The sequence below is a fragment of the Mesorhizobium sp. WSM4813 genome (assembly GCF_055811555.1).
On record NZ_JBVVQU010000022.1, the window covers coordinates 56,690 to 110,648 of the forward strand.

50 protein-coding genes and 1 riboswitch (1 of these 51 only partly in view) are annotated in these 53,959 nt (G+C 63.3%); of the genes, 33 read left to right on the plus strand and 17 right to left on the minus strand.

The window, feature by feature from the left end; translation table 11 throughout:
- Nucleotides 1–262, minus strand: partial view of a guanine deaminase gene (gene guaD, locus AC0L25_RS15030; RefSeq protein ID WP_473596213.1) — the beginning only. It extends 1,052 nt beyond the left edge of the window; only the first 262 of its 1,314 coding nucleotides appear in the window; it begins with the start codon at nt 260–262; its stop codon lies off the left edge, out of view.
- 2 nt (nt 263–264) lie between these two features.
- Nucleotides 265–1,482, minus strand: a complete 1,218-nt coding sequence (locus AC0L25_RS15035) for a urate hydroxylase PuuD (RefSeq protein WP_473596214.1) — start codon at nt 1,480–1,482, stop codon at nt 265–267.
- Between the two features lie 141 nt (nt 1,483–1,623).
- Between AC0L25_RS15035 and AC0L25_RS15040 the strand changes: the two genes are divergently transcribed.
- From AC0L25_RS15040 to AC0L25_RS15050, 3 genes are all read left to right on the plus strand, one after another.
- Nucleotides 1,624–2,544, plus strand: coding sequence for a LysR family transcriptional regulator (locus AC0L25_RS15040; protein ID WP_473596215.1), 921 nt, complete (start codon nt 1,624–1,626; stop codon nt 2,542–2,544).
- 75 nt (nt 2,545–2,619) lie between these two features.
- Nucleotides 2,620–3,636: an LLM class flavin-dependent oxidoreductase gene (locus AC0L25_RS15045; RefSeq protein ID WP_473596217.1), complete on the plus strand. Its 1,017-nt coding sequence runs from the start codon at nt 2,620–2,622 to the stop codon at nt 3,634–3,636.
- Nucleotides 3,633–4,898 (plus strand): LLM class flavin-dependent oxidoreductase, encoded by a 1,266-nt coding sequence (locus AC0L25_RS15050; RefSeq protein WP_473596218.1) that lies wholly within the window; start codon nt 3,633–3,635, stop codon nt 4,896–4,898. Before AC0L25_RS15045 ends, AC0L25_RS15050 begins: the two co-directional genes overlap by 4 nt.
- A gap of 48 nt (nt 4,899–4,946) precedes the next feature.
- Here AC0L25_RS15050 and xdhC read toward each other — a convergent pair whose 3' ends face one another.
- The 4 genes from xdhC to uraH form a co-directional block, all read right to left on the minus strand.
- Nucleotides 4,947–5,942 carry a xanthine dehydrogenase accessory protein XdhC gene (gene xdhC / locus AC0L25_RS15055; protein ID WP_473596219.1) on the minus strand — a complete coding sequence of 332 codons (996 nt, stop codon included), beginning with the start codon at nt 5,940–5,942 and terminating at the stop codon, nt 4,947–4,949.
- 86 nt (nt 5,943–6,028) lie between these two features.
- Entirely contained in the window at nt 6,029–8,377 is a 2,349-nt protein-coding gene (gene xdhB, locus AC0L25_RS15060) for a xanthine dehydrogenase molybdopterin binding subunit (RefSeq protein ID WP_473596220.1), read from the minus strand.
- Nucleotides 8,377–9,858, minus strand: a complete 1,482-nt coding sequence (xdhA, locus tag AC0L25_RS15065; RefSeq protein WP_473596221.1) for a xanthine dehydrogenase small subunit — start codon at nt 9,856–9,858, stop codon at nt 8,377–8,379. Before xdhA ends, xdhB begins: the two co-directional genes overlap by 1 nt.
- Nucleotides 9,859–9,861: 3 nt before the next feature.
- Nucleotides 9,862–10,236, minus strand: coding sequence for a hydroxyisourate hydrolase (gene uraH, locus AC0L25_RS15070; protein ID WP_473596222.1), 375 nt, complete (start codon nt 10,234–10,236; stop codon nt 9,862–9,864).
- 174 nt (nt 10,237–10,410) lie between these two features.
- On the opposite strand from uraH, the gene puuE reads away from it, so the two are divergent.
- The 11 genes from puuE (at nt 10,411) to AC0L25_RS15125 (ending at nt 22,748) form a co-directional block, all read left to right on the plus strand.
- A complete protein-coding gene (puuE, locus tag AC0L25_RS15075) occupies nt 10,411–11,844 on the plus strand; it encodes an allantoinase PuuE (protein ID WP_473596223.1) in 1,434 nt (477 codons plus the stop codon).
- Nucleotides 11,845–11,889: 45 nt separating this feature from the next.
- Nucleotides 11,890–12,738 (plus strand): bifunctional allantoicase/(S)-ureidoglycine aminohydrolase, encoded by an 849-nt coding sequence (locus AC0L25_RS15080; protein WP_473596224.1) that lies wholly within the window; start codon nt 11,890–11,892, stop codon nt 12,736–12,738.
- On the plus strand, nt 12,735–13,238 hold the full coding sequence (locus AC0L25_RS15085; RefSeq protein WP_473596225.1) for an ureidoglycolate lyase: 504 nt from the start codon (nt 12,735–12,737) through the stop codon (nt 13,236–13,238). The genes AC0L25_RS15080 and AC0L25_RS15085 overlap by 4 nt, the downstream gene beginning before the upstream one ends.
- Nucleotides 13,238–13,831, plus strand: a complete 594-nt coding sequence (locus AC0L25_RS15090) for a nucleoside deaminase (RefSeq protein ID WP_473596226.1) — start codon at nt 13,238–13,240, stop codon at nt 13,829–13,831. The genes AC0L25_RS15085 and AC0L25_RS15090 overlap by 1 nt, the downstream gene beginning before the upstream one ends.
- A gap of 64 nt (nt 13,832–13,895) precedes the next feature.
- The gene (locus AC0L25_RS15095; protein WP_473596227.1) at nt 13,896–14,615 is read left to right on the plus strand and encodes a type II toxin-antitoxin system MqsR family toxin; all 720 of its coding nucleotides are present in this window, start codon (nt 13,896–13,898) and stop codon (nt 14,613–14,615) included.
- A gap of 89 nt (nt 14,616–14,704) precedes the next feature.
- Nucleotides 14,705–16,690 (plus strand): CocE/NonD family hydrolase, encoded by a 1,986-nt coding sequence (locus tag AC0L25_RS15100; RefSeq protein WP_473596228.1) that lies wholly within the window; start codon nt 14,705–14,707, stop codon nt 16,688–16,690.
- Between the two features lie 157 nt (nt 16,691–16,847).
- Nucleotides 16,848–18,437, plus strand: a complete 1,590-nt coding sequence (locus tag AC0L25_RS15105; protein WP_473596229.1) for an ABC transporter substrate-binding protein — start codon at nt 16,848–16,850, stop codon at nt 18,435–18,437.
- A gap of 16 nt (nt 18,438–18,453) precedes the next feature.
- Nucleotides 18,454–19,413 carry an ABC transporter permease gene (locus tag AC0L25_RS15110; RefSeq protein ID WP_023796836.1) on the plus strand — a complete coding sequence of 320 codons (960 nt, stop codon included), beginning with the start codon at nt 18,454–18,456 and terminating at the stop codon, nt 19,411–19,413.
- 10 nt (nt 19,414–19,423) lie between these two features.
- Nucleotides 19,424–20,248 (plus strand): ABC transporter permease, encoded by an 825-nt coding sequence (locus AC0L25_RS15115; protein WP_287333039.1) that lies wholly within the window; start codon nt 19,424–19,426, stop codon nt 20,246–20,248.
- Nucleotides 20,248–21,900, plus strand: a complete 1,653-nt coding sequence (locus tag AC0L25_RS15120) for an ABC transporter ATP-binding protein (protein ID WP_473596230.1) — start codon at nt 20,248–20,250, stop codon at nt 21,898–21,900. Before AC0L25_RS15115 ends, AC0L25_RS15120 begins: the two co-directional genes overlap by 1 nt.
- A gap of 8 nt (nt 21,901–21,908) precedes the next feature.
- Nucleotides 21,909–22,748, plus strand: a complete 840-nt coding sequence (locus AC0L25_RS15125; RefSeq protein ID WP_473596231.1) for an alkaline phosphatase family protein — start codon at nt 21,909–21,911, stop codon at nt 22,746–22,748.
- A 653-nt stretch (nt 22,749–23,401) separates the two neighbouring features.
- Here the strand turns inward: AC0L25_RS15125 and AC0L25_RS15130 are convergent.
- The gene (locus AC0L25_RS15130; RefSeq protein WP_473596232.1) at nt 23,402–24,424 is read right to left on the minus strand and encodes a substrate-binding domain-containing protein; all 1,023 of its coding nucleotides are present in this window, start codon (nt 24,422–24,424) and stop codon (nt 23,402–23,404) included.
- A gap of 362 nt (nt 24,425–24,786) precedes the next feature.
- On the opposite strand from AC0L25_RS15130, the gene AC0L25_RS15135 reads away from it, so the two are divergent.
- From AC0L25_RS15135 to AC0L25_RS15155, 5 genes are all read left to right on the plus strand, one after another.
- On the plus strand, nt 24,787–26,142 hold the full coding sequence (locus tag AC0L25_RS15135; protein WP_473596233.1) for an ABC transporter substrate-binding protein: 1,356 nt from the start codon (nt 24,787–24,789) through the stop codon (nt 26,140–26,142).
- A 220-nt stretch (nt 26,143–26,362) separates the two neighbouring features.
- Complete coding sequence (locus AC0L25_RS15140) at nt 26,363–27,376, plus strand: carbohydrate ABC transporter permease (protein ID WP_473596234.1); 1,014 nt, start codon at nt 26,363–26,365, stop codon at nt 27,374–27,376.
- Nucleotide 27,377: 1 nt separating this feature from the next.
- Complete coding sequence (locus AC0L25_RS15145) at nt 27,378–28,532, plus strand: carbohydrate ABC transporter permease (RefSeq protein ID WP_456008243.1); 1,155 nt, start codon at nt 27,378–27,380, stop codon at nt 28,530–28,532.
- 4 nt (nt 28,533–28,536) lie between these two features.
- Nucleotides 28,537–30,201 (plus strand): beta-galactosidase BglA, encoded by a 1,665-nt coding sequence (gene bglA, locus AC0L25_RS15150; RefSeq protein WP_473596235.1) that lies wholly within the window; start codon nt 28,537–28,539, stop codon nt 30,199–30,201.
- A gap of 24 nt (nt 30,202–30,225) precedes the next feature.
- Nucleotides 30,226–31,338, plus strand: coding sequence for an ABC transporter ATP-binding protein (locus tag AC0L25_RS15155; RefSeq protein WP_473596236.1), 1,113 nt, complete (start codon nt 30,226–30,228; stop codon nt 31,336–31,338).
- Between the two features lie 96 nt (nt 31,339–31,434).
- Here AC0L25_RS15155 and AC0L25_RS15160 read toward each other — a convergent pair whose 3' ends face one another.
- From AC0L25_RS15160 to AC0L25_RS15170, 3 genes are all read right to left on the minus strand, one after another.
- Nucleotides 31,435–31,653 (minus strand): DUF680 domain-containing protein, encoded by a 219-nt coding sequence (locus AC0L25_RS15160; protein ID WP_473596237.1) that lies wholly within the window; start codon nt 31,651–31,653, stop codon nt 31,435–31,437.
- A gap of 72 nt (nt 31,654–31,725) precedes the next feature.
- A complete protein-coding gene (locus AC0L25_RS15165; protein ID WP_473596238.1) occupies nt 31,726–31,950 on the minus strand; it encodes a DUF680 domain-containing protein in 225 nt (74 codons plus the stop codon).
- A gap of 89 nt (nt 31,951–32,039) precedes the next feature.
- Complete coding sequence (locus AC0L25_RS15170; protein WP_473596239.1) at nt 32,040–32,243, minus strand: DUF680 domain-containing protein; 204 nt, start codon at nt 32,241–32,243, stop codon at nt 32,040–32,042.
- A gap of 80 nt (nt 32,244–32,323) precedes the next feature.
- Here AC0L25_RS15170 and AC0L25_RS15175 point away from each other — a divergent pair, with 80 nt between their 5' ends.
- The 3 genes from AC0L25_RS15175 to AC0L25_RS15185 all read left to right on the plus strand — a co-directional run bounded on the left by AC0L25_RS15175 (nt 32,324) and on the right by AC0L25_RS15185 (nt 35,466).
- Nucleotides 32,324–32,593 carry a hypothetical protein gene (locus AC0L25_RS15175; protein ID WP_473596240.1) on the plus strand — a complete coding sequence of 90 codons (270 nt, stop codon included), beginning with the start codon at nt 32,324–32,326 and terminating at the stop codon, nt 32,591–32,593.
- 171 nt (nt 32,594–32,764) lie between these two features.
- Nucleotides 32,765–32,967, plus strand: a riboswitch (cobalamin riboswitch).
- Nucleotides 32,968–33,079: 112 nt separating this feature from the next.
- A complete protein-coding gene (locus AC0L25_RS15180; RefSeq protein WP_473596241.1) occupies nt 33,080–34,327 on the plus strand; it encodes an aromatic ring-hydroxylating oxygenase subunit alpha in 1,248 nt (415 codons plus the stop codon).
- Nucleotides 34,328–34,350: 23 nt separating this feature from the next.
- Nucleotides 34,351–35,466, plus strand: a complete 1,116-nt coding sequence (locus AC0L25_RS15185; protein ID WP_473596242.1) for an FAD-binding oxidoreductase — start codon at nt 34,351–34,353, stop codon at nt 35,464–35,466.
- Between the two features lie 117 nt (nt 35,467–35,583).
- Here the strand turns inward: AC0L25_RS15185 and AC0L25_RS15190 are convergent, their stop codons facing one another.
- From AC0L25_RS15190 to AC0L25_RS15210, 5 genes are all read right to left on the minus strand, one after another.
- Nucleotides 35,584–36,327 (minus strand): FAD-binding oxidoreductase, encoded by a 744-nt coding sequence (locus AC0L25_RS15190; RefSeq protein ID WP_473596243.1) that lies wholly within the window; start codon nt 36,325–36,327, stop codon nt 35,584–35,586.
- Nucleotides 36,324–36,935 carry a molybdopterin-dependent oxidoreductase gene (locus AC0L25_RS15195; protein ID WP_473596244.1) on the minus strand — a complete coding sequence of 204 codons (612 nt, stop codon included), beginning with the start codon at nt 36,933–36,935 and terminating at the stop codon, nt 36,324–36,326. The genes AC0L25_RS15190 and AC0L25_RS15195 overlap by 4 nt, the downstream gene beginning before the upstream one ends.
- Nucleotides 36,936–37,063: 128 nt before the next feature.
- Nucleotides 37,064–37,789, minus strand: a complete 726-nt coding sequence (locus AC0L25_RS15200) for an MBL fold metallo-hydrolase (protein WP_473596245.1) — start codon at nt 37,787–37,789, stop codon at nt 37,064–37,066.
- A gap of 33 nt (nt 37,790–37,822) precedes the next feature.
- A complete protein-coding gene (locus AC0L25_RS15205) occupies nt 37,823–38,989 on the minus strand; it encodes a diphosphate--fructose-6-phosphate 1-phosphotransferase (protein WP_473596246.1) in 1,167 nt (388 codons plus the stop codon).
- Between the two features lie 117 nt (nt 38,990–39,106).
- The gene (locus tag AC0L25_RS15210; protein WP_473596247.1) at nt 39,107–39,874 is read right to left on the minus strand and encodes a L,D-transpeptidase; all 768 of its coding nucleotides are present in this window, start codon (nt 39,872–39,874) and stop codon (nt 39,107–39,109) included.
- Between the two features lie 208 nt (nt 39,875–40,082).
- On the opposite strand from AC0L25_RS15210, the gene AC0L25_RS15215 reads away from it, so the two are divergent.
- The 3 genes from AC0L25_RS15215 to xylB all read left to right on the plus strand — a co-directional run bounded on the left by AC0L25_RS15215 (nt 40,083) and on the right by xylB (nt 43,574).
- Entirely contained in the window at nt 40,083–40,706 is a 624-nt protein-coding gene (locus AC0L25_RS15215) for a LysE family translocator (RefSeq protein WP_473596248.1), read from the plus strand.
- A 9-nt stretch (nt 40,707–40,715) separates the two neighbouring features.
- Nucleotides 40,716–42,038 carry a tetratricopeptide repeat protein gene (locus AC0L25_RS15220; RefSeq protein WP_473596249.1) on the plus strand — a complete coding sequence of 441 codons (1,323 nt, stop codon included), beginning with the start codon at nt 40,716–40,718 and terminating at the stop codon, nt 42,036–42,038.
- Nucleotides 42,039–42,119: 81 nt separating this feature from the next.
- The gene (gene xylB, locus AC0L25_RS15225; RefSeq protein ID WP_473596250.1) at nt 42,120–43,574 is read left to right on the plus strand and encodes a xylulokinase; all 1,455 of its coding nucleotides are present in this window, start codon (nt 42,120–42,122) and stop codon (nt 43,572–43,574) included.
- A gap of 194 nt (nt 43,575–43,768) precedes the next feature.
- Here xylB and AC0L25_RS15230 read toward each other — a convergent pair whose 3' ends face one another.
- Nucleotides 43,769–44,131: a nuclear transport factor 2 family protein gene (locus AC0L25_RS15230; protein WP_473596251.1), complete on the minus strand. Its 363-nt coding sequence runs from the start codon at nt 44,129–44,131 to the stop codon at nt 43,769–43,771.
- A 113-nt stretch (nt 44,132–44,244) separates the two neighbouring features.
- Here AC0L25_RS15230 and xylA point away from each other — a divergent pair, with 113 nt between their 5' ends.
- Both xylA and AC0L25_RS15240 read left to right on the plus strand, forming a co-directional pair.
- Nucleotides 44,245–45,570 carry a xylose isomerase gene (xylA, locus tag AC0L25_RS15235; protein WP_473596252.1) on the plus strand — a complete coding sequence of 442 codons (1,326 nt, stop codon included), beginning with the start codon at nt 44,245–44,247 and terminating at the stop codon, nt 45,568–45,570.
- A gap of 183 nt (nt 45,571–45,753) precedes the next feature.
- Nucleotides 45,754–45,963: a hypothetical protein gene (locus tag AC0L25_RS15240; protein WP_473596253.1), complete on the plus strand. Its 210-nt coding sequence runs from the start codon at nt 45,754–45,756 to the stop codon at nt 45,961–45,963.
- 61 nt (nt 45,964–46,024) lie between these two features.
- Here AC0L25_RS15240 and AC0L25_RS15245 read toward each other — a convergent pair whose 3' ends face one another.
- Entirely contained in the window at nt 46,025–47,005 is a 981-nt protein-coding gene (locus AC0L25_RS15245; protein WP_473596254.1) for a GlxA family transcriptional regulator, read from the minus strand.
- A 115-nt stretch (nt 47,006–47,120) separates the two neighbouring features.
- Here AC0L25_RS15245 and bcoG point away from each other — a divergent pair, with 115 nt between their 5' ends.
- The 6 genes from bcoG (at nt 47,121) to AC0L25_RS15275 (ending at nt 53,846) form a co-directional block, all read left to right on the plus strand.
- Nucleotides 47,121–48,032, plus strand: coding sequence for a 3-dehydrocarnitine:acetyl-CoA trimethylamine transferase BcoG (bcoG, locus tag AC0L25_RS15250; protein ID WP_473596255.1), 912 nt, complete (start codon nt 47,121–47,123; stop codon nt 48,030–48,032).
- A gap of 28 nt (nt 48,033–48,060) precedes the next feature.
- Nucleotides 48,061–48,690 carry an HD domain-containing protein gene (locus tag AC0L25_RS15255; RefSeq protein ID WP_473596256.1) on the plus strand — a complete coding sequence of 210 codons (630 nt, stop codon included), beginning with the start codon at nt 48,061–48,063 and terminating at the stop codon, nt 48,688–48,690.
- The gene (locus tag AC0L25_RS15260; protein ID WP_473596257.1) at nt 48,687–49,760 is read left to right on the plus strand and encodes a carnitine 3-dehydrogenase; all 1,074 of its coding nucleotides are present in this window, start codon (nt 48,687–48,689) and stop codon (nt 49,758–49,760) included. Before AC0L25_RS15255 ends, AC0L25_RS15260 begins: the two co-directional genes overlap by 4 nt.
- A gap of 4 nt (nt 49,761–49,764) precedes the next feature.
- On the plus strand, nt 49,765–50,928 hold the full coding sequence (locus tag AC0L25_RS15265) for an acyl-CoA dehydrogenase family protein (RefSeq protein ID WP_473596258.1): 1,164 nt from the start codon (nt 49,765–49,767) through the stop codon (nt 50,926–50,928).
- Between the two features lie 64 nt (nt 50,929–50,992).
- Nucleotides 50,993–53,071, plus strand: coding sequence for an acetate--CoA ligase family protein (locus AC0L25_RS15270; RefSeq protein ID WP_473596264.1), 2,079 nt, complete (start codon nt 50,993–50,995; stop codon nt 53,069–53,071).
- On the plus strand, nt 53,064–53,846 hold the full coding sequence (locus AC0L25_RS15275; protein WP_473596259.1) for a carnitinyl-CoA dehydratase: 783 nt from the start codon (nt 53,064–53,066) through the stop codon (nt 53,844–53,846). The genes AC0L25_RS15270 and AC0L25_RS15275 overlap by 8 nt, the downstream gene beginning before the upstream one ends.
- Nucleotides 53,847–53,959 lie beyond the last annotated feature (113 nt).

Here is a 53,959-nt window from a genome sequence, read left to right on the forward strand (position 1 = left end):
AGGAAGCGATGACCTGCATCTGCGGAAAATGCGCATGCGCGTCGATGAAACCCGGCAGCAGCAGATGCGGGCGGTGGTCGATCTTTTTTGTGCCTTCATCAGCCTTTTTCTCGACCTCGGCATAGGCGCCGGCGGCTACGATCCTGCCGTTGCGGATCAGCAAGCCGCCGTCCTCCTCGTAGCGCCAGGCGGAATGGTCGTCGACGGTCTCAGGCCAGCGCAGAAAGGACAGTGTGCGGCCGCGCAGGAGTGTGCTGATCATGCTTATTTCCCTGCCTCCTCGAACCAGGCCACCAGCAGTGCCCGTTCCTTGTCGGTGATGCCTGTGACATTGGCGGGCGGCATCGCATGGCTGCGGCCGGCCTGCAGGTAGATCTCGCGGGCTTGCTCGGCGATACCGGCGTCCGTGTCGAGCATCACACCTTTCGGCGCGTGATAGATGCCCTCATAGGAAGGCTCCTGCGCATGGCACATCGAGCAACGGCCAAGCACGGTGTCGCGCACTGCGGGAAAATGCGCGGAGGCGACATAGACCTGTGCCGCCGTGGACGCCTTGACTTCGCCGGTTAGCACCTTCGGCACCGTTGACAGCCAGATGATGATGACGAACAGGACGGCGGCCGCCAGCCAGGTCCAGGTCGGGCTGCCCTTGCGCGCATGGACGGTGTTGAAATAGTGCCGGATAAGTACGCCGATGATGAACACCAGCGAGGCGATCACCCAGTTGAACTCGGTTGCAAACGCCAGCGGATAGTGGTTCGACAGCATTAGGAACAGCACGGGCAGCGTCAGGTAATTGTTGTGCAGCGAGCGCTGCTTGGCGATCTTGCCGTATTTCGGGTCGGGCTTGCGGCCGGCGATCAGGTCGGCAACGACGATCTTCTGGTTCGGGATGATGACCATGAAGACATTGGCCGACATGATCGTCGCGGTGATGGCGCCCAGATGCAGGAAGGCGGCGCGGCCGGCGAACATATGGGTGAGCCCCCAGGCGATGAACACCAGCACGCCGTAGAGCACCAGCATCAGGCCGGTGTCGCTCTTGCCCAGCGGCGAACGGCAGAGCAGATCGTAGACCACCCAGCCGACGCCGATCGTCGCCAGCGACAGCAGGATGCCTACCGGCACCGACATCGGCAGCACGTTGGGATCAATCAGGAACAGATCGGCGCCGGCATAGTAGACGACGCACAGCATGGCGAAACCCGACAGCCAGGTGGCGTAGGATTCCCATTTGAACCAGGTCAGATGCTCGGGCATTTCGGCCGGCGCCACCAGATATTTCTGGATGTGATAGAAGCCGCCGCCATGCACCTGCCATTCCTCGCCGAAGGCGCCGACAGGCATGCCCGGACGCTGGCGCAGGCCGAGATCGAGCGCGACGAAATAGAAGGACGAGCCGATCCAGGCAATGCTGGTGACGACATGCAGCCAGCGCACGGCGAAACTCAGCCAGTCCCAGAAAATCGCGAAATCCAACATTGAAAAGTCGTCCCTGCCGATTGGGTGACTTTACGGACTGGAGCGCAAACGGAAAGGGCCGAGCTGCACGATGACTTTCAAAAAAAAATGGAAAATACTAGGGTTATCCCTACACAGCCGCATGAGAGCCACGAAAGCCGCATGGCCTACCTCGACAACATCGCCGTCTTCGTCCGCGTCGTCGAACTCGGCAATTTGTCGGCGGCGGGGCGCGACATGCGCATTTCTCCGGCGGTCGCCTCCAACCGCATCAAGGAACTCGAAAAACACCTCGGTGTCAGGCTGTTCAACCGCACGACGCGGCAATTGATGCCGACCGAGCACGGCTCGGTGTTCTATTCCGGCGCCAAGCAGGTGCTGGAAGCCATCACCGAGGCGGAAGCCGCGGTCAGCGCTTTGTCCGGCCAGCCGCGCGGCACCATCAAGGTGACAGCGCCGCTCGGCCTAGGCCGGCGGCTGGTGGCGTCGGGCATCCCCGATTTCCACGACAAATACCCTGACATCGAGGTACGGCTGAGGCTTTCAGACCACAATGTCGACATCATGAAGGAAGGCATCGATGTCGCCTTCCGGCTGGGCATCATCGAGGATTCCAGCCTCAGGATGCGTGGCATCATGGAATGCGAGCGGGTGCTGGTGGCGGCGCCGAAATATCTTGAGGCGCGCGGTGAGCCGACCGAGCCGCAGGAATTGATCGGCAAGAGGCACGACTGCCTGATGCTTCGCTATTCCGGCGCGCGCGAATACGTCTGGACGCTGCACACGGCCGACGGCCCGCGAAAATTCGAAGTGCACGGACCCTATGACACGGACGATGGCGACGTGCTGACCGGCTGGGCGTTATCCGGCCGCGGCATCATCAACAAGCCGCGCTTCGAGGTCGAGCCGTTCATCCGCGACCGGCGGCTGAAGGTGATCCTGCCCGACACGCCGCCGACACCGGTGCAGTTCGCCGCCGTCTACCCGCACAAGAAGCTGCAGGACCCGAAGGTGCGGCTGCTGCTCGATTTCATGGCCGAGCGCTGCCAAAGGCTGATCAAGGATATTCTGGCAGGCAAATGATCGCCGGCTGGCCGGTTGCGTCCCGTCAAGCCGGCGGAGATAGTCCCTGCGGAATTCACTCAATAGGGAAGACCGATGGCCAGCGGCGCCAAAATGCATCTCGCCGTTTCACTGTTTCCGGAAAGCGCCCTTTCCCTTCTCTCCGACATCGGTCCGGATTTCAGCCTTCTGGCCCGGTTCGTGCAAAAGGCCGAAGCAGCTGGGCTGGACATGGTGCTGCTTGCCGATTCCGCGCCGGTTGCAGGCGGCGACGCACCGAACCGGCACGTTCCCTTCGAAGCGACGACCCTCCTGGCGGCGCTGGCGACGGTGACCAGCAGGATCGGCCTCGTCGCCGCGGCGTCAACGGTTGCTCACCAGCCCTACAATCTGGCGCGCCGTTTCGCCTCGCTCGACATCATCAGCCATGGCCGTGCCGGCTGGAACGCGACGATGATGCCGGATCTGCGCGAGGCGGCCAATTTCAGCCGTCCGGAAGGGTTTTCCCGCGACGATTTCCTCCGACGCGCGGAAGAATTCATCGGCATCGTTCAAGGCTTGTGGCGAGGCTGGGATGCGGACGCACTGCTGTTCGACAAAAGCGGCGGCCGCTTCTTCGACCCTAAAAAGATGCACCTGCTCGACCACAAGGGAGAATATTTTTCGGTGCGTGGGCCGCTGAACGTGGCGCGCTCACCGCAGGATAGCCCGGTGCTCGTCATGTCAGGCGTGTCGGAGCCCGACATGGAGATCGCCGCCCGCTTCGCCGATGTAATCCTGCTGGACGAGCCATCGGTCGCGGGTGCGAAGGCCGACGATCTGAAGCGCAGCGCGCTTGCGTTCGGGCGCGGTCCGGGCGCGATAAAGGTGCTGATGAACGTCGCGCCGGGTGCTGAAATGGCCGCCAGGCCGGACCTGATCGCAGACAAGCTTGAAGAGCCCTTCCGATCGAAAAGCTGCGATGGTTTCAACATACTCATGCCACCGGCTGTGCTCGACGATTTCGTCGACCTCGTGCTGCCGGAGCTTCGTCGCCGCGGCCTTCTCCGGTCGGATTATCCCGGCGCGACGCTGCGCTCCCATCTCGGACTGGTCGGGGAGAAGGGACAATGACCGGTCGTCAGATGAAGCTCGGGGCGTTCCTGTGGGCAACAGGCCACCACATTGCCGCCTGGCGCCACCCAAAAGCGCATGTGACGGCGGGCGTCGACATCGAGCACTACATCCAGCTGGCGCGAACGGCGGAGGCGGCGAAATTCGACATGATCTTCTGCGAGGACGCCGCCGGCGTTCGCGATGCGAATGTCAATATCGCCAGCCAGACGTCACGCTCGATCGGCTTCGAGCCCATCAGCCTGCTTTCGGCTCTCGCGGTCCAGACCAGCCGCATCGGCCTCGTATCCACGGCATCGACGAGCTACAACGAGCCTTACGCGCTGGCGCGGACCTTCTTGTCGCTCGACCATCTGAGCGGCGGGCGCGCCGGCTGGAACCTGGTTACCTCCGCCAGCCATATCGAAGCCGCCAATTTTGGCTCGACCGGCCTGCGCCCGCATGCCGACCGCTATGAGCGCGCGCGTGAATTCGCTGCCGTGGTTACCGCACTCTGGCAAGGCAAGCTCGACGGAGTTTCCGGACCTGGCCACGACGGCAGAAGCTTTTCCGTGCGCGACCCGCTCGATCTGCCGCGCTCGCCCCAAGGCGCACCGGTCATGGTCCAGGCCGGAGCATCGGACGAGGGCCGGGACCTCGCCGCCCGGACCGCCGACGTCGTGTTCACGGCGGCGCAGACATTCGAAGAGGCGAAGGCCTTCTACACCGATCTCAAGAGGCGTCTGGCGACCTATGGGCGCGAACCGGACGACGTCAAGATCATGCCGGGCGTCGCGCCGATCGTGGCGGCAACCGAAGCGGAGGCCAGGGCAAAACATGAGGAGCTGCAGGAGCTGATTCCCGACGATGTCGGCGTGGCGCTGCTGTCCAGCTATCTCAGTATCTCCGATCTGTGGCGCTATCCCATCGATGGGCCGTTGCCGGAGCTGCCGCCCAGCGAAGGCATGCAGAGCCGGCAGGCGCTGGTGATCGAGCAGTCCCGCCGGGACAACCTCTCGATCCGGCAACTTGCGCGCCATTTCGCCGGCGCGCGCGGCCATTGGCGCGTCGTCGGCACGCCGGCTCAGATCGCCGACGAGCTCGAAGCACGATTCGAGGGCGGCGCGGCTGACGGTTTCAACGTCATGCCATCTTATTTTCCCGGCGAACTCGACGCCTTTGCCGCGCTTGTCGTGCCGGAGCTGCAGCGGCGCGGCCTGTTCCGTACGGAGTACGAGGGCCACACGCTGCGCGAAAATCTGGGCTTGAAACGACCTATGTGAGCAGCACGCAATGGAAGCGCGCCTGCACGAAAAATGCAACTCGGTGGATTAGCCGTCAGCGGCCATTGCCTTGCCACGGGAGACGGGGTGTGGAGCGGCTCGCGCGCCAGCATAGGCGACCAGCGCCGTCATGATCTCGGCCGCCGCCAAGGCCGCAATCACTTGCGGTCGCTTGTCCTTGACCGTTTCGCCGCCGATCGGTGAGACGAGGCGGGCAAATTCCGGCTCGCTGCCGTCCGCCGACTTCAGGAACCAGTTCCTGAATGTCGCCTTTTTGGTCTTGGAGCCGATCATCCCGACATAGGCGGCATCCCGGCGTTTCAGTGCCTCGGCAACTATCAAGAAATCCAGCGTGTGGTCGTGGGTGAGGACTACAAAGGCGCTCCCAGACGGAGCCTCGCGCACCCTTGCTTCAGGCATTGGCGTCAGGCTGGTTTCGACCGCGCCCGGCATGCCCTCCAGCGCCTCGGCCCGCGTCTCGACAACGACGACACGGACCGGCAGCAAGGCCACCGCCGATGCCAGCGCCTGGCCGACGTGGCCGCCACCGAAGATGTAGACGTAAGGCAGATGCGCCTCCTCGGTTTCGGCGTTGCGGATGAGCTCGGCCTCAAGGCCCGGGTCGAGCAGCCGTATCGATACCTCGACCCTGCCGCCGCAGCATTGGCCGATTTCCGGCCCGAGTGGAACGTCGAGCGTAGCGCTGACATCCCTCCCCCTCGAGGGGAGGGCGGCGGCGAAGCCGTCGGGTGGGGTCGGATCGACTGGGCTCGGTGCCCTGGCGGTGCCTTCTGAGACGACCCCCTCTGGCCGCTTCGCGGCCATCTCCCCCTCAAGGGGGGAGAAAAGCATCTGCCGGGCCTTGTCGATCGCCATGTATTCGAGCTGGCCGCCGCCGATCGTGCCAAAAATTGCTGCGCCCGAGACGAGCATGAAGGCGCCCTTCTCGCGTGGCGTTGAGCCTTTTGTCCCGGCCACCTCGACCAGGGCGACCCGGCCGGCGCCGGCAAGAAAGGCTTTCAAGCTTTGCACTTTCGAGGTCATGTTTCGCATTCCCTATCGGGAAACCTAGGGTTTTCGGCCCGGATTGCACGCCTTGTCCGAATCTGTGGCCCGTTCTGGGGCGGGGCTCAGGCGCCGGCCTTGGTCTCCTTTTTCAGCCGTTCGATCGCCATCAGCACCCGCTCCGGCGTCGCCGGTGGGTCGAGGCGCGGACAAATCCTGTGGTCGGCAATGCTCGCCACCGCATCCGACAGCGCATGCAGCACCGACATGCCGAGGGGAAGCGGCGGCTCGCCGACCGCCTTGGAGCGGTGCACCGTCGGCTCGCTCGCTTCCGGCCAGTCGGCCAAAGTCACGTTGAATATCTTCGGCCGGTCCGAGGCCAATGGGATTTTGTAGGTCGACGGCGCATGGGTGCGCAGCCGGCCCTTGTCGTCCCACCACAATTCCTCCGTCGTCAGCCATCCCATGCCCTGGATAAAGCCGCCCTCGACCTGGCCGAGATCGATGGCGCGGTTCAGCGAGCGTCCGGTCTCGTGCAGGATGTCGGTGCGCTCGACCATGTATTCGCCGGTCAGCGTGTCGACGGAGACTTCCGAGCACGAGGCGCCATAGGCGAAATAATAGAAGGGGCGACCCTCGCCCTTATCGCGGTCCCAGTGGATTTTCGGCGTCTTGTAGAAACCTGCCGCCGAAAGCTGGATGCGCGCCATATAAGCCTGCCTGACGAGATCGGCGAAGGCGATTTCCTGGTTGCCGATGCGCACCCGGTTGGGCAGGAACAGCACCTGGTCGCGCGGCACCTGGTATTTTTCGGCGGCGAAATTGGTCAGCCGATCCTTGATCTGCCGGGCTGCATTCTGGGCCGCCATGCCATTGAGATCGGAGCCGGAAGACGCGGCGGTCGCCGAGGTGTTCGGCACCTTGCCGGTCGTCGTCGCGGTGATCTTGACCTGGTCGAGGTCGATCTGGAATTCTTCCGCCACAACCTGCGCCACCTTGACGTAGAGGCCCTGCCCCATTTCGGTGCCGCCATGGCTCAGATGCACCGATCCGTCGGTGTAGACATGCACCAGCGCGCCGGCCTGGTTGTAGTGGGTGGCGGTGAACGAGATGCCGAACTTGACCGGCGTCAGCGCGAGTCCGCGCTTGATGAAGCGGCTGTTGGCGTTGAAAGCTTCAATGGTGCGGCGACGCCTTGCATAGTCGCAACTCGCCTCCAGCTCGGCAACGATGCGGTGGATGATGTTGTCTTCGACCGTCTGGTGATAAGGCGTGATGTTGCGGTCGCTGGTACCATAAAAGTTCTTCTTGCGTATCTCGAGCGGGTCCTTGCCAACGGCAAAGGCGACCTCGTCGATGACACGCTCGGCCCCGACCATGCCTTGCGGCCCGCCGAAGCCGCGGAAGGCGGTGTTCGACACGGTGTTGGTGTAGAGCGGTGCCGATTGCGCGTGCACCGCCGGCCAGAAATAGGTGTTGTCGCAATGGAAAAGCGCGCGATCGGTGACCGGGCCTGAAAGGTCCGCCGAGAAGCCGCAGCGCGCCGCGAACATGAAATCGACGCCGAGGATATTGCCGTCGTCGTCGAAGCCGACCTCGTAATCAACGAGGAAGTCGTGGCGCTTGCCGGTGGCGATCATGTCATCGTCACGGTCGGGCCGGATTTTCACCGCGCGGTGGTGCTTTTTGGCAGCTATCGCCGCAAGTGCGGCAAACTGGTTGCCTTGCGTTTCCTTGCCGCCAAAGCCGCCGCCCATGCGGCGGATCTCGACCGTGACGGCATGGCTCGGCACGCCGAGCGCATGGCTGACCATGTGCTGGATTTCGCTCGGATGCTGGGTCGACGAATAAATCGTGACGTCCTGATCTTCGCCGGGAATAGCCATGGCGATCTGGCCTTCGAGGTAAAAATGGTCCTGGCCGCCGATGCGCATTTTTCCCTTCAGCCGGCGCGGGGCCGCTTTGATCGCAGCCGCTGCATCGCCGCGCCTCAGGGCCAGCGGCGGCGTGACCAGCTTGTCCTTGCGGGGATCAAGCACGTCGATGTCGGTGACGAAGGGCAATTCCTTGTATTCGACCTTGGCCAGCGTTGTGGCGCGGCGCGCCTGCTCGCGGGTTTCGGCGATGACGCAGAAGATCGGCTGGCCGAAGAACTGCACCTTGCCGTCGGCCAGCACCGGCTCGTCGTGACGGCCGGTCGGCGAAATGTCGTTTTCGCCCGGCACGTCACTGGCCGTCAGCACGTCGACGACACCGGGCGCAGCGCGCACCGCCGACAGGTCCATGCTGATGATGGTGGCGTGCGTGGCCGTCGAAAGCCCGAGGCAGCCATGCAGCGTGCCTGCCGGTTCCGGCATGTCGTCGATATAGATGGCCGTGCCGCGGACATGCTTGTGGGCGGAATCATGGCGCTGGTCGGTAGCAACGCCGCCGGAGATTTTTTGCGCCTTGAGGTTGGGAGCGTGCGTGGTCATCAAGCCGCCTCGTGGCGCGACACCTGAATCGGTGCCTTGGTGCCGCTGGTCTCGGCGAAGAAGCGCAGCAGCAGGTTCCGCGCCGCCAACGCCCGGTATTCGGCGCTCGCCCGCATGTCGGTCAGCGGGGTGAAATCTTTGGCGTACTCGGCCATCGCCACCTCGACCGTCGCCTCCGTCCAGGGATTGCCGAGCAGCGCTTTTTCCACGCCAAAAGCCCGCTTCGGCGTTGCCGCCATGCCGCCATAGGCGATGCGGATATCCGTCACCATGCCGTCGCTGGCCAGGGTCAGCAGGAATGCGCCAAGTGCGGCGGTGATGTCCTCGTCGCGACGCTTGGTAATCTTGTAGACGGCGAACTTCGTGTCCTTGGCCGGCACCGGGACATGCACGGCCTCAACGAACTCGCCCGGCTGCCGATCCTGCTTGCCATAGGCGATGAAGAAGTCTTCAAGCGGGATCGTCCGCCGCTTGTTGCCCCGGCGCAGTGTCAGCCGCGCACCGAGTGCGATCAGCGGCGGCGGCGTGTCGCCGATCGGCGAGCCATTGGCGATGTTGCCGCCGATTGTGCCCATGTTGCGCACCTGATCGCCGCCAATACGATCGAACAGCGGCCCGACCGACGGGATGCGTTTCGCCAGCGTCGAGAACGCCTCGGTGTAGGTGACACCAGCGCCGATCGAAATGATGCTCTTGTCTTCGGAGATCGCGCAGAGCCCGTCGAGATTGCCGATGAAAATCGCCGGCGCAATATCGCGCATGTGCTTAGTCACCCATAGGCCGACATCGGTGGAACCGGCGACGATGGTGGCGCCCGGCTCCTTGTCGAGCACGGCGGCGAGATCGTCGACATTGGCCGGCACGACCAGCCGCTGCTTACCGGCGCCGATCTCGATACGCGAACCATCCTTCATGGCCGCAAGCTTGGCCGTGATGGCCTCGCGCTCTGCCGCTAGCGGGTCCTTAGCCGCCTTGCCGTAGCTGGAGATGGCACGCGCCGCCCGCATGATCGCTTCGTACCCGGTGCAGCGGCAGAGATTGCCCTGCAGTGCCTTTTCGACGGCCGCATCCGACGGCTCCGGCGCCCTCATCCACAAGGCGTAAAGCGACATGACGAAACCCGGCGTGCAGAAGCCGCATTGCGAGCCGTGGAAATCGACCATCGCCTGCTGCACCGGATGCAGCCTATCGCCGTCGCCGCGCAGATGCTCGACTGTCACGACATGCGTGCCATCGAACGAGCCGAGGAAGCGGATGCAGGCATTGACGCTTTCATAGGCCAGCCGGCCGCCTGACAGCCTTCCGACCAGCACGGTGCAGGCGCCGCAGTCGCCCTCGGCGCAGCCTTCCTTGGTGCCGCGCAGCGAGCGCTTGAGCCGCAACCAGTCGAGCAAGGTCTCGTCGGGTGCCACCGTGGTCAGCGCAACATCCTCGCCATTGAGGATGAAGCGTATCTCGCTGCGTGTTTTGAGGCTCGTCATGTCTCAGCTCCCCCGATAGGTCGAATAGCCGTAGGGCGATATGAGCAGCGGCACATGATAGTGCACCGGCTCGGCCATGCCGAAGCGGATCGGCACGCTGTCGAGGAAGGCCGGTTCCGGCAGCCTCAATCCTTGCCGGCGCAGATAGTCGCCGGCCGCGAAGACCAGCTCATATTCGCCGGTGCGGAATTCCGCGTCGGCAAGCAGCGGCGCGTCACAGCGGCCCTCGGCATTGGTGACCGCCGTCTTCAGATGCGTCCGCATGTCGTCGTTGATGCGGTAGAGCTCGATCGACAAGCCTGCCGCCGGCCTGCCGGTCGCGGTGTCAAGGACATGGGTCGTCAGACGTCCGCCTTCGGCTTTCGACGTTTCCGCCACTGGCTGCTCCCATTCCCGGTACGGTCGAATATGTTGACGAATTGTGCGCCAATTAAAGGCGATGCATAAGTCCCGGTCGAGTGAAGTGCTGCAAAAACACTTTCAAAAATTTTCGGGGGAATGCGCAAGCGGCGCTTTGGACTATCCTGATCACACTATCCGGCAGGAGCGACGATGCGGTACGAACGAGACATGCGCGGCTACGGCGCCAATCCGCCGGATCCGAAATGGCCTGGCGGGGCGCATGTGGCGGTGCAGTTCGTCGTCAATTACGAGGAGGGCGGCGAGAACTGCGTCCTGCACGGGGACAAGGCTTCGGAAGCCTTCCTGTCCGAGATCGTCGGCGCCGCGCCCTGGCCTGGTCAGCGCCACTGGAACATGGAATCGATCTACGAATATGGCGCGCGCGCCGGCTTCTGGCGATTGCTGCGTCTGTTCAGCGAGGCTGAGGTGCCGGTCACCTGCTACGGCGTCGCCACAGCGCTGGCGCGTTCGCCCGACCAGGTCGCGGCGATGCAGGAGGCCGGCTGGGAGATCGCCTCGCATGGGCTGAGATGGATCGACTACCGCGACCATGCGCCGGAGGACGAGCGCCGCGACATGGAGGCGGCGATCCAGCTGCACTACCAGGTGACTGGGGCACGGCCGACCGGCTGGTACACCGGCCGCACGTCGATCAACACCGTGCGGCTGGCGGCGGAGGAAGGCGGCTTCGACTATGTGTCGGACACCTATGACGACGAACTGCCCTACTGGTTCGAGCATAACGGGCCGGACGGGTCGACAAAGCCGCAGCTCATCATCCCCTACACGCTCGACGCCAACGACATGCGTTTCGCCACGCCGCAGGGCTTCAACTCGGGCGACCAGTTCTTCGCCTATCTCAGGGACAGTTTCGACACGCTCTATGCAGAGGGGAAGCAAGGGCGGCCGCGCATGATGAATATCGGCCTGCACTGCCGCCTCGTCGGCCGGCCGGGCCGGACCGCAGCGCTCAAGCGCTTCGTCGACTACGTCAAATCGCACGACAAGGTCTGGCTGGCGCGGCGCATCGACATTGCCAGGCACTGGCATGAAACCCACCCGTTCCGGCTACCGGCGCTGCGGCCGTCGAAAATGGAATTCGAGGCTTTCGTCCAGGCATTCGGCGGCGTGTTCGAGCATTCGCCGTGGATCGCCGAGCGCGCCTACGAACTGGAACTCGGCCCGGCGCATGACAGCGCCGGCGGCCTTCATAACGCGCTGTGCCGTGTCTTTCGCGCCGCCAGCGAGGCCGAGCGGCTCTCCGTGCTCAACGCCCATCCCGACCTCGCCGGAAAACTGGCGCAGGCCAAGCGGCTGACGGCGGAATCGACGAGGGAACAGGCTTCCGCCGGCCTCGATGCGCTGACCGATAAGGAGCGCGAACTGTTCTCGAAACTCAATGCCGCCTACGTCACTTCCTTTGGCTTTCCCTTCATTATCGCGGTGAAAGACAAGACCAGGGCGGAAATCCTGGCTGAGTTCGAGGCGCGCATCGGCAACAGCCACGAGGTTGAATTCGAAACCGCCTGCAAACAGGTCGAGCGCATCGCGCTGTTTCGCCTCAAGGACATGCTCCCGCAATAGGTTTTGGCTCCCGCAATAGGCTTTTAACTGATGGATACGATGAAAATGGCCGACCGAACCTATTACGCGCCGCAGGGCGGCCACCCCGGCCAGAGTGAGCTGCTGACCGGCAGGGCTGTCTTCACCGAGGCCTATGCCGTCATTCCAAGGGGGGTGATGCAGGACATCGTCACCAGCGCCCTGCCGTTCTGGGAAAAGACCCGCGTCTGGGTGCTGTCGCGCCCGCTGTCGGGTTTTGCCGAGACGTTTTCGCAATATATCGTCGAGGTCGCGCCCGGCGGCGGCAGCGATCGGCCGGAACCCGATGGCGGCGCCGAGGGCGCCTTGTTCGTGGTCGAAGGCGAGCTGAGCGTTTTGCTGGCTGGCGAGAAACATGTCCTGCAGCCGGGTGGCTTTGCTTTCCTGCCGCCGGCCAGCGGATGGACCGTTCGCAACGAGAGCGATGAAGCTGTCCGTTTCCACTGGATCCGAAAAGCCTACGAGGCCGTCGAGGGCATCGATACGCCGCAAGCCCTTTTTGCCAACGAACGAGACATCGCGTCCACGCCCATGCCCGGCACCGAAGGCAGATGGGCGACAACGCGCTTCGTCGACCCGGCCGACATGCGCCACGATATGCATGTCACCGTCGTCACGCTCGAACCGGGAGCGGTCATCCCCTTCGCCGAGACGCATGTCATGGAGCATGGCCTCTACGTGCTGGAGGGCAAGGCGGTCTACCGCCTCAACCAGGACTGGGTCGAGGTCGAGGCCGGCGACTATATGTGGCTGCGCGCCTTCTGTCCGCAGGCCTGCTATGCCGGCGGTCCCGGAAAATTCCGCTACCTGCTCTACAAGGACGTCAACCGGCATGCCAAGCTTGGCGGCGCCGGCGTCGCGAGTCGCGCGCCATGACCCGCATCGTGGCGCGGCCGCTGACCCGCGAGAACTTCGCTGAATTCGGCGACGTCATCGATATGGGCGGCGATAACCACTACCCGATCAATGGCGGCAATGCCGAACGCTACCATGACCTCGCCACCGTCGAAGCGCAGGGGCCGAATGCACGCGTGCTGATCTCCATGGTGCGCGGCACGCCGTACGATTTTCCGCTGAAGCTCACCATGGTCGAGCGTCATCCGTTCGGCAGCCAGGCTTTCATCCCGCTGTCGCCACGGCCGTTCCTGGTCGTCGTTTGCCATGATGGCCAAGACGGTCCGGGCGAGCCGCACGCCTTCATCACCGCACCCGGACAAGGGGTGAACTACCCGCGCAATCGGTGGCACGGTGTGCTGACGCCGATCGGCGAGGCCCAGGATTTTCTCGTCGTCGACCGCGGTGGCGACGGCTCCAATCTCGAAGAGTGCCATTTCTCGCACGTCTACGAGATCGATCTCCCCGACGGGCCCGCCTGATGGCCGACGTCTCGCTGATCGACCGCCTGCTCGACGTCATCGAGCACGACATCGTGCCGAAGACGGTCGAAGGCGTCGCCTACGGCAATAAGCTGTTCGGCGCGGCGATCCTGCGCAAGAACGACCGCTCGCTGGTGCTCGCCGAGACCAACAACGAGACGGAAAACCCGCTCTGGCATGGCGAGGTGCACTGCCTGAAGCGGTTCTACGAAATGCCGAAGGCCGAGCGCGTCGACACCAAGGGCGCGATCTTCCTCGCCACGCACGAACCCTGCTCGCTTTGCCTGTCGGCAATCACCTGGACCGGCTTCGATAATTTCTACTATTTGTTCAGCCACGAGGATTCGCGCGACAGCTTTGCCATCCCGCACGACCTGAAGATCCTGAAGGAGATCTTCACTCTCGACCCCGGCGGCTACAATGCCGAGAATGCCTACTGGAAGAGTTTTTCGATCCGCAGACTGGTGCGGTCGTTGCCCGAGGCCGTGCGCCAGCGGCTGGAAACGCGGATCGGCATCATCTCCGCGCGTTATGACGAACTGTCCAGCGCCTACCAGGCGAGCAAGGCCGAAAACGACATTCCGCTGAGTTGAACCTGACGGAGCTCGATTGGGTAGAGCCGCTTGAATTGCCACCTTTATGGTGGCATATTGCGCTATGGAGAAACGCAGACCCACTTACGATCTTGATGCGATCAAGACGACATTTGGGTCTGTCGATACGCTGGCAATCACGACGTCCGCCCTGCGGGATGCTATTGGGCTAGGCTTCGATCGCGCCGCTATAGTCGAGGTGATCGGCAGCATCACGCGAAAAATGTTTGTAAAGTCAATGACGACATTCGCGGATCATCGTGTCTGTCTATCACGTGCCGGCGCGCGACTTGATCCTTTATGTGAAATTTCAGGCGGATGTCGTGACCGAGTTCACGGTCATGTCGTTCAAGGAAAAATGACTATGGCGACAAAAGAAAGCAATGAAACGAATACCATGATCTCCTCCGAAACAGGAGAAACACTGACGCGTGGAGTGCGTCCGTTCACTGTGACTTACAAGGGCGAGAGCATGATCGTCGATCTGCCGGGTTATTATCCCTCATCGGGAGATGAGGGCGTGCATGTCGGAGAGGACATGACTGTCGCCGACGCAGCGCTCCGCATCCTCAAAGAAAAGATCGACGGTGTTCCGGCACCGGCCACCATCCGACGCGTGCGCACAAAGCTTAAACTGTCGCAGCGCGAGGCAGGATCCCTGTTCAAGGTCGGCGAGAACGCTTTCGACAAATACGAACGGGGTCTGATCGAGCCAAGCGGCCCAACTATCCAACTGATGACGCTGTTGGAAAAACATCCCGAACTGCTGGACGAGTTGCGCTGACCACAAAGTCCATGACAGGTCGCATATTCTGCTGCTCCAGTCGCGAATAGCGATTGAAAGTCGCGTCTGCGCGAGGCGTTATGCCTGCCATGAAAACCGCCACTGAATTTCCCCGCAAGGTCGTCGAGTTTCCGGATATGGGCATCGTCATGCCGGATGGCTGCCGGTTGTCGGCGCGGGTGTGGATGCCGGCCGATGCTGCCGACGATCCGGTGCCGGCGATTCTCGAGCACCTGCCCTACCGCAAGCGCGACGGCACAATTTATCGGGACCAGCTGACGCATCCCTATTTCGCCGGCCACGGCTACGCCTCGATCCGCGTCGACATGCGCGGCAATGGCGATTCCGAAGGGCTGATGGACGACGAATATTCCGAGCAGGAACTGCAGGATGCTTGCGACGTGATCGCCTGGGCGGCGGCCCAGCCCTGGTGCAACGGCAATGTCGGCATGATGGGCATCTCCTGGGGCGGCTTCAATTGCCTGCAGACTGCAGCCAAGCAGCCGCCGGCGCTGAAGGCGGTCATCAGCCTGTGCTCGACCGTCGACCGCTACGCCGACGACATCCACTACAAGGGCGGCTGCCTGCTGATCGAGAATTTCGGCTGGGCCTCGACAATGCTGTCCTATTCGTCGCGGCCGCCGGACCCGCTGCTGGCCGGCGACACCAGATGGCGCGACCTGTGGCTGACCCGACTGGAGAACCAACCCTTCCTGGCGCCGCTTTGGCTGAGACACCAGCACCGCGACGCTTACTGGAAGCGCGGCTCTATCTGCGAGGACTATTCCGCCATCCGAGCCGCCGTGCTGTCGATCGGTGGCTGGCATGACGGCTATCGCAACACCATTTCCCATCTCGCCGCCAACATCGAGGCGCCAGTCAAGGGCATCGTCGGCCCGTGGATTCACAAATACCCGCATTATGCGGCACCTGAACCGCGCATCGGCTTCCTGCAGGAGGCGTTGCGCTGGTGGGACCGCTGGCTAAAGGGCATCGACACCAGCGTCGAGTCCGATCCCGCCTACTGCGCCTATGTCATGGACAGCGTCCGCCCCGCGCGCTGGCATCCCGAACGGCCGGGCCGCTGGGTGGCGGAATCGGCGTGGCCGTCGCCTGATATCAAGACGCAGGAAGTCGAGCTGATTCCAGAAGGCAGCAAGCCGGCCATCGTCGCTTCGCCGCAAAGCTGCGGTCTCGCCGGAGGCGAATATTTTCCCTTCACCTTCGGCCCGGAATTGCCCGGCGATCAGCGCCCCGATGATGCGCTGTCGGTGTGTTTCGACCAGCCGGCGCTGACTGAGGCGATCGATATTGTCGGCGCGCCTGAGGTGCGGGTCAGGGTCTCGTCGGACCGGCCCCAAGCGAACATCGCGATCCGGCTTTGTGACGTGCATCCCGACGGCGCATCCGAGCTAATCTCCTTCGGCGTGCTCAACCTGACGCACCACAATTCGCACGAATTCCCGGAAGCGCTGGTGCCGGGCGAAACCGTCAGCGCCCTGGTCGTGCTCGACCAATGCGCTTATCGCGTGCCATCAGGTCACCGCCTGCGTATTGCCGTTTCGAACGCCTACTGGCCGATGATCTGGCCATCGCCGGAGCCAGTCCGGCTCGACCTGTCGGCGGCAACGCTGAAGCTGCCGCTGCGCCCGCCGGCGCAAGGCAATGAGGTCGGTTTCGCTTCACCAGAAGCAGCATCGCCCTGGGCAACCGAAACGATCCGCGCCGCCAATTCAGAACGTCATGTCGATCGCGACGAAAAGACCGGAATCGTCACGCTTTCCGTCGTCGACGACTTCGGCGAGGTGCGCGATCTGGAGCATGGTCTCGCCAACGGCAGCATTGCCCGTGAGACATGGGCGATCCATCCTGACAATCCGCTGTCGGCCTCGGGCAAGACGCACTGGACCCAGACGCTGTCGCGAAATGGATGGTCGGTGCGCACCGAAACATCAGCCGAGATGCGGTGCGACGCGCAAAACTTCATGGTTAGCGCCAGAATCGAAGCCTACGAAGGTGAGAACCTGGTTTTCGAGCGCAATTTCGAAGAGAAAATCCCGCGCGCTCTGCTTTGAGCGCTTATGCGGATTGGTCCAATTGCGACGTACGGTTTACGCCACGGCATGTCGCATTCGGTCTTGCTTACGGCGTTCCCTTGCGGTCATTATTCTCCTCACAAGAAACCATAAAAAAACGACCATAAGGTCGAACCAACAGAGTGAGGAACTCAACATGTCGAACGAACTGGAATTTCTTAGCCGGCGCGTCGCATCCGGCAAACTGAGCCGTCGTGATTTTCTCGGCCGGGCGGCAGCGCTCGGCGTCACCGCGACCTTCGCCAACTCGCTGCTTTCAAGTGCGGCACGCGCCGCGGGTCCGGTCAAGGGCGGCACGCTGAAGGCCGGCCTGGTCGGTGGCGAGTCCACCAACAGCCTCGATCCGGCCCTGTTCATGACCCAGGTGCCGTTCGCCTTCGGCAAAATGTGGGGCGAACTGATCGTCGAGCTGTCCCCGGAAGGCACTCTCGAGAACCGCATCGCCGAGGAGATCGGCTCGTCGGACGACGCCAAGGTCTGGACGCTGAAGATTCGCGACGGCGTCGAATTCCACAATGGCAAGACGGTGACCGCCGAGGACGTGGCCGCCACACTCGAACGCCATTCGGACGAGAAGTCGAAGTCGGGCGCGCTCGGCTATATGAAGGGCATCGAGAGCATCAAGGCCAGCGGCAAGGAAGTCGTGCTGACCTTGAAGGAAGCCAATGCCGACCTGCCCTATCTGCTCAGCGACTACCATTTGATCGTCCAGCCCAATGGCGGCAAGGACAAGGCCGACGCCGGCATCTCGGCCGGACCTTACAAGGTCACCACCAACGAGCCCGGCGTGCGCCACGGCGGCGAGCGTTTCGCCAATTACTGGCAGGCCGACAAGATGGGCCATGCCGACCAGATCGAAATCATCGTCATCAACGACGCCACGGCGCGCACCTCGGCGCTGCAGGGCGGCCAGGTCAACATGATCAACCGCGTCGAGCCGAAGATCGTCGACCTGATCAAGCGTCTGCCCGGCGTCACCATCCGCAATCATGCTGGACCCGGCCACTATGTGTTCATCATGCATTGCAACACGGCGCCGTTCGACAACAACGACCTGCGTATGGCGCTGAAGCTGGCGATCGACCGCGAGGAGATGCTCGACAAGATCCTCAGAGGCTATGGCTCGCTCGGCAACGATTTCCCGATCAACGCGGCCTATCCGCTGTTTTCCGACGATATCGAGCAGCGCAAATACGATCCCGACAAGGCCAAGTTCCATTTCAAGAAGTCTGGCCATGACGGCGCCGTCCTGCTCAGGACGTCGGACGTCGCCTTCCCCGGCGCCGTCGATGCCGCCCAGCTGTTCCAGCAGAGCGCGGCCAAGGCCGGCATCACGCTGGAGATCAAGCGCGAACCGGGCGACGGCTACTGGTCGGAAGTCTGGAACAAGCAGCCCTTCTGCGCCTCCTACTGGGGCGGACGCTCGACGCAGGACCAGATGTATTCGACCGCCTACCTGTCGACGGCCGACTGGAACGACACGCGTTTCCTGCGTCCGGATTTCGACAAGATGGTGCTGGCGGCCCGCGCCGAGCTCGACGAGGCCAAGCGCAAGGCGATGTATCGCGACATGGCGATGGTCGTCCGCGACGAGGGCGGCCTGATCCTGCCGATGTTCAACCAGTTCATCGACGCGACGGGCGCCAAGGTCGCCGGCTGGGTCGACGATCCGCATCAGGAGCTGATGAACGGGTACGCTCTGGCAAAGTGCTGGCTCGAAGCCTGAGCCCGGCCTTGCGGATATGTCCTCACCCATCGTGAAACTGGTGGCCCAGCGCATTGCGCTGGGCATCCTCTTGCTGTTGGCCGTATCGGTCCTGATCTTCGCCGGCACTCAGATCCTGCCCGGCGACGTCGCGCAAGCCATCCTCGGACAGTCGGCGACGCCTGAGTCGCTCGCCAATCTGCGCGAGCAGCTCGGCCTCAACGATCCGGCCTTTATCCGCTATTTCCGCTGGCTCGGCGGCGTCGTGACCGGCGATCTCGGCACCGCGATGTCGAGCGGGCAGGATATTGCGACGTCGATCAAGGGGCGGTTGTGGAACACTCTGTTCCTCGCCTTCTGGGCGGCGGTCGTGGCCGTGCCGCTGGCGATCATCCTCGGCCTGATTGCGGTGCGCTACCGCAATGGCTGGGTCGACAAGCTGATCTCCGGACTGGCGCTTGCCTCGACGTCCTTTCCCGAATTCTTCATCGGCTACGTGCTCGTCTATTTCTTCGCCGTGAAGTACCAGATCTTTCCCGGCATCTCGACCGTCTATGACGGAATGCCTTTCGGCGAGCGCATGCAGGCGATCATGCTGCCGGCGGCGGCACTGACGCTGGTGGTGCTCGCCCACATGATGCGCATGACGCGCGCCGCGATCCTCAATGTCATGCAGTCGGCTTATGTGGAAACCGCCGAACTCAAGGGGCTTTCGGCCTTCGCCGTCATCCGCAGGCATGCCTTCCCCAATGCGATTGCGCCGATCATCAATGTCGTCATGCTCAACCTCGCCTATCTCATCGTCGGCGTCGTCGTGGTCGAGGTGATCTTCGTCTATCCCGGCATGGGGCAATATCTCGTCGACCACGTCACCAAGCGCGACGTGCCGGTGGTGCAGGCGGTCGGGCTGATCTTCGCCGCCGTCTACATCAGCCTGAACATCATTGCGGACATAGCGGCGATCGTCGCCAATCCGCGTCTCAGACATCCGAAATAGGGGAGCGGGCATGCTCGACATAAAACGCATCCCCATCCCGGCGCTGATCGGCCTGGTGCTGACGGCGCTGTTCGTGCTGGCGGCGATCTTCGCGCCCTGGATCGCGCCGTATGGCAATGGCGAGATCGTCGGCGATGTCTGGGGACCGATGTCGGCGACACATTGGCTGGGCACCGACAACCTTGGCCGCGACCTCCTTTCGCGCATGATCTACGGCGCTCGCGTCACGCTGTTCATCGCGGTGCTGGCCACCGCCCTGTCCTTCTCGCTCGGCGCCATCCTCGGCTTCTCGGCGGCGGTTTTCGGCGGCTGGTTCGACACGCTTATGTCGCGCCTCGTCGATCTCCTGATGTCGATCCCGACGCTGATCATGGGCCTCGTCGTGCTCTCGGTGCTGCCTACCAATCTGGTGACGCTGATCCTGGTCATGGGCATTCTCGACTCGACCCGCGTCTACCGCCTGTCGCGGGCGGTCGCCGTCGACATCAACGTGATGGATTTCGTCGAGGCCGCCAAGCTGCGCGGCGAAGGCAGCATGTGGATCATCTTCCGCGAGATCCTGCCCAATGCATTGTCGCCGCTGGTTTCGGAACTCGGCCTGCGCTTCATCTATGCCGTGCTGTTCCTGTCGACGCTGTCCTTCCTCGGGCTCGGCGTGCAGCCGCCTAGCGCCGACTGGGGCGGCATGGTCAAGGAAAACAAGGACGGCATCGTCTTCGGCATAGCGGCGGCACTCATCCCGGCGGCGGCGATCGCGATGCTGGCGATTTCCGTCAACCTTGTCGCCGACTGGGTGCTCAACCGCACGACAAGCCTGAAGGGAGGGCGCGGGTGATGGCTGACCAGCGAGCAAAGTCCATGCTGCTCGACATCCGCAATCTGCGCATCGAGGCCACGGTGTTCCCGCCGGGCGAGGCGCCGAAGAACATCGTGCTGGTCCACGACGTCTCGCTGACACTCGAGAAGGGCAAAGTGCTCGGCCTTATCGGCGAGTCCGGCGCCGGCAAGTCGACGATCGGCCTGGCGTCGATGGGCTATGGCCGCGGCGGCGTGCGCATCACCGGCGGCGAGGTCATCCTCAACGGCCGCGACATCCTCAAGGGCGGCAAGGAGGGCTTTCGCAAGCTGCGCGGCCGCGAGGTCTGCTATGTCGCGCAATCGGCGGCGGCGGCGTTCAACCCGGCGCACAGGCTGATGGACCAGGTGGTCGAGGCGACGCTGCTGCATGGCACGGCGACACGGGCCGCGGCTGAAAAACGCGCCATCGCGCTGTTCAAGAAGCTCAGCCTGCCGAATCCCGAAAGCATCGGCGAGCGCTTTCCGCACCAGGTGTCGGGCGGCCAGCTGCAGCGCGTGATGACGGCGATGGCGCTGTGCTCGGAGCCCGACCTGATCGTCTTCGACGAGCCGACCACGGCGCTCGACGTGACGACGCAGATCGACGTGCTGGCGGCAATCAAGGACGCCATCCGCGACACGCATGTCGCGGCGCTGTACATCACTCACGACCTTGCCGTCGTCGCGCAGGTCTCGGACGAGATCATGGTGCTGCGCCATGGCCGGCTTGTCGAATGGGGCGGCACTCGCCAGATCATCAAGGAACCGCGCCAGGAATACACCAATGCGCTCGTCTCGGTGCATGAGATCGAGCACCAGGAGCAGAAGCCCGGCACGACACCGTTCCTGTCAGTCAAGAACATCACCGCCGCTTATGGCCGCAGTCATATCAAGGTGCTGAAGAACGTCTCGGTCGACATCTATCCGGGCCAGACGCTGGCCGTGGTCGGCGAGTCCGGTTCGGGCAAGTCGACACTGGCGCGCGCCATCACCGGCCTTCTGCCACCCGAAGAGGGCACCGTCACCTTCGATGGACGTCCGCTCGCCAACCGGCTTGCCGATCGGCCGAAAGAGGATCTCCGGCAATTGCAGATGATCTACCAGATGGCCGACGTGGCGATGAATCCGCGCCAGACCGTCGGCACCATCATCGGCCGGCCGCTCGAATTCTATTTCGGTCTGCGTGGAAGGCAACGTGACGCCCGCGTCGCCGAACTCCTCGACAAGATCGAAATGGGCAAGGGTTTCATCGACCGCTACCCGGCCGAGCTTTCCGGCGGCCAGAAGCAGCGCGTCTGCATCGCCCGCTCGCTTGCCGCCAAGCCGAAGCTGATCATCTGCGACGAGGTCACGTCGGCGCTCGACCCGCTGGTGGCCCACGGCATCCTGAAGCTGCTGCTCGAACTGCAGAAGGAGGAGAACGTCGCCTATCTGTTCATCACCCACGACTTGGCAACGGTGAAGTCGATCGCCGATTCAATCGCGGTGATGTATCGCGGCGAGGTGGTGCGCTACGGCGCGAAGGGCCAGGTGCTGGCGCCGCCCTTCGACGCCTATACCGATCTTCTCTTGTCCTCGGTCCCCGAAATGGAGATCGGCTGGTTGGAAAAGGCCATCAAGGGACGGCGCATGGCCAGCGCCGGGAATTAGATACCCCGGTGGCGCTGAAGAAAAAACTTTTGCTGATCATCCTAGACGGCGTGCCTTATCGCAACTGGCGCCGGCTGATGGGCAATCTCGAAGGCTGGGTGCAATCGGGCGAAGCGCGCGTCTGGAAGATGCGTTCCGTGCTGCCGTCGACCTCGGCCTGCTGCTATGCCTCGATCCACACCGGCGTGGCGCCGCAGGTGCATGGTATACTGACCAACGAGAACCGGTTCCGCGTCGAGCAGCCGGATATCTTCTCCGAGGTCAGCAAGGCCGGTGGCAGGACCGGCGCGGTCACCCATTCCTACTGGTCCGAATTCTTCCGCGCCTATCCGTTCGATCTGGTCGAGGACATCGAGTTCGACGAGCCGGGCGGGCCGATCACGCATGGCCGGTTCCACACCATGACCGGCTACAATGTCAGGAACCAGATGACGCCGAGCGACCTCGACCTGTTCGCGACGCTGACGATGCTGACCAGACGCCACGGCATCGATTACGGCATTCTGCACACTTGCACGCTGGACTCGATGGGCCACCGCTTCGGCCACGACTGCCATGAGATGGACCAAGCCGTTTATGCGATGGACGGCATGCTGGCCGCCTTCCTGCCGCGCTGGCGGGAAGCCGGCTACGAAGTGATCGTCACCGCCGATCACGGCCAGACCGATCGCGGCCATCATGGTGGCCATGACGACGAGATGCAGGATTTTGCCCTGTATTATTTTGGACAGGGCAAGGGTCCGGAGACCAGTACGCTGCTCGACCAGCTGCAGCTTGCGCCGACGGTGCTTGCGCGCCTTGGCGTGCCGGTGCCCGCGACAATGAAGGCACGGCCGTTTCTCGACTGAACGCGCGTCTTCCCTTCTCTCCTCCAGGCGCCGACATGCGCGACACCGAACGGAGGCCACCCAGGGCCGCGACGCTGCATATGGCTCGGTCTCTTTTGCCTCATCCAGCAGTCGACAGAAGAGATATCAAAGTTCCGCTATGGCGAGCATCTGGCCCTGACATGATCGCAGTGCCGATCGGCCCTCGCGTCCAGCAGCTGGCCCTGGCCGCCGCACCGTCTTACCTTGCCGAGCGCGGTACCCATGGGAGATGCAGAGGGACGAGGAGGTCTTAACCGTGGACCCCCAGCCGCCTGATCGTGGCGGTCACCGCCGCAGACTCTGCAATCGACTTCGCACGGTCCGGGCGCGGCATCATCGCGACGTTCCGGAACTGGCTCGATCCCGATCTGGAAACGGGGGCGCTTCAGCCGATTCTCCCGGACTGGTGGCAATCGTTCGACGGGCCGCGCCTTACTTCCCCAGCAGGTTTATGCCCGTCCCCTTGCGCGCCCTCGTAGACATGATCGCCGAAGATCGGTCGGGCTTCCACCCGAGCGAGCGCGGATTCTGAAAACAGGCGTTCATCTCAACGTCTGGGGCCTCCATTGTGACCGTCGGCTACGGTCGCAACGGGTCGAACTCGGTCGCTCGGAGTGATCGAGTTTTGACCTTTAGGCCGGCGCGCCGCCGACCGATCCCCTGACCACCAGGTCGACCGGCCAGACTTCGCCGCGGGCGCCCTCCTCCAATCCGGAAATCCGCGCCGCCAGCCGCTCGGCGATACGCGCGCCGGCCAAGCGGATCGACGAACGCGTCGTCGACAACGACACCGAAAAATTCTCCGGCTTCAGCCAGGGGAAGACGTCGTCATGGGCGATCAGCGACAGGTCTCCGGGAATGGTCAGGCCGAGATCGCGCACCGCGCGCACGACGCCGAGCGCCATGATCAGGCTGGAGCAGACGATCGCGGTCGGTGCATCGCTTTGCTCAAGTAAGCGCCTGGCGGCGCGGTAACCGTTCTCCTCGGTCATGGCGAGGGAACAGACATGGCCTTCGCCAAGCGCCAGACCGCTCGCCGCCAGCGCCCGGCGCACGCCACGCTCGCGGTGAATGGCGAAGGTCTCGCGGTCGTCGCCGTTGATCAGCGCCAGTCGCCGGTGGCCGAGCTGGACGAGCAGCCGTGCCGCCTCGTGGAAGGCGCCCTCATTGTCGATGTCGGTGAAGGGGTAGTCGAAATCGAGCCCGTCGCTGCGGCCGTGGACGATGAACGGGATGCCGAGCGTGCTGACCAGAGCCACCCGCCGGTCGGCCGGCCTCGGGGAGGAGATGTAGACGGCGTCGACCTGCCGGTTGGCGACGATGCGCCGGTAGGTCGTCTCCTGATCGTCGGCATCGGCCGGGGACAGCACCAGGTCGAGTTCGTGCGAACGGGCGTAGTCGCCGAGACCTGAGAGGAATTCGACGAAATGCGGGTCGATGTCGACGGTCGTCCCGGTCGGCAAGACATAACCGATCATCCCGGACTTGCCGGTGGCCAGCCGGCGCGCGCTCGGGTTGGGGCGGTAGCCGTGGCGTTTGGCGGCGTCGATCACCCGCCGGCGCGTGTCCTCGTTGACTTCCGGGTAGCCGTTCAGCGCGCGGCTTACCGTTGTCTGCGAAAGCGCCAGCATGTGGGAAAGCTGTTTGAGGTTCATCGGAGGCCTCCAAGCCTCAAAGCGCTTTAACCATGGATCGCTCGCCCCGCGCGGGCAGGCGCTGCCGAACGCAAGACCATAAGCACCCTTTCCAACCGGTTTGAAGCAAAATTTGCTATTGCAGCGCCCAAAAGCGTGCTGCAGCGCACTTTGTTTGCTCTTTAATGTCGCGCGATTAAATCGATTAGCTCACCGCCCTCTTGACTCCTAGTCAATTCGGTGGCGTGATCGAAATGACCAAAGCGCTTTGGAAGACTCGTCGAAAGGTTGCGGTTCCTTTCCGACTGAGTCACAGTCCTGCAGCGTCGGCGGACGGAATGGAGGTTTCGTCCGAGTGTTCGTGACCACTGGGAGGAATACCGATGAAAAAAATGCTTCTGATGGGCGCCGCGTTTGTCACGCTCGTCCTGGGCGCGCCGGCGCAAGCCGAACTGAAGTTCAAGCCGGGCGAAGACCCCCGCTTCAACTGGGCGAACTACGAAGAGCTCAAGAAGGTCGACCTCAAGGGGGAGACACTCTCGATCTTCGGGCCATGGCGCGGCGAGGACGAGGGCCTCATCCGCACCGTTCTAGACTATTTCTCGGAAGCCACCGGCGCCGAGATCAAATACTCCTCATCGGAAAATTACGAACAGCAGATCGTCATCGACACGCAGGCCGGCAGCCCGCCCAACATCGCCGTGCTGCCGCAGCCGGGCCTGATCCAGGACCTGGCGTCCAAGGGCCTGCTGACGCCGCTCGGCGATGACACCGCCAACTGGATCAAGGACAATTACGGCGCCGGCCAGTCATGGGTCGATCTCGGCACTTTCAACGACAAGGACGGCAAGCCGGGCTTCTTCGCCTTCCCCTACAAGGCCGACGTGAAATCGCTGGTCTGGTACTCGCCGGACAATTTCGAGGAAGCCGATTACGAGGTGCCGAAGACGCAGGAAGAGCTCGCCGAGCTTGAAAAGAAGATCATCGCCGACGGCGGCACGCCATGGTGCATCGGGCTCGGTTCGGGCGGCGCCACCGGCTGGCCGGCGACCGACTGGGTCGAGGACATCATGCTGCGCACCCAGACGCCCGAGACCTACGACAAGTGGGTGAAGAACGAGATTCCGTTCAACGATCCGGCGGTGGTCAACGCCATCGACATTTTCGGCAAGATCGCGACCGACGACAAGATGGTCGACGGGGGCGCCAAGGCGGTGGCGGCGACCGACTTCCGCGACAGCCCGAAGGGCCTCTTCTCGGTGCCGCCGAAATGCTATTTGCACCATCAGGCGTCGTTCATCCCGACCTTCTTCCCGGAAGGCACTGAGATCGGCCAGGACGCCGACTTCTTCTACTTCCCACCTTACGCTTCCAAGCCCGACCTCGGCACCCCGGTGCTCGGCGCCGGCACGCTGGCTATGATCACCAAGGATAGCAAGAGTGCCCGCGCGTTCATCGAATTCCTGAAGATGCCGCTCGCCCATGAGATCTGGATGGCCCAGGGTGGCTTCGTGACGCCGTTCAAATCGGTCAACAAGGACGCCTATGCCAGCGACGCGCTGAAGAAGCAGGGCGAAATCCTTGCCGAAGCCTCGACCTTCCGGTTCGACGGGTCCGACCTTATGCCGGGCAAGATCGGTGCCGGCGCCTTCTGGACCGGCATGATCGATCTCGTCGGCGGCAAGTCCGCCCAGGATGTCGCCACCGACATCCAGAAGAGCTGGGACGCGATCAAGTAGGCGTCCCGGCTGAACGTCCGATCCTGCATGGATCCGGGCCGGCCCGGATCCGACCGGCGGCCCGCGCCGCAGCAATTTTTATGAGCACATTCCGGCATGACGCGCGACCAGCAAGAGCAAAACCCTGCCTGCATCCGGTCGCGTTCCAAATAACTGAATCGGCCTGTGATGTCGCCAAAGCCATGCTCGACTGGCGGATCATGCGCAGAGGGAGGGACCCGTGGCGGCTCAGATTTTCTCGGCCATATTCGTCATCGTCGTCGGCGTTGGCGGCTGCGTCGCCTATTTCTGGGGCGCCAACAAACTGTTGGATATCATCTTCCCGTCGCGCGGCGTTGCAGGTGCGGCGGCCATCGACAATCTGCGCCGACAGGGGATGATCCGGCCGTGGCTGTTCGTCGGCCCGGCCATGATCATCCTCACCATCTATCTGATCTACCCGGTCGTGGAGACGCTCAGGCTGTCGTTCCTCGATCGAAGTGGCAACAATTTCGTCGGCTTCGCCAACTATGAATGGGCGTTCGGCGACCGCGAGTTCCGCAACGCCATCTTCAACAACATCATCTGGCTGGCGGTGGTGCCGGCCGCCTGCACCTTCCTCGGGTTGATCATCGCCGTCCTCACCGACAAGATCTGGTGGGGCACCATCGCCAAAAGCCTGATCTTCCTGCCGCTGGCCATCTCGTTCGTCGGCGCCAGCGTCATCTGGAAATTCATCTACGAGTATCGTGGTGCTGGCCAGACGCAGATCGGCCTGCTCAACGCCATCATCCAGTATTTCGGCGGCCAGCCGCAGGTCTGGATATCGCTGCCGTTCTGGAACAATTTCTTCCTGATGATCATCCTGATCTGGATCCAGACCGGCTTTGCCATGGTCATCCTGTCCTCTGCCTTGCGGGGTATCCCCGAAGAGACGCTCGAAGCGGCCGTCATCGACGGCGCGAATCCGTTCCAGATCTTCTGGAAGATCATGGTGCCGCAGATCTGGGGCACGATCGCCGTCGTCTGGACCACCATCACCATCCTGGTGCTGAAGGTGTTCGACATCGTGCTGACCATGACCAATGGCCAATGGAACAGCCAGGTGCTGGCCAATCTGATGTTCGACTGGATGTTCCGCGGCGGCGGCGATTTCGGCCGCGGCGCCACCATCGCCATCATCATCATGATCGCGGTCATTCCGATCATGGTCTGGAACATCCGTCAGGCCAACAAAGAAACGGGAGGACATTGAGATGACTGTCTCGACCGGAAAGTCCTTTGCCAGCCGTTTCGGCGTTCATATCGCGGTCTTCATCTTCGTCGCGATCTGGACCGTGCCGACGCTCGGCATTCTCGTCTCGTCGCTGCGCGACAAGGATCAGATCATCGCCTCGGGCTGGTGGAACTCGTTCGCCAGTTCCACCCAGACGGAAGCGGGCCGGCTGCCACCCGCCTCGGCGCAAGTCGAGAAGGACGGCAAGTTCGTCCTCGAGGGCAACATCTTCGGCGACGATCCGGCCCGCGACATCAGCGCCTTCGGCGTCAAGTCGTCGGCGCCGACGCAATATCCCGCCGGCACCACGGCCGATCTCGGCGACGGCGAGACCTTGCAGCTCAACGCCGACGGCAGTTTCGTCATGACCTCAACGAAGCCCTTCGAGGGCGAGCGCGGCCAGCGCGTCTACTACGCCTCGTCGGCGCCACCGAAATTCACCACCGACAATTACAATACGGTGCTGTTTTCGGAAGGCATCGGCCGCTCCTTCATGAATTCGCTGACCGTCACCATTCCGGCGACGGTCATCCCGATCCTGATCGCGGCATTCGCGGCCTATGCGCTGGCCTGGATGCGCTTTCCCGGCCGGGCGTTGCTCATCGCGGTCATCATCGGCCTCTTGGTCGTGCCGCTGCAGATGTCGCTGATCCCGCTGCTGAAGCTCTACAACGGCGTCGGAAGCTTCTTCGGCGTGCCGTCGAAAACCTATCTCGGCATCTGGCTGGCTCATACCGGGTTCGGCCTGCCCTTCGCCATCTATCTCCTCAGAAGCTACATTGCCGGCCTGCCGCGCGAAATCATGGAGTCGGCGCGCATTGACGGCGCCAGCGATTTCGAGATCTTCGTCAAGATCGTGCTGCCGCTGTCGTTCCCGGTGCTCGCCTCCTTCGCCATCTTCCAGTTCCTGTGGGTGTGGAACGATCTGCTGGTCGCGATGGTTTTCCTCGGCACCGAGGGCGACCAGATCGTGCTGACCGCCAAGCTCAACGCGTTGCTCGGCTCGCGCGGCGGCGACTGGGAGATCCTGACGACATCGGCTTTCATCACCATTGTCGTGCCGCTGATCGTGTTTTTCTCGCTGCAGCGCTATTTCGTCCGCGGGCTGCTCGCCGGCTCGGTGAAGGGAGGTTGAGATCATGCAATCCGCTGTGAAAGCAACGTTGAGCCCCGACCTCGCCGTCGACCGCGACTGGTGGCGAGGTGCCGTGATCTACCAGATCTATCCGCGCAGCTATCAGGACTCGAACGGCGACGGCATCGGCGACCTCAGGGGCATCATCGACAGGCTGCCCTATATCGCAGCACTCGGCGTCGATGCCATCTGGATCTCGCCGTTCTTCAAGTCGCCGATGAAGGATTTCGGCTACGACGTATCAGACTATTGCGACGTCGATCCGATGTTCGGCACGCTGGCCGATTTCGATGCCTTGAGCGCCGAGGCGCACAGGCTCGGGCTCAAGGTAATGATCGACGAGGTGCTGTCGCATACCGCCGACATCCATCCGTGGTTTAGGGAAAGCCGATCGAGCCGCACCAACCCTAAGGCGGACTGGTATGTCTGGGCCGACGCCAAGCCCGACGGCACGCCACCCAACAACTGGCTGTCGATCTTCGGCGGCTCGGCCTGGCAGTGGGACACCAGCCGCCAGCAATATTACCTGCATAATTTCCTGGCCGAGCAGCCCGATCTCAACTTCCACAGCCGCGCGGTCCAGAATGCGCTGCTCGATGTCACTCGCTTCTGGCTGGAGCGCGGCGTCGACGGCTTCCGCCTCGACACCATCAACTTCTACTTCCACAGCCAGGGGCTTGAGGACAATCCGCCGCTGCCGCCCGAACAGCGCAACGACCAGACCGCCCCTTCCGTCAACCCTTACAACTACCAGGACCATCTCTACGATAAAAGCCGCCCCGAAAACCTCGGCTTCCTCGAACGCTTCCGCGCGCTGCTCGACGAATATCCGGCTGCGGCGGCGGTCGGCGAAGTCGGCGATTCGCAGCGCGGGCTGGAGGTGGTGGCGGCCTACACCGCTGGCAGCAAGCGCGTGCACATGTGCTATTCGTTCGACTTCCTGGCCCCCGAAAAGATCAGCGCGGCAAAGGTGCGTTCGGTGCTGGAAGCCTTCGGCAAGGTCGCCAGCGACGGCTGGTCGTGCTGGGCCTTCTCCAACCATGACGTGATGCGCACTGCCTCGCGCTGGGCGGCGGGCGAGGCTGACCGGACCGCTTATCTCAAGGTGATCTCGGCGCTGCTGATGTCGCTGCGCGGCTCGGTCTGCATCTATCAGGGCGAGGAACTTGGTCTTGGCGAAGCGGAATTGCAATTCGAGGATCTGCGGGACCCCTACGGCATCCGCTTCTGGCCGGAATTCAAGGGTCGCGACGGCTGCCGCACGCCGATGGTCTGGAATGGCGCCGACAGCAATGGCGGCTTCTCCAAGGCAAAGCCATGGCTGCCCGTGCCCGCCAAGCACCTTTCGCAGGCGGTCGATGTGCAGCAGGGCGACAACAGCTCGCTGCTCGAACATTACCGGCGCTTTCTTGCCTTCCGCCGTCTGCATCCGGCGCTGGCCAAGGGCGAAATCGACTTCATCGAAAGCCAGGGCGATACGGTCGCCTTCACGCGCCGCGAGGGCAACGAGCAGATCGTCTGCGCCTTCAATCTCGGCAGCCGACCGGCCGAAATCGATCTCGGCGGACGCTCGCTGCAACCCTTGCCGGGGCACGGGTTTTCGGGACAGACTGGCGCCGGCTCTATCCGCCTCGGCGGCTACGGCGCCTGGTTCGGGCGCATCGACTGAATTCGCAATTCACTGGAGGGTATCATGGCCGATGTCACGCTAAGACAAGTGAAGAAATCATACGGCAATCTCAATATTCTCCACGGCATCGACCTCGACATAAAGTCGGGTGAGTTCATCGTCTTCGTCGGCCCTTCGGGCTGTGGCAAGTCGACCTTGCTGCGGTCCATCGCCGGGCTGGAGGAAATCACCTCCGGAGAGCTTAAGATCGATGGCGAGGTGGTCAACGACGTGCCACCGTCGAAGCGCGGCATCGCCATGGTGTTCCAGTCCTATGCGCTCTATCCGCACATGACCGTCTACGACAACATGGCGTTCTCGATGAAGATCGGCAAGGAGAGCAAGGCCGAGATCGACAAGCGGGTGCGCCAGGCGGCGGAAATCCTGCAGCTGACCAAATATCTCGACCGCCTGCCCAAGGCGATGTCAGGCGGCCAGCGCCAGCGCGTCGCCATCGGCCGCGCCATCGTGCGCAACCCTAAAGTCTTCCTGTTCGACGAGCCGCTGTCGAACCTCGACGCGGCACTGCGCGTCGCCACCCGCATCGAGATCGCCAAGCTCAAGGAGTCGATGCCTGCTACAACAATGATCTACGTTACCCACGACCAGGTCGAGGCGATGACGCTGGCCGACCGCATCGTCGTGCTCAAGGAGGGCCATATCGAGCAGGTCGGCACGCCGATGGAGCTCTACAAGAGACCCGGCAATCTGTTCGTCGCCCAGTTCATCGGCTCGCCGGCCATGAACATCCTGCCGGCGACGATCGACAAATCAGGCGACCCGACCGTCGTCAGTCATGTCGGCGGGCGCAAGGCGACGGTGCCGATCGCCACGCCAGCGTCAGTGAAGGGCGCTTCGGTGAGCTTCGGCGTGCGGCCGGAGGATCTGATGATCGCCACCGGCGCGGATTATCTTTTCGAGGGAACGGTGGATTATGTCGAGCAGCTCGGCGAGATTCAGCTCGTCTATGTCGACATCGGCCGCGCCGACCTGCCGCTGGTGACCAAGCTGCCCGGCAATGTCGAGGTCAAGCGGGGTGCTGCGCTGCGGTTGAATGCCGATGCCGGCGACCTGCATATTTTCGATGCCGACGGACATTCCTTCACACTCCACAAGGCGGAAGCAAAGGCAGCCTGAGGGCGGCAGCCTAACTGCTGGATACAGGCAGTTTGGCGAAGGCAAAAAACAAGAGCGGCGGGCAAGGCCCGCCGCTCTTGTGCGTTCAGGTCGCTGTTAGCGGCCGAACAGGTTGCGGTCGCTGCCGTGGGCAGGCTTTTCGTCAGCCGGAACCGGATTCTGCGCCGGGGCCGAATTCTGGATCGAAGCCGTGTACGAGCGGTCGACCGCAACGGCCGGCTGGTCGGCGCCGTTCGATCCATAGTTGTCGCTACCGGCAAAAGCGCTGCCGGCAACGGCCAGAACGGCGGCGGTGGCAAGAACGAACTTTTTCATTTCAGTACTCCTGGATTTTTCTCGTTCCACCAACGCAGCGGGCAAGTGCCGACGCTGCTGTTGGGATCGACATTAGTTGTTGCCGAAGAGGTTACGGTCGCTGCCGTGGACGGGCTTCTCGTCAGCCGGAACCGGATTCTGCGGCGAAGCCGAATTCTGGATCGAAGCCGTGTACGAGCTGTTGTCGACCGCAGCGGCCGACTGGTTGGCGCCGTTCGATCCATAATTGTCGCTGCCGGCAAAAGCGCTGCCGGAGACGGCCAGAATGGCGGCGGTGGCAAGAATGATCTTCTTCATTTCTAGTACTCCTGGATTTCGTATCCCATCAGCACGGCGGCCGCGGTCTTTTATGCAGACAATGCCGCTCTGCTGTTTGGGATCAGCTGTTAATTGTTGCCGAAAAGGTTGCGATCGGCGCCCTGCACCATCGGCTTTTCAGCGTGAGCCGGCTTCTGAATGGAAGCCGTGTACGAACTGTCGACCGCAGCGGTCGGCTGGTTGGCGCCGTTGGACCCATAATGGTCGCTGCCAGCAAAGGCGCTGCCGGTGATGGCCAGAACGGCGACGACAGCAAGAGCAATCTTTTTCATTTCTAGTACTCCAGTATTTTAGTTTTCCGTCCGACTGGCGGCGTGTCTTGGGAGGAATTCGCGTCGTTCGGACAGCCCCGATGTGGGAAGGCCATCTGGCAGATTCCAATCACGAAGTTGTTCCGTGTGGACCAAGAATCTACACCTTGAAATTGTACCAGAGGCTTGTGCCGGCATCGTTTTATGTTTTGTTTTCAGATGCTTATGCCAAAGGCGCCATTCGACCGTTTGACGGATTTCTGGACCTGCGTTCACAGCGTCATGCACGCATCGTCAACAGAAACGAACCGTTCGGTTCGATTTTAGAAACGGCTAAAAAGCCGGTGCTGGAGTTGTTGTCGAATCGTTAACCATTTCGGCGCCCTGCAATGCTTAAATCCGGCGTGCTTTCAGAACCGGCAGCGCTCGCAGCCGGATGCAATTTCATCCCCCTCAAATCCCGGCCCACCGGTTTCGTTGGCCGTGTCGCGCCGCATGGATACGATGTCGCTTTCATGCCGACAGTCAGCCGGCCGTCATGATTAGATCACGGCATCTCAGGTGCCGCTTGGTGACGACGAAGCGGAGAATTGGGAAGCCGGTCAGAACCCGGCGCTGCCCCCGCAACGGTGGTGGAGTTCAAGTCGCAACGGGAGACCACTGGGCCACAAGCCTGGGAAGGTGTCGCGATGAGTCCGCAAGGACACTCCAGAGCCCGGAAACCAGCCCGAGAATTCTAGACTCGACTGATCGCGGTGGGCGGTCAAGAGGTGGATGATGCATGCCCGGCCCTGTCGCCGTTTGCGGCCCATCCTCCCTCCATCACCACCAGTTCAGTCCTTACATGAGGACAGGACATGGATGCGCGCAACGACATGCTGAGGCTCTTGCACGGCCGCAGGGAAGGCTACTCGCTCGAGCAGCCCTTCTATACCGATCCCGATTTCTTCAAGCTCGACATGGAGCTGATCTGGTATCGCGACTGGCTATTCATCGGCCACGATTGCGAGTTGCCGAAGCCGGGCAGCTACATCACCGCCCAGATCGGCGACTATCCGGTCGTGCTGGTCCGCGACCAGCACGGCAACATCAATGCCTTCCACAATTCCTGCCGGCATCGCGGCAGCCGCGTCTGCAACGCCGACAAAGGCACGGCGGCCAAGCTCGTCTGCCCCTATCACCAGTGGACCTATGAGCTGGACGGCCGGCTCTTGTTTGCTCGCCAGATGGCGGACGGCTTCGACAAGAGCCAGTTCAGCCTGAAGCCAGTGGCTTGCGAAAGTGTTGGTGGCTACATCTTCATCTGCCTGGCCAAGGAACCCGCCGATTTCGCGCCGATGCGCGCCATGATCGAGCCTTACCTCCTGCCGCACCGGCTGCGCGAGGCAAAAGTCGCCTTCGAATCGACCATCGTCGAGAAGGGCAACTGGAAGCTCGTCTGGGAGAACAACCGCGAGTGCTACCATTGCGCCGGTAACCATCCCGAACTGTGCAAGACATTCCCGGAAGCACCGACCGTGACCGGCGTGCAGGGCGCCGACAGCGATCCGGAGATGCTCGCGCACTGGGCGAAATGTGAGGCGGCAGGCTTGCCGAGCAAGTTCCGCATCGATCCGGCCGGGCAGTATCGCGCCACCCGCGCGCCGCTGCTGCGCGACGCCGTCAGCTACACGATGACGGGAAGACGCGCGGTGAAGAAGAACCTTTCCGACAGCGTTTCGACCGACCGTATCGGCTCGCTGCTGCTCTATCACTATCCGACGACCTGGAACCATATCCTCGGCGATCATGCCGTCACCTTCCGCGTGCTGCCGATCAGTGCCACGGAAACGGCCGTCACCACCAAATGGCTTGTCCACAAGGACGCGGTCGAAGGCGTCGATTACGACCTCGCCGAACTCACCCATGTCTGGACGGAGACCAACGACCAGGACCGTCGCATTGTCGAGGAAAACGCCTTCGGCATCCTGTCGCCGGCCTATGAGCCCGGCCCCTATTCGGAACTGCATGAGGGCGGCGTCATCCAGTTCGTCGAATGGTACGCCTCCTTCATCGGGCCGCGCCTTGCCGAGGCCGGGCGGCCGGCGCTGCGCAGCGTCGCCTGAACGAGGTCAAGGGGATGAATGCGATGACGGACCTTGGCCTCTACCGCCATCTCGACGAGATGGCGCCCTGGAACGACAGGCTTCAGGTGCTGGAGGTCATCGGCGTCAGCGACGAGGCGCCTGACGTGAAGACCTTCACCTTCCGCTCCGACAACCAGACCTGGTTCCGCTACAGACCGGGGCAGTTCGTGACGCTGGAACTGCCGACCATCGACGGCCCGGTGATGCGGACCTATACGCTGTCGTCCTCGCCGTCGCGGCCGTTCTCGATCGCGGTGACGGTGAAAGCGCAGGCCGGCAGCCTCGGCACGCGCTGGATGTTCGACAATCTGAAGCCCGGCGTTCATGTAAAAGCCTATGGGCCGGCGGGCGACTTTTCGCTGCACAGCCATCCCGCGGCCAAGTATCTGTTTATTTCGGCTGGCTCCGGCGTGACGCCTATGATGTCGATGCTGCGCTGGCTGAACGATTGCGCGCCATGGACAGATGTCGGCTTCGTCAACTGCGCGCGAAAGCCCGAGGAGATCATCTTCCGAAAGGAGCTCGAGCTGCTCGGCAGCCGCATGCCGGGCCTGACGCTCGGCTTCATGATCGAGGAGCGGTCCAGCCGTGAGGGCTGGTTCGGCCATATGGGCCGGATCGACGCGATACGGCTACCGCTGCTGGCGCCCGATTTTCGCGAGCGCGAAATTTTCTGCTGCGGCCCCGACCCGTTCATGCGCGCGGTGCGGCAGATGCTGGAGGCCGCCGGCTTCGATATGGCCAACTATCATCAGGAGAGCTTTGCGGCCCCAGTGGTGGAGGAAATACTGGCCCCGTTCGGTTCGCCGGCAGAGGGTGGGCCGGCAGAGGGCGGGGGCGAGGCACCTGGCGAGGCCGCAACGCCGATCCGCTTTTCGCTTTCGGATGTCGATGCCGACTGCGTTGCCGGCCAGACCGTGCTGCAGACGGCGCGCGCTTCGGGCGTACGCATCCCGGCGGCTTGCGAGTTCGGCCTGTGTGGAACCTGCAAGGTGAAAAACGTCTCGGGTGAGGTCGAGATGAGCCACAATGGCGGTATCCTCGATCACGAGATCGACGACGGTTTTATCCTCGCCTGCTGTTCAAGGCCGCTGTCGGCGCTCGAGATCGAGGCCTGACCGACGGGGTGCGTATAGCGCGTCGCGTTTGGCCGGGCCTTATGCGACGCGCTTTGCGATACTGTTTTTATCCATGTCGTTATGGCAAAACCGCTGCACACTTTTGCGCGACATGCATTAAACCCCGTAGCGCTCGGTGCGGATGAGGCTTGTCGGAACGCCGGCATCCATCAGCGCCTGGGCGGCAGCCGATACGAAGGCATTCGAGCCGCAGACAAAGGCGAACCTGGGCGGCGCGGGCAGCCACACCATCGATTGCTCCATCATCGCGGCATCGACCCGCCGCGAATAGTCGGTCGGGCGCCGGGCCGGCTCGCGAGTCAGCGCCAACACCAGATCGAAGCCGTCACGGCGATCGTGGAACTCGATCAGCTCGTCGAGAAAGATCACCTCGTCCCAGACCCGTGCGGAAAACACCAGTGCCACGGGCACCGCCGATCTGCGCGCGGCGCGATGGCGGATCATCGCCATCAGCGGCACCACGCCGGACCCGCCGCCGACCAGCAGAAGCGGGCCGCCGTCGCTGTCGGACCAGACGAAGTGGCCGCCGAGCGGTCCGCGCAGCTCGACCTCGTCGCCGACCGCCGCGATATCGTGGAAGAAGGGCGAGACCTCGCCATCATCGAGCCTTTCGATCGCCAGCTCGATCGTCTTGCCGGCTTCCGGCGCCGAGGCGATGGAGTAGGAGCGGCGCGCCTGATAGCCGTCCGGCGCCGTCAGCCTGACATCGACATGCTGCCCGGCACGATAGGCGAAGGGCCGCGACGGCTGGAGGAAAAAACTGGTGACGCGCGGCGTGCGCTTTTCGATGCGTCTGATGGTAACCGTCTGCCAGGGCGACTGCGCCGGCCCGTCGCTCATGGATCGCCCGTATAGCGCTGCTCGCGCCACGGGTCGCCATAGATGTGATAGCCGCGCAGTTCCCAGAAGCCCGGCTCGTCACGCTCGGTGAACTGCAGCCCATTCAGCCATTTGGCAGACTTCCAGAAATAGAGATGCGGAACCAGCAGCCGCGCCGGGCCGCCATGGTCCGGCGTGATCGGCTTGCCTTCATAAAGCAGCGCCACCATCGCCTTGCCGTCTGTGAGATCCTTCGTCGGCACGTTGGTGGTGTAGCCGTCGAACGACAGCGCCAGCGTGAAGGGGCTCAGTGTCTCAATGCCGGCATCCGCCAGAATATCGTCGACCAGCACGCCTTGCCACGCCGTGTCGAACTTGGTCCATGCGGTGACGCAATGGATGTCGCGCGTCATCTTGGTCAAAGGCAGCGCGTTGAACTCCGTCCAATTCCACTTCTTGATCGGCCGCGGTCCGTGCTTGAGCGTGAACGACCAGTCCTCGGTGCGCACGCGCGGCGTCGGCCCGGCCGACAGCACCGGAAACCCTCGCTCGAGATACTGCCCCGGCGGGATACGCGCATCCGCATCCGTCGGGGGCTTTCGTCCTGAAGAGAAGCCGCGGGTGACCATCGGGAAATCCGTTTATATCAGGCCGTCTGCCAGCCTTCATCAGTCTTCTCGAAGATGCTCTGGTGGGCAACCAGAATTTTGGCGGACGTGTCGGGTTCGTCTTGCCTGTCGCGCTGTCAGGAAGCCTCTTATGCGCCGGTCCCGTCTGTCCGCCTGAGATAGCCAGTCGCGATTTCGTGCATCCGTTTGGCGTCGAAGCTCGGGCCATGGCCGCCATGGCCGATGCGGATCGGCAGATCGAGCAGCCGCTGCATCGTCCGGCGATAGGCCGGTCGGTCGGAGTCCGGCAGGTCGTCGATCAGCATGGCGTCGTAGATAGCGTCGCCGGCGAAGAACAGGCCGTCGGCCTCGTCGAACAGCGCGATCGAATCGGGCGAATGGCCGGGCAGATGCAGCACGCGGAATTGCCGTTCGCCGAGATCGACCGTGTCGCCCTCGCCAAGTGTTCGCGTCAGCGGCGCCGGTGGAATTTTGTAATCGGCTGCTTTCCAGCCGGGCGCCGGCAGCTTCGAGACGGCGCCGTCGAGATCGTGGAACATGTGGGCGTAGGTGACGGCGTCATCCATGCTGTCGAAATACGCAGCGCTGTAGCTCGGCCCTGCCCGCAACGGGAATTCGTGCAGAGAGCCGACATGGTCGAGATGGATATGGGTGGCGACGACGAGCAGCGGCTTGCCCGCCGGCGTCCCGATCTCCGGCGCCAGCGGGCAAATCCCCATGCCGGTGTCGACAAGCAGGTCGACGTCGCGGCCGCGCAGATGCCAGATGTTGGCGCGCACGAAATCATGCACGAACGGCTCGGAGAGCATCGTCGTATCGGGGTCGATGACGGTCTTGCTGAACCAGTCAAGCATCACGAGATTTGCGGCATCAGAAGCGAGCCGGCATCAGACGAACGGTTTTCCAACCTTGTATTTTTCGGGAACCAGTCGCTTCAGATAGGCCATGCCTGCATCGGAGAGTTGGTTGACTTCCGGCAGCATGAAATCGTCGGGCATGTGGCGGGTCTTGCCGGCGACGTTTTTCAGCGGCACCTTCTTCAGCACGGTTTTCTTGCCGTCATATTGCAGCGCCACCGAGCCGCCGCCCTGTTCGGCGACAGCGACCGCAAAAACGCCGGCATCGAAGGCTTCCTGCGCATCGACGGCGTTGATGGCGCCGACATAGCCGCGCGGCATGTAGCCGAGCGCATCGACGCGCGCCCGCTTGCCCGGCAATCCTTCGGCCAGCGCACGCTCGAGGGCGGCCGGCAGGTCACTGCCCGACAGCTTGACGTTGCCATGGGCATCGCGCTCCAGTTTCTCCGGCGGGACAAGGCTTTCGACCAGCGCCTTTCCGTCGGCGGTGCTGACGCCTTCGGACACGGCTACGATGCAGCGCTTGTGGCGGTCGAGCGTGGCGCGCACGTCGTCGATGAACGCCGCAGCCGAGAACGGCCGCTCCGGCACATAGACGAGATGCGGGCCGCTGTCGGGGTCAAGCTGCCATGCGGCAGCGGCGGCGGTGAGGAAGCCGGCATGCCGCCCCATGACGATGCCGACATAGATACCCGGCAGAGCACGGAAATCGAGGTCGACCGAGAGGAAGGCGCCGGCGACAAACTCGGCTGCTGAAATGAAGCCGGGCGTGTGGTCGTTCTCCTCGAGATCGTTGTCGATGGTTTTCGGCGCATGGACGAAAGCCATCTTGCCGCCGGCGGCGTCGGTCAGGATCTGCTGCGTGCCCGACGTGTCGTTGCCGCCGATATAGATGAAGGCGTCGGCGCCGGCCTTCTTCAGGCCGTTGAGGATGATCTCGCAATAGGCGTCATCCGGCTTGTCGCGCGTCGAGCCAAGCGCTGCGCTCGGCGTTGCCCCGATCAGCCGCAGCCGGTCCTCGGCGATGGCTGAGAGATCGACATAGTTGCCGTCACGGATGCCGCGCACGCCATGGATCGAGCCTAAAACCTTGGCGCCGGGATGGCGCTTGCGGATCTCGAGCGCGGCGCCCACCATCGTCTGGTTGATGACGGCAGTCGGGCCGCCGCCTTGCGCGATCACAAAAGTTCCGGACATTTTCTACTTCTCCCGAGCAGTGGAATTGCCGGCACATTCGCCTGTCTTGCGAGATCACGCAACGGGAGAGTCGAGCGGCCGCGCCGGCCGCTATGATTTCAGAAGATGACCGGGAGTTCAGACGACGACGACCGGGTTCTTCCTGGAAACGCGGCTGTAGAGGTCGATGATGTCCTGGTTGATCAGGCGAACGCAGCCCGACGACATCGCCTGGCCGATGCTCCACCATTCGGGCGAACCGTGGATGCGGTAGCCGGTGTCCTGGCCGTTCTGATAGATGTACAGCGCACGCGCGCCGAGCGGGTTGTCGAGGCCGCCGGGCTGCCCGCCCTGCCATTTCACCAGTTCCGGCTTTCGCGCGATCATCTCGGCCGGCGGCGTCCAGGTCGGCCATTCCTTGCCGTACTGGATGTTGGCGCGGCCAGACCAGCGGAAGCCTTCCTTGCCGATGCCGACGCCGTAACGGATCGCGTCACCGCCGGGCTGCACCAGGTAGAGCAGCCGCTCCTGCGAATGGACGACGATGGTGCCGGGCTGCTCGCCGGTCGGGTCGACGACGATCTGGCGACGGAACTCCGGCTTGACCTTGAGGTAGGGCACTTCCGGCAGCGTGAAGCCGCCGTCGGTGACGGAGGCATACATCACACCGGGGCTGGTTATGTTCTTGTCGACGCTGATGCTCGGGCGAACGGGGCTGATCGCGCCGGTGGTGACGCCGTCGAGTTGCAGCGCCGACAGGTCGAGCGTCTGGCTGCAGCCGGCGACGCCAAGCAGCGCCAGCGCACCGGCGCCGGACAACACCGCGCGGCGGGAAAGCTGGATTTCGGAAATTTCGATTTCGTCGCCATTGTACGGCGGCGTCAGACCTTGCGGCAACTCACGCATCTACCCAAACCCTACGCTGTCGGCGGGAAACACGGTCCGGCCGAATAGAGGGCATTTTCACCAATCATGGTTGAGAAAGCGTGAAGAACTGTTGCCCGACCTTAACTTCCTGGCCGAGCCGTCGTGTGCCGTATATTTTCGATGTCGCCTCTTTACAACTTCGCGCGGTCAAGGATTTATCCTCTTCTTTGAGGTCAAGGAGACACACATGTCCTTCGAAAACTGGGCCGCCTTTGCTGCCGCCTCGACGATCCTTCTTGTCATTCCCGGCCCGACCATCCTTCTGGTGGTGTCCTATGCACTCGGCCAGGGCTGGCGCACCGCGCTGCCGATGGCGGTCGGCGTGGCGTTTGGCGATTTCACGGCGATGACGCTGTCGATGCTGGGCATCGGCGCGCTGCTGGCGGCGTCGGCCACCGTGTTCACGCTGTTGAAGGTGGTCGGCGCCGGTTATCTGATCTATCTCGGCATAAAGCTGTTTCGCGCCGGTGGCACGCTCAAGGCCGAGCCGCGGCTAGATGCGGTGTCTTCGGCCAAGATGATGGCGCATGCCTGGCTGGTCACCGCGCTCAACCCGAAAAGCATCACCTTCTTCGTCGCCTTCCTGCCGCAGTTTCTCGACCGGCACGCCGATTTCTGGACGCAGATGCTGATCTTCGAAGCGACCTTCCTGGCGCTCGCCTTCGCCAATGCCTTCGGCTACGCGCTGATCGCCGCAAGGGCGCGCAACGTCGTGCGTAATCCCCTGGCGATCCGCATCTTCAACCGCACCGGCGGCACGCTGCTGGTCGGCGCTGGCATCGCCACGGTGGCGATGCGCTCGGGCAATTGAGGACATGACATGGCAGTCAGGGATGCATTCGGCCTGACATTTTCGGGTGCGACCGAGGCCGGGTTCTCGTCCTACAGCCAGGCTGTCCGCGAACTTCAATGCTTCATCGGCGATCCGGTCGGCTCGGCCGATCGCGCCATCGCCGAGGATCCCGGCTTCGTCATGGCGCATGTGTTCAAGGGCTATCTCTTCGGCCTCGCCACCGAGCGCGAGGCGACAGCCGTGGCCAGGACTTGCTATAAGGCGTCGCTGCCGCTTGCCGCCACACCGCGTGAGCAGGCGCATGTCGCAGCGCTCGGCCGTCTTGCGGCAGGACGCTGGCATGAAGCTGCCCGTCTGCTCGAGGATGTCGCCATCGAGTTTCCGCTCGATGCGCTGGCGCTGCAGACCGGGCACCAGATCGATTTCTTCACCGGCAATGCCCGCATGCTGCGCGACCGCATCGGCCGCGCGCTGCCGTCGTGGCAAAGCGGCATGCCCGGCTACCACGCCATACTCGGCATGCAGGCGTTCGGGCTGGAGGAAATGGGCGACTATGTGCGCGCCGAAAAGCTTGGCCGCATGGCGGTCGACATCGAGCCGCGCGACGGCTGGGCACAGCACGCCGTCGCCCACGTCATGGAAATGCAGAGCCGGCAAAAGGACGGGATCGCTTGGATGCGCGCCAACCCCGAGGCGTGGACGAAGGAAAGCTTCCTGCAAGTGCACAATTGGTGGCATCTGGCGCTGTTCCACTATGATCTCGGCGAGACCGACGAGGTGCTGGCGCTCTATGACGGGCCGATCTACGGCGAGCGCTCGATGCTGGCGCTCAACATGGTCGACGCTTCGGCGATCTTGTGGCGGCTGCATCTCGGCGGGTTCGATGTTGGCGCCCGCTGGGCGGCTCTCGCCGCCAACTGGGCCAAAGCCGGCGCCGGCAATTATGCCTTCAACGACGCCCACGCAATGATGGCCTTCGTCGGCGCCGGCCTCGAAGCGCCGGCTCGCACCTTGCTCGAAGCGCAGCGCGAGGCCATGCGCGGCAGCGACGACAACGCCGCCTTCACGCGAGACGTCGGCCATCCGCTGACGCTCGCCATCAAGGCATTCGGCGACGGCAATTATGCCGAGACGGTGCGTCTGATACGCCCCATCCAGGCGATCGCCCACCGCTTCGGCGGCAGCCACGCGCAGCGCGACGTCATCGACCTGACGCTGATCGAAGCGGCATTGCGGTCCGGCGATCATGCGCTGGCAAGTGCGCTTGCCGCGGAACGCGCGCTGGCGCGGCCGGACAGCCCGCTGTCGGCGCTGTTCTCGCGGCGCGCTGCCGGTTTGTCGGCGAATTGACCGGAGGCGGATCTTGTCTTAAAAACTGCCAAGTCAGATTTTTTCGAGATCCGAAAAAATTAATGGCAATGGGAGGATAGCATGTATCTCGGCCTCGATCTGGGCACGTCGGGCGTCAAGGCGCTTTTGATCGATGCCGGGCAGACTGTCATCGGCTCCGGCCACGCGTCGCTCGATGTGTCGCGGCCGCATCCCGGCTGGTCCGAGCAGAACCCCGCCGACTGGATCCGCGCCTGCGAGGAAGCGATCGCGGAGCTGAAGGCTTCCCATTCAGGACAGCTCGCCGCCGTCAAAGGCATAGGCCTCTCCGGCCAGATGCATGGCGCCACCTTGCTCGATGCCGGTGACCAGGTGCTGCGCCCCTGCATCCTGTGGAATGACACGCGCAGCCATGCCGAGGCGGCCAAGCTCGACGCCGATCCGCGCTTTCGCAAACTCACCGGCAACATCGTCTTCCCCGGGTTCACCGCGCCAAAGCTGGTCTGGGTGAAAAATAACGAGCCGGATGTTTTCGCCAAAGTGGCAAAGGTCTTGCTGCCGAAGGATTTCCTGCGACTCTGGCTTTCCGGCGAGCATATTTCGGAAATGTCCGACTCGGCCGGCACGTCCTGGCTCGATGTCGGCAAGCGAGGCTGGTCAACCGACCTGCTTTCCGCGACGTCGCTCGATAAAGGGCAGATGCCGTCGCTGGTCGAAGGCACTGAGAAGGCCGGCGCCTTGCGCAGCGAATTGGCCTCGAAATGGGGGATGCAGCCGGGCATCCCGATCGCCGGCGGCGCGGGCGACAATGCGGCGTCGGCCTGCGGCATGGGCACGGTCGCAGCCGGCCAGGCCTTCGTCTCGCTTGGCACGTCAGGCGTACTGTTTGCCGCCAATGCGTCTTATGTGCCAAACCCGGAAAGCGCGGTGCATACGTTCTGCCACGCGCTGCCCGACACCTGGCACCAGATGGGCGTCATCCTGTCGGCAAGCGATTCGCTCAACTGGCTGTCGGAGATATCAGGAAAAGGCGCCGGCGAGTTGACCGCCGAACTCGGCGATACGCTGAAGGCGCCGACCGGCGTGTCCTTCCTGCCCTATCTCTCAGGCGAGCGCACGCCGCACAATGATTCGGCCATTCGTGGCTCGTTTACCGGGCTTGCGCATGAAACCAGCCGCACCGTGTTGACCCAGGCCGTGCTGGAGGGCGTGGCTTTCGCCTTCCGCGACAGTCTCGAAGCCCTGGCCAAGGCCGGCACGACGCTGACGCGGGTGACAGCGATCGGCGGCGGCTCGCGCTCGCGCTATTGGCTGAAGGCAATCGCCACCGCGCTCGGCCTGCCCGTCGACATCCCGGCCGATGGCGATTTCGGCGCTGCCTTCGGTGCGGCCCGGCTCGGCATGATCGCGGCGACAGGCGCCGATCCGCTCAGAGTGTGTACGGCGCCGGCAACCGACGCCACCATCGAACCGGTCGCCGCACTAAGCGAGGCCTATGCGGAAGCCTATCAGCGCTACCGCTTGCTTTATCCGGCTATCAAGGTCGCCACGGCGTGAGCCGGCGCTCACCCCCCTCTGGCCTGCCGGCCATCTCCCCCTCAAGGGGGGAGATCGGCAGCGTCGACGGCTATGCTAGTCTTGCAGGGGTGGTGATTGGCGAAGGCGAAAAAGCCAGCAAATCTCCCCCCTTGAGTGGGAGATGCCCGGCAGGGCAGAGGCGGGTGCTTGGCCCCCACTTTGCCGATCTTTCCTCACTGTGCCGGAACCTTGTCGAGAAAGCCGATGACGCTTTTCAGGCGACCATTCTCGATGACACCGATGTCGGTGCCTTCGATGACCGAATCAGTGCCTTCCGGCCCGAGGTTCCACGAGAAGCGGATCGTGTCGCCAAATCCGTCCGGCTTGCCCTTCAGCGAGAAACGGAAGCCGGCAAAACGCTGCTGGACGCCATCGATGAGTGCGGCGACGCCGTCGTGGCCGTCGCCCTGCATGATCGGATCGCGGTAGCTGATGTCTTCGGTGAAGGCCGCCTTGAGCAAGGCTGCCCGGCGCACGGCGTCGCTTTCGTTCCAGGCGGTGATGTAGTTTTCGGCGATCGTATTGAGGTCGGTCATGGTCTGTCTCCGTTGTTGAGTGGCTTTGACATGACCCTTTTCATCCAGCGCCGGCGCGAAACCAATTACGCCTGAGGTAATCAGGACAGAACCATGCGAGAGGACAGACAATCATGACCAGCGGCTTTTTCGGCGACATCCAAAAGATCAAGTACGAGGGACCGGATTCGACCAATCCGCTGGCCTACCGGTTCTACAATCCCGACGAGGTGGTCGCCGGCAAGCGGCTGGAAGACCATCTGCGCTTTGCCGTCGCCTACTGGCATTCATTCGCCTGGCCGGGCGGTGATCCGTTCGGCGGCCAGACCTTCGAGCGGCCGTGGTTTGCCAAGGCCGGCGGCACCGACACGATGGAACTGGCAAAACTCAAGGCCGATGTCGCGTTCGAGATGTTTGCGCTGCTCGGTGCCCCCTACTTCTGCTTCCACGATGCCGATGTGCGGCCGGAAGGAAAAGATTTTTCCGAAAGTGCCGCGCGCCTCGACGAGATATCAGATTACTTTGCGTCGAAGATGAAGCAGACCGGGGTCAAGCTGCTTTGGGGCACGGCCAACCTGTTCTCCAACCGCCGCTTCATGTCGGGGGCCGCCACCAATCCCGACCCAGATGTGTTTGCCTATGCGGCAGCGACGGTCAAACACTGCATCGATGTCACCAAGCGGCTGAAGGGCGAGAACTATGTGCTGTGGGGCGGCCGCGAGGGCTATGAGACCCTGCTCAACACCGACCTTGCCCGCGAGCAGGAGCAGGCCGGCCGCTTCCTCAACCTGGTCGTCGACTACAAGCACCGCATCGGCTTCAAGGGCACCATCCTAATCGAGCCGAAGCCGCAGGAGCCGACAAAACATCAGTATGACTATGATGTCGCCACGGTCTACGGCTTCCTGAAGCGCTTCGGGCTGGAGAAGGAGGTCAAGCTCAACATCGAGCAGGGCCATGCGATCCTGGCCGGCCATTCCTTCGAGCATGAATTGGCGCTGGCCAATGCGCTCGGCATTTTCGGCTCGATCGACATGAACCGCAACGACTACCAGTCGGGCTGGGACACCGACCAGTTCCCCAACAATGTGCCGGAGATGGCGCTGGCCTACTACCAGGTCTTGCAGGCCGGCGGCTTCAAGTCCGGCGGCACCAATTTCGACGCCAAGCTGCGCCGGCAATCGCTCGATCCGCAGGATCTGCTGATTGGCCATATCGGCGGCATGGATTGCTGTGCGCGCGGCCTCAAGGCGGCCGCGCGCATGGTCGAGGACAAGGCGCTGTCGGCCCCGCTGGCCGAGCGCTATGCCGGCTGGAACTCCGCCGAGGCCAAGGCGATGCTTGCCGGCAAGCGGACGCTGGAGGAGATCACCGAACGCGTTGTCAAGAACAAGATCGAGCCGCAGCCGAGATCCGGCCGCCAGGAACTGCTGGAGAATATCGTCAACCGGTACGTCTGAGGTGCCGCACCGGGCGGGTCTCTTGATAGACCCACCGGACCGGAACAGGTTTGCGCGAGGGCGGAACCGACGACAAGGTTTTGCCTCGCGCCGCCGCTCAATCGCCTCGCTATTGCCTTCAAACAGCCGTCACGAATCTCGTATATGTGGTTCGTGGCGGAAACAAAAAGGAGGCGAAACGATATGCAGCACGAACGCGAAATCGACGCCTTGCTCTCATCTGGCGAAGCCGGATCGATCATCGACCGGCTGATGGCGCTGCCGCATCCGAAGCATGGTGCGCGGAGTGCAAACGAATGGGACCGCGCGGTCGCCAGCCGCTTCGAGACCCATCTTGCGAGACAGATGCGCTCGCATATCGACGGCAAAAGCAGCCGCCAGGACGCTGCCTAATCCACCTTTGTCTATGCATGTCGTTACCCCAAAACCGCTACGCACTTTTGGGCGACATGCATTATCCCCTGCGCAGCCTGACCGGCGCTTCGCCGAAAGCTCTTGAAAACGCCCTGGAAAATGCCGCGGCGGACGAGAACCCTGTTCGCCCGGCAATATCGGCCATGGCCACGCGCGTGTCGACCACCAGCCGGCGCGCGGCACCCAGCCGCAGCCTGAGATAATAGGCGCCCGGCGTCTCGCCGATCGACTTGCGAAAGATGCTTTCCAGCGTTCGCGCCGTCACCCCGGCACGCTTCGCTACAGCGGCGATGGTCAAGGGTTGGTCGACATGGGCTTCCATCAGCCGGATGGCTTGCGCCAGCCGCGGATCGTAGCCGTCGAGGCGGCCGAGCGAGACCAGCGGCTGCGCGTCGGTCGCCGCCCGCGCCTGGTCGTAGATGAAGACGCTTGCCACATCGAGCGCGACGGCCATGCCGAGCCGCGTGCGGATCAGATGCAGCATCAGGTCGAAGGTCGGCGAAGCGCCGCCGGAGGTGAAGACCGGCCCGTCGATGACGTAGCGGTCGGGGCGGACATCGACGCCGGGAAAGGCCGAGGAAAAATCCTCCATGTCCTCCCAATGAGTGGTGGCGCTGCGCCCTTCCAGCAGGCCGGCGCGGGCCACCAGCCAAGTGCCGGCCTCGACGCCGCCGCAGGCGCGTGCGGCGCGTGCCGCACGGCGCAGGCCGGAAAGCAGTGCCGACGTGGCATAGTTCTGCGTGCCGAAGCCGGCGACCACAACAAGCATGTCGGTCGTATCCGCTGCGTCGAAGCGGCCGCTGACCGCAACCGGCAGGCCGCATGTGGTGACCGGCGCTTCGCCGGTCACCGAAACCAGCCCGAAATCGAACAGCGTCTCGCCGGCAATACGGTTGGCGGCGCGCAGCGGATCGACGGCCGATGCCACGCACATGATAGACGACCCGGAAAACACCAGCAGCGTCACCTTGAGCGGCGAGCGCTCGGCGCGAAAGATCGACGGTTTTTCGCTTTTCATCATATGGTCTTCGTAAAACGCAAAACAGTTTCCGGCAAGTCAGGCATTGTTGCCGTCTGGTCGATCGGGCCCATGTTTGATTGGTCGGGACCGTCTGTGCCGATTGGGAGTAAAATCCATGCCGCTTGCAATGAACCGTGAGGTTTTCATTACCTCTGCCGTGACCGGGTCCGGCAGCTCGCAAGATCGCAGTCCGCATGTGCCGCGTTCGCCCAAGCAGATCGCCGATTCCGCCATCGACGCGGCGAAGGCAGGTGCGGCGATCGTCCACTGCCATGTGCGCGATCCCGAAACCGGCAAGCCGCGCCGCGACGTGCACCTTTATCGCGAGGTAACCGAGCGCATCCGCGCGGCAGACATCGACGTGGTGCTGAACCTGACCGCCGGTATGGGCGGCGACATGGTGTTCGGTTCGCCGGAAAACCCGCTGCCGCTCAACGAACAAGGCACCGACATGGGTGGCGCGACCGAACGCGTGGAACATGTGCGCCAATGCCTGCCAGAAATCTGCACGCTCGATTGCGGCACCATGAACTTCGCCGAGGCCGACTATGTCATGACCAACACGCCCGGTATGCTGCGCGCGATGGGCGGCATGATGACGGCGCTCGGCGTCAAGCCGGAGATCGAGGCCTTCGACACCGGGCATCTTTGGTTTGCCAAGCAATTGGTCGAGGAAAAGGTGCTGGATGCGGATGCTCTCGTGCAATTGTGCATGGGCGTGCCATGGGGGGCGCCTGACGATCTCAACACCTTCATGGCCATGGTCAACAATGTACCGCCGAGCTGGACCTGGTCGGCGTTTTCCATCGGCCGCAACCAGATGGCCTATGCCGCCGCCGCGGTGCTGGCCGGCGGCAATGTCCGCGTCGGGCTCGAGGACAATCTCTGGCTCGACAAGGGCGTGCTGGCGACCAATGCGCAGCTGGTCGAGCGGGCAGTCAGCATCGTGTCGAACATGGGCGCAAGGGTGATCGGCCCGGACGAGGTGCGCAAGAAGCTCAATTTGACGAAGCGCGCGCCGCTTTGAACAAGGGATCGGCAGGGAGGAGCCGCCGATGAAGACCGTTAAATTCACCGCAATGAAGGATGGCGACCGCGAGGATTACGCCTTCCTCACCGAGCACGAGATCGACTATGCGGCGAAAACCGGCGAGCGCCTGCTTGACGCGCTTGTCCAGCTCGACGAAGGGCTGTCCGGCTACAAGATCACCCGGCTCGGCCATTCGCTGCAGGCGGCGACGCGCGCATGGCGCGACGGCGCCGATACGGACTGGATCGCCTGCGCGCTGCTGCACGACATCGGCGACATCTACGCACCGTACAATCACGACGAATATGCAGCTTCGATCCTGAAACCTTTCGTGCGCGAACAATGCACCTGGGTGGTGGAAAAGCACGGCGACTTCCAGCGCCTCTATTACGCCCACCATCTCGGCGGTAATCCCCATGCGCGCGACCGTTTCGCCGGCCATCCCTATTTCGACGATTGCGACCAGTTCTGCGAGCGCTGGGACCAGTCGAGCTTCGACCCGGATTTCGAGACGTTGCCGATCGACTTCTTCCGGCCCTTCGTGCTCGAAGTGTTCGCGCGCAGGGCCTATGACCCCACCGTGATCCGCGCCGGCGAGCGCGTGCCCCTCATCGACCTGGAAATAGCCAGGACAAGAACCGGAGCCTCCGCATGAGCATCATCACCAAGGCAGCTGCAATCGGCGGCGGCGTCATCGGCGCCGGCTGGGTGGCGCGACTGCTCTTGAACGGCATCGACGTATCGATCTTCGATCCCGATCCCGAAGCCGCGCGCAAGGTCGGCGAAGTGATGAAAGGCGCGCGCCGCGCCTACAAGCAGATGCTGCCCGACGGCCTGCCAAAAGAAGGCAAACTGACCTTTGCCAAGACCATTGCCGATGCCGTCGCCGATGCCGATTTCATCCAGGAAAGCGTGCCGGAACGGCTCGACCTGAAGCACCGCGTGCTGGCCGAGATCGACCTTTATGCGCCGGCCAATGCCATCGTCGGCTCCTCGACCTCCGGCATCAAGCCGACTGACATGCAGGTGGCGATGAAGAAGCATCCGGAGCGGCTGGTCGTCGGCCATCCGTTCAACCCGGTCTACCTCCTGCCGCTGGTCGAGATCGTCGGCGGCGAGCAGACCTTCCCCGAGGCGATCGAAGTCGCCAAGGAGATGTACGCCTCGATCGGCATGAAGCCTGTGGTGATCCGCAAGGAGATCGAGGCGTTTGTCGGCGACCGCCTGCTGGAGGCGGCGTGGCGCGAGGCGCTGTGGCTGATCAAGGACGGCATCTGCACGGTCGAGGAACTCGACGACATAATGCGCTATGGCTTCGGCCTGCGCTGGGCGCAGATGGGCATGTTCCAGGTCTATCGCGTCGCCGGCGGCGAGGCCGGCATGCGCCATTTCATGGCGCAGTTCGGGCCGTGCCTGAAATGGCCATGGACCAAGCTGATGGATGTGCCGGAGTTCAACGACGAGCTGGTCGACCTCATCGCCACCCAGTCGGACGACCAGGCGCATGGCCTGTCGATCCGCGAGCTCGAAAAGATCCGCGACGACAATCTGGTCGCGATCATGGAGGCGCTGTCGAAGCAGAACAAAGGCAAGGGCTGGGGCGCCGGCGCCTTGCACAAGGACTATACCAAGCAGCTCGCCAAGCTTGCGGCGAAGAAGCCCACCGCTTCCAAGGCAGCCGAAAAAGCCCAGGCTGAAAAGCCGAAGAAAAAGAAGAAAGGCTGAGACCATGGATTTTGGGCTCTCCGAGGAACAGAAACTGATCGTCGAGACGACGCGGGCCTTCGTCGAGAACGAGCTCTACCCGCATGAGCGCGAGGTCGAGCGCACCGGCGTGCTGCGCCGTGAGCTGATCGAGGAGATCAAGGCCAAGGCGATCGAAGCCGGGCTCTATGCCGCCAACATGCCGACGGAAGTCGGCGGCGCCGGGCTCGATACGGTGGCCTGGCTGCTTTACGAAAAGGAGCTCGGCCGCGCCAATTACGCGCTGCACTGGACCTGCGTGGCGAGGCCTTCCAACATCCTTCTGGCCGGGACGCCCGAGCAGCGCGAAAAGTATCTCTATCCCTGCATTCGCGGCGAGAAATGGGATTGCCTGGCGATGACCGAGCCGGGCGCCGGCTCCGATCTGCGCGGCATGAAGGCGAGCGCCGTGCAGGACGGCGGCGACTGGGTGCTGAACGGCACCAAGCATTTCATCAGCCATGCCGATCTTGCCGATTTCGCCATCGTGTTCATGGCCTCGGGAGAGGAAGAGTCTTCGCGTGGAAAACGCAAGAAGATCACCGCCTTCTTCGTCGACAAGGGCACCAAGGGTTTTACGGTGCGCGACGGCTACCGCAACGTCTCGCATCGCGGCTACACCAACGCCATCCTCGAATTCGATGATTGCCGGCTACCGGCGAGCCAGATTCTGGGCGAAGTCCACAAGGGTTTCGAGGTCGCCAATTCGTGGCTTGGCGCAACCCGCCTGCAGGTCGGCGCGACCTGTCTCGGCCGGGCCGAGCGGGCGCTTGGCCATGCCATCGAATACGCCGCGCAGCGCCAGCAATTCGGCCAGCAGATCGGAAAGTTCCAGGGTGTGTCGTTCAAGCTCGCCGACATGGCAACCGAACTGAAGGCCGCCGACCTGATGGTGTTCGAAGCCGGCTGGAAGTACGATCAGGGCACTGTCACCGACCAGGACATGGCCATGGCCAAGCTGAAGGCCACCGAAATGCTCGCCTTCGTCGCCGATGAAGCAATCCAGATCCATGGCGGCATGGGCCTAATGGACGACCTGCCGCTGGAGCGCATCTGGCGCGACGCCCGCGTCGAGCGCATCTGGGAAGGCACCTCGGAAATCCAGCGCCACATTATTTCGCGGGCGATGCTGCGCCCGTTTGGGGCTTAGAGCATGATCCCAAAAAGTGGAATCCGTTTGTTGGAAAAGATCATGAGCAGACGAAAAGATGACCATGCACAAACTTGAGCGCCTTTTGCGCCCGCGAACGATCGCCGTGTTCGGCGGCGCGCAGGCGGCTGCCGTCGTCGCGCAGTCGATCAAGATGGGCTTTGCCGGCGAGATCTGGCCGGTGCACCCGACCAAGGAGGAGGTCGCCGGGCGAAAAGCCTATCGCTCGGTGGCCGACCTGCCCGGCGCGCCGGACGCTGCCTTTGTCGGCGTCAACCGGCATTTGACGATCGAGGTGGTCAAGGCGCTGGCCGAACGCGGCGCCGGCGGCGCCGTCTGCTTTGCCGCCGGCTTCCTCGAAACCGAGGCCTATGACGAGCATGGCGAGCGGCTGCAGGCCGAACTGGTCGCAGCGGCCGGCCAGATGCCGATCATCGGGCCGAACTGCTACGGCCTGATCAACTATGCCGACGGCGCGCTTTTATGGCCCGACCAGCATGGCGGCATCAGGCTGGCCGAGGGCGGCCGCGGCGTCGCCATCATCACCCAGTCGTCGAACATCGCCATCAACATGACGATGCAGAAGCGCGGCCTGCCGATCGCCTTTCTGATGACTGCCGGCAACCAGGCGCAGACCGGACTTTCCGAAATGGCGCTCGGCTTGATCGAGGACGACCGCGTCACTGCGCTCGGCCTGCATATCGAGGCCTTCGATTCGGTAGCCGGCTTCGAAAGGCTGGCCGCGCGGGCGCGTGAGTTGAAGAAGCCGATCATCGCCATGAAGGTCGGCCGCTCCGAGCAGGCGCGGCAAGCGACCGTCTCGCACACGGCATCGCTGGCCGGCTCGGACGCTGCCTCGGGCGCCTTCCTGAAGCGGCTCGGCATCGCCCGCGTCGATTCGATCCCGGCCTTCATCGAGGCGCTCAAGCTGCTGCACGTCACCGGCCCCCTGCCCGGCTACCGGCTGTCCTCGATGAGCTGTTCGGGTGGCGAGGCGTCTGTCATGGCCGACAGCGCCGAAGGCCGCTGGGTGAATTTCCCGGCGCTCACCGAGGCGCACCGCGCCCATGTCAAATCGACGCTCGGGCCGCTGGTTGCGGTGGCCAACCCGCTCGACTACCACACCTTCATCTGGAACAACGAGCCGGCGATGACCGCCACCTTCACCGCCATGGTGTCGGGCAGTTTCGATCTCAACATGCTGGTGCTCGATTTCCCGCGCCCCGACCGCTGTTCGGACACCGACTGGTGGACGACCCTGCGCGCCTTCGAATCGGCGCTGAAAACCAACAAGGCGCAGGGCGCGATCGTCTCCTCGCTGCCGGAGAACCTGCCCGAGGAATACACCGCCGGCCTGATGGCACGCGGCATGGTGCCGTTGTTCGGCATTGCGGAGGCGATGGACGCCGCCCAGGCGGCAGCCTTCATCGGCTGGGCCTGGCGCGAGCCGCAGGCGCAGCCGATCGACACCTCCGCTTCCGGGGCGCCGGCCGGCGACCATGTCACGCCTGATGAGGCCGAGGCGAAAGCGCGGCTGATCGAGGCTGGGCTTCCCGTGCCGAGGGGCGAACGCGCCGGCAATGCGGTCGAGGCGGTCATCTCCTCGATGGCGCTCGGCTTTCCGGTGGCGCTGAAGGCTTTGGGCGTCACCCACAAATCCGAGCTCGGCGCGGTGCGGCTCAACCTCAGGGATGCCGAATCCGTCAGCACCGCCGCCCATGACCTCGATGCGCTAGGCACCGGCCTCTATATCGAGCGCATGGTGCGCGACGGCGTCGCCGAACTGCTCGTCGGCTTCACCCGGGACCCGATGTTCGGCGCGGTGATGACGCTGGGCACCGGCGGCGTGCTGGTCGAACTGCTGCGCGACAGCGTCACGCTGATGCTGCCTGCGACACGCGACGACATCGAGGCGGCATTGCGCGGGCTCAAATTGTTCCCGCTGCTCGAAGGCTATCGCGGCCGGCCCAAGGCCGATGTCGCGGCTGCCATCGATGCGATATCAGGCATCGCCGCCTTCGTGCAGGAAAATGCCGGCGAGATCGAGGAACTCGATATCAATCCGCTGATCGTCTGCGCTCAGGGCAAGGGCGCCTGGATCGCCGACGCGCTGCTGGTGCTGGGAGAGAACAAGAATGTCTGACGTTATCACCACCCGCCGCGACGGCACCATCCTCGAAGTCACGCTCGACCGGCCCAAGGCCAATGCCATCGACCTGAAAACGTCGCGGCTGATGGGCGAGACGTTCAAGGCGTTCCGCGACGATCCGGATCTGCGGGTCGCCATCGTCAAGACCGCCGGCGACAAGTTCTTCTGCGCCGGCTGGGACCTCAAGGCCGCGGCCGGCGGCGATGCGGTCGACGGCGACTATGGCATCGGCGGATTCGGTGGACTGCAGGAATTGCGTGACCTCAACAAGCCGGTCATCGCCTGCGTCAACGGCATGGCGGTCGGCGGCGGCTTCGAGCTGGCGCTGTCCTGCGACCTCATCTATGCGTCGGATCACTCCTCTTTCGCGCTGCCCGAAATCCGTGCCGGCACGCTGGCCGACGCGGCAACGATCAAGCTGCCGAAGCGTATTCCCTATCATGTCGCCATGGACCTTTTGCTCACCGGCCGCTGGATGGATGTCGCCGAGGCGCACCGCTGGGGCCTGGTCAATGAGGTGCTGCCGAAGGAGAAGCTCGAAGACCGCGTCTGGGAGATCGCCCGGCTGCTGGCGGGGGGGCCGCCGCTGGTCTTTGCCGCGATCAAGGAAACGGCACGGGTCGCCGAATCGCTCACCTTCCAGGATGCGATGAACCGGGTGACGCGCCGCCAATTGCCGACGGTTGACGCACTGTACGGCTCGGAGGACAATCTCGAGGGCTTTCGCGCCTTCGCCGAAAAGCGCGACCCGGTGTGGAAGGGGAAGTAACGGTATTGTGGAAGTGACAGCGCTCCGTCACACCCCCCTTGTAACTTGTTTCTTGCCGACTCTGCTATGAAAGCAGGTGCGGTGGCGGACGGGAGACCGAACCCTCTTTGGGC

Bases quoted from the DNA above. Each gene is read 5' to 3' on its own strand.
- AC0L25_RS15035 (WP_473596214.1), bottom strand. From the start codon at position 1,482: ATGTTGGATTTCGCGATTTTCTGGGACTGGCTGAGTTTCGCCGTGCGC.
- AC0L25_RS15040 (WP_473596215.1), top strand. From the start codon at position 1,624: ATGGCCTACCTCGACAACATCGCCGTCTTCGTCCGCGTCGTCGAACTC.
- AC0L25_RS15045 (WP_473596217.1), top strand. From the start codon at position 2,620: ATGGCCAGCGGCGCCAAAATGCATCTCGCCGTTTCACTGTTTCCGGAA.
- AC0L25_RS15050 (WP_473596218.1), top strand. From the start codon at position 3,633: ATGACCGGTCGTCAGATGAAGCTCGGGGCGTTCCTGTGGGCAACAGGC.
- xdhC (WP_473596219.1), bottom strand. From the start codon at position 5,942: ATGACCTCGAAAGTGCAAAGCTTGAAAGCCTTTCTTGCCGGCGCCGGC.
- xdhB (WP_473596220.1), bottom strand. From the start codon at position 8,377: ATGACCACGCACGCTCCCAACCTCAAGGCGCAAAAAATCTCCGGCGGC.
- xdhA (WP_473596221.1), bottom strand. From the start codon at position 9,858: ATGACGAGCCTCAAAACACGCAGCGAGATACGCTTCATCCTCAATGGC.
- puuE (WP_473596223.1), top strand. From the start codon at position 10,411: ATGCGGTACGAACGAGACATGCGCGGCTACGGCGCCAATCCGCCGGAT.
- AC0L25_RS15080 (WP_473596224.1), top strand. From the start codon at position 11,890: ATGGCCGACCGAACCTATTACGCGCCGCAGGGCGGCCACCCCGGCCAG.
- AC0L25_RS15085 (WP_473596225.1), top strand. From the start codon at position 12,735: ATGACCCGCATCGTGGCGCGGCCGCTGACCCGCGAGAACTTCGCTGAA.
- AC0L25_RS15090 (WP_473596226.1), top strand. From the start codon at position 13,238: ATGGCCGACGTCTCGCTGATCGACCGCCTGCTCGACGTCATCGAGCAC.
- AC0L25_RS15095 (WP_473596227.1), top strand. From the start codon at position 13,896: ATGGAGAAACGCAGACCCACTTACGATCTTGATGCGATCAAGACGACA.
- AC0L25_RS15100 (WP_473596228.1), top strand. From the start codon at position 14,705: ATGAAAACCGCCACTGAATTTCCCCGCAAGGTCGTCGAGTTTCCGGAT.
- AC0L25_RS15105 (WP_473596229.1), top strand. From the start codon at position 16,848: ATGTCGAACGAACTGGAATTTCTTAGCCGGCGCGTCGCATCCGGCAAA.
- AC0L25_RS15110 (WP_023796836.1), top strand. From the start codon at position 18,454: ATGTCCTCACCCATCGTGAAACTGGTGGCCCAGCGCATTGCGCTGGGC.
- AC0L25_RS15115 (WP_287333039.1), top strand. From the start codon at position 19,424: ATGCTCGACATAAAACGCATCCCCATCCCGGCGCTGATCGGCCTGGTG.
- AC0L25_RS15120 (WP_473596230.1), top strand. From the start codon at position 20,248: ATGGCTGACCAGCGAGCAAAGTCCATGCTGCTCGACATCCGCAATCTG.
- AC0L25_RS15130 (WP_473596232.1), bottom strand. From the start codon at position 24,424: ATGAACCTCAAACAGCTTTCCCACATGCTGGCGCTTTCGCAGACAACG.
- AC0L25_RS15135 (WP_473596233.1), top strand. From the start codon at position 24,787: ATGAAAAAAATGCTTCTGATGGGCGCCGCGTTTGTCACGCTCGTCCTG.
- AC0L25_RS15145 (WP_456008243.1), top strand. From the start codon at position 27,378: ATGACTGTCTCGACCGGAAAGTCCTTTGCCAGCCGTTTCGGCGTTCAT.
- bglA (WP_473596235.1), top strand. From the start codon at position 28,537: ATGCAATCCGCTGTGAAAGCAACGTTGAGCCCCGACCTCGCCGTCGAC.
- AC0L25_RS15155 (WP_473596236.1), top strand. From the start codon at position 30,226: ATGGCCGATGTCACGCTAAGACAAGTGAAGAAATCATACGGCAATCTC.
- AC0L25_RS15160 (WP_473596237.1), bottom strand. From the start codon at position 31,653: ATGAAAAAGTTCGTTCTTGCCACCGCCGCCGTTCTGGCCGTTGCCGGC.
- AC0L25_RS15165 (WP_473596238.1), bottom strand. From the start codon at position 31,950: ATGAAGAAGATCATTCTTGCCACCGCCGCCATTCTGGCCGTCTCCGGC.
- AC0L25_RS15170 (WP_473596239.1), bottom strand. From the start codon at position 32,243: ATGAAAAAGATTGCTCTTGCTGTCGTCGCCGTTCTGGCCATCACCGGC.
- AC0L25_RS15175 (WP_473596240.1), top strand. From the start codon at position 32,324: ATGTGGGAAGGCCATCTGGCAGATTCCAATCACGAAGTTGTTCCGTGT.
- AC0L25_RS15180 (WP_473596241.1), top strand. From the start codon at position 33,080: ATGGATGCGCGCAACGACATGCTGAGGCTCTTGCACGGCCGCAGGGAA.
- AC0L25_RS15185 (WP_473596242.1), top strand. From the start codon at position 34,351: ATGACGGACCTTGGCCTCTACCGCCATCTCGACGAGATGGCGCCCTGG.
- AC0L25_RS15190 (WP_473596243.1), bottom strand. From the start codon at position 36,327: ATGAGCGACGGGCCGGCGCAGTCGCCCTGGCAGACGGTTACCATCAGA.
- AC0L25_RS15195 (WP_473596244.1), bottom strand. From the start codon at position 36,935: ATGGTCACCCGCGGCTTCTCTTCAGGACGAAAGCCCCCGACGGATGCG.
- AC0L25_RS15200 (WP_473596245.1), bottom strand. From the start codon at position 37,789: ATGCTTGACTGGTTCAGCAAGACCGTCATCGACCCCGATACGACGATG.
- AC0L25_RS15205 (WP_473596246.1), bottom strand. From the start codon at position 38,989: ATGTCCGGAACTTTTGTGATCGCGCAAGGCGGCGGCCCGACTGCCGTC.
- AC0L25_RS15210 (WP_473596247.1), bottom strand. From the start codon at position 39,874: ATGCGTGAGTTGCCGCAAGGTCTGACGCCGCCGTACAATGGCGACGAA.
- AC0L25_RS15215 (WP_473596248.1), top strand. From the start codon at position 40,083: ATGTCCTTCGAAAACTGGGCCGCCTTTGCTGCCGCCTCGACGATCCTT.
- AC0L25_RS15220 (WP_473596249.1), top strand. From the start codon at position 40,716: ATGGCAGTCAGGGATGCATTCGGCCTGACATTTTCGGGTGCGACCGAG.
- xylB (WP_473596250.1), top strand. From the start codon at position 42,120: ATGTATCTCGGCCTCGATCTGGGCACGTCGGGCGTCAAGGCGCTTTTG.
- AC0L25_RS15230 (WP_473596251.1), bottom strand. From the start codon at position 44,131: ATGACCGACCTCAATACGATCGCCGAAAACTACATCACCGCCTGGAAC.
- xylA (WP_473596252.1), top strand. From the start codon at position 44,245: ATGACCAGCGGCTTTTTCGGCGACATCCAAAAGATCAAGTACGAGGGA.
- AC0L25_RS15240 (WP_473596253.1), top strand. From the start codon at position 45,754: ATGCAGCACGAACGCGAAATCGACGCCTTGCTCTCATCTGGCGAAGCC.
- AC0L25_RS15245 (WP_473596254.1), bottom strand. From the start codon at position 47,005: ATGATGAAAAGCGAAAAACCGTCGATCTTTCGCGCCGAGCGCTCGCCG.
- bcoG (WP_473596255.1), top strand. From the start codon at position 47,121: ATGCCGCTTGCAATGAACCGTGAGGTTTTCATTACCTCTGCCGTGACC.
- AC0L25_RS15255 (WP_473596256.1), top strand. From the start codon at position 48,061: ATGAAGACCGTTAAATTCACCGCAATGAAGGATGGCGACCGCGAGGAT.
- AC0L25_RS15260 (WP_473596257.1), top strand. From the start codon at position 48,687: ATGAGCATCATCACCAAGGCAGCTGCAATCGGCGGCGGCGTCATCGGC.
- AC0L25_RS15265 (WP_473596258.1), top strand. From the start codon at position 49,765: ATGGATTTTGGGCTCTCCGAGGAACAGAAACTGATCGTCGAGACGACG.
- AC0L25_RS15270 (WP_473596264.1), top strand. From the start codon at position 50,993: ATGCACAAACTTGAGCGCCTTTTGCGCCCGCGAACGATCGCCGTGTTC.
- AC0L25_RS15275 (WP_473596259.1), top strand. From the start codon at position 53,064: ATGTCTGACGTTATCACCACCCGCCGCGACGGCACCATCCTCGAAGTC.